At 52.2% G+C, this 45811-nt stretch carries 32 protein-coding genes and 1 pseudogene; 18 read left to right on the forward strand and 15 right to left on the reverse strand.

Annotated features, from left to right (window positions below):
- Window positions 1-275: 275 nt before the first annotated feature.
- Window positions 276-1370: a response regulator gene (locus ACX1DY_RS30110; RefSeq protein WP_458967796.1), complete on the reverse strand. Its 1095-nt coding sequence runs from the start codon at window positions 1368-1370 to the stop codon at window positions 276-278.
- A gap of 11 nt (window positions 1371-1381) precedes the next feature.
- Window positions 1382-4516 carry an ATP-binding protein gene (locus tag ACX1DY_RS30115; RefSeq protein ID WP_458967797.1) on the reverse strand — a complete coding sequence of 1045 codons (3135 nt, stop codon included), beginning with the start codon at window positions 4514-4516 and terminating at the stop codon, window positions 1382-1384.
- A gap of 163 nt (window positions 4517-4679) precedes the next feature.
- Here ACX1DY_RS30115 and ACX1DY_RS30120 point away from each other — a divergent pair, with 163 nt between their 5' ends.
- Window positions 4680-5324: a TVP38/TMEM64 family protein gene (locus ACX1DY_RS30120; RefSeq protein ID WP_458967798.1), complete on the forward strand. Its 645-nt coding sequence runs from the start codon at window positions 4680-4682 to the stop codon at window positions 5322-5324.
- On the opposite strand, the gene ACX1DY_RS30125 is transcribed toward ACX1DY_RS30120, so the two are convergent.
- The 8 genes from ACX1DY_RS30125 to ACX1DY_RS30160 all read right to left on the reverse strand — a co-directional run bounded on the left by ACX1DY_RS30125 (window position 5310) and on the right by ACX1DY_RS30160 (window position 16809).
- On the reverse strand, window positions 5310-6821 hold the full coding sequence (locus ACX1DY_RS30125) for an aminotransferase class V-fold PLP-dependent enzyme (protein ID WP_458967799.1): 1512 nt from the start codon (window positions 6819-6821) through the stop codon (window positions 5310-5312). The two genes, ACX1DY_RS30120 and ACX1DY_RS30125, sit on opposite strands and share 15 nt — an antisense overlap.
- A 152-nt stretch (window positions 6822-6973) precedes the next feature.
- Window positions 6974-7450: a DsrE/DsrF/DrsH-like family protein gene (locus ACX1DY_RS30130; protein ID WP_458967800.1), complete on the reverse strand. Its 477-nt coding sequence runs from the start codon at window positions 7448-7450 to the stop codon at window positions 6974-6976.
- Window positions 7451-8132: 682 nt separating this feature from the next.
- Window positions 8133-9419 (reverse strand): glycoside hydrolase family 27 protein, encoded by a 1287-nt coding sequence (locus ACX1DY_RS30135; protein ID WP_458967801.1) that lies wholly within the window; start codon window positions 9417-9419, stop codon window positions 8133-8135.
- Between the two features lie 356 nt (window positions 9420-9775).
- Entirely contained in the window at window positions 9776-10660 is an 885-nt protein-coding gene (locus ACX1DY_RS30140) for a helix-turn-helix transcriptional regulator (RefSeq protein ID WP_458967802.1), read from the reverse strand.
- A 174-nt stretch (window positions 10661-10834) separates the two neighbouring features.
- Window positions 10835-11188, reverse strand: a complete 354-nt coding sequence (locus ACX1DY_RS30145) for a hypothetical protein (RefSeq protein WP_458967803.1) — start codon at window positions 11186-11188, stop codon at window positions 10835-10837.
- A 95-nt stretch (window positions 11189-11283) separates the two neighbouring features.
- Window positions 11284-13428 (reverse strand): bifunctional diguanylate cyclase/phosphodiesterase, encoded by a 2145-nt coding sequence (locus ACX1DY_RS30150; protein ID WP_458967804.1) that lies wholly within the window; start codon window positions 13426-13428, stop codon window positions 11284-11286.
- 265 nt (window positions 13429-13693) lie between these two features.
- Complete coding sequence (locus ACX1DY_RS30155) at window positions 13694-14317, reverse strand: acetate uptake transporter (protein ID WP_458967805.1); 624 nt, start codon at window positions 14315-14317, stop codon at window positions 13694-13696.
- A gap of 125 nt (window positions 14318-14442) precedes the next feature.
- Window positions 14443-16809 carry a bifunctional diguanylate cyclase/phosphodiesterase gene (locus tag ACX1DY_RS30160; protein WP_458967806.1) on the reverse strand — a complete coding sequence of 789 codons (2367 nt, stop codon included), beginning with the start codon at window positions 16807-16809 and terminating at the stop codon, window positions 14443-14445.
- A 207-nt stretch (window positions 16810-17016) separates the two neighbouring features.
- On the opposite strand from ACX1DY_RS30160, the gene ACX1DY_RS30165 reads away from it, so the two are divergent.
- The 6 genes from ACX1DY_RS30165 (at window position 17017) to ACX1DY_RS30190 (ending at window position 25739) form a co-directional block, all read left to right on the forward strand.
- On the forward strand, window positions 17017-17970 hold the full coding sequence (locus ACX1DY_RS30165) for a 1,4-dihydroxy-2-naphthoate polyprenyltransferase (protein ID WP_458967807.1): 954 nt from the start codon (window positions 17017-17019) through the stop codon (window positions 17968-17970).
- A gap of 342 nt (window positions 17971-18312) precedes the next feature.
- Window positions 18313-19314, forward strand: coding sequence for a Gfo/Idh/MocA family protein (locus ACX1DY_RS30170; protein WP_458967808.1), 1002 nt, complete (start codon window positions 18313-18315; stop codon window positions 19312-19314).
- A 197-nt stretch (window positions 19315-19511) separates the two neighbouring features.
- Entirely contained in the window at window positions 19512-20312 is an 801-nt protein-coding gene (locus ACX1DY_RS30175; RefSeq protein WP_458967809.1) for an ABC transporter ATP-binding protein, read from the forward strand.
- Entirely contained in the window at window positions 20305-21966 is a 1662-nt protein-coding gene (locus ACX1DY_RS30180) for a hypothetical protein (protein ID WP_458967810.1), read from the forward strand. The genes ACX1DY_RS30175 and ACX1DY_RS30180 overlap by 8 nt, the downstream gene beginning before the upstream one ends.
- A 233-nt stretch (window positions 21967-22199) precedes the next feature.
- A complete protein-coding gene (locus ACX1DY_RS30185; RefSeq protein ID WP_458967811.1) occupies window positions 22200-24206 on the forward strand; it encodes a putative bifunctional diguanylate cyclase/phosphodiesterase in 2007 nt (668 codons plus the stop codon).
- Window positions 24207-24449: 243 nt separating this feature from the next.
- Window positions 24450-25739 (forward strand): MFS transporter, encoded by a 1290-nt coding sequence (locus ACX1DY_RS30190; RefSeq protein ID WP_458967812.1) that lies wholly within the window; start codon window positions 24450-24452, stop codon window positions 25737-25739.
- Window positions 25740-25812: 73 nt separating this feature from the next.
- Here the strand turns inward: ACX1DY_RS30190 and ACX1DY_RS30195 are convergent, their stop codons facing one another.
- On the reverse strand, window positions 25813-27507 hold the full coding sequence (locus tag ACX1DY_RS30195) for a methyl-accepting chemotaxis protein (protein ID WP_458967813.1): 1695 nt from the start codon (window positions 27505-27507) through the stop codon (window positions 25813-25815).
- Window positions 27508-27707: 200 nt separating this feature from the next.
- Here ACX1DY_RS30195 and ACX1DY_RS30200 point away from each other — a divergent pair, with 200 nt between their 5' ends.
- Window positions 27708-28139: a MarR family winged helix-turn-helix transcriptional regulator gene (locus ACX1DY_RS30200; RefSeq protein WP_458967814.1), complete on the forward strand. Its 432-nt coding sequence runs from the start codon at window positions 27708-27710 to the stop codon at window positions 28137-28139.
- Between the two features lie 67 nt (window positions 28140-28206).
- On the opposite strand, the gene ACX1DY_RS30205 is transcribed toward ACX1DY_RS30200, so the two are convergent.
- Window positions 28207-30072 (reverse strand): LTA synthase family protein, encoded by a 1866-nt coding sequence (locus tag ACX1DY_RS30205; RefSeq protein ID WP_458967815.1) that lies wholly within the window; start codon window positions 30070-30072, stop codon window positions 28207-28209.
- A 250-nt stretch (window positions 30073-30322) separates the two neighbouring features.
- On the opposite strand from ACX1DY_RS30205, the gene ACX1DY_RS30210 reads away from it, so the two are divergent.
- Window positions 30323-32632: a helicase C-terminal domain-containing protein gene (locus tag ACX1DY_RS30210; protein ID WP_458967816.1), complete on the forward strand. Its 2310-nt coding sequence runs from the start codon at window positions 30323-30325 to the stop codon at window positions 32630-32632.
- A gap of 269 nt (window positions 32633-32901) precedes the next feature.
- The gene (locus ACX1DY_RS30215) at window positions 32902-33870 is read left to right on the forward strand and encodes a Gfo/Idh/MocA family protein (protein WP_458967817.1); all 969 of its coding nucleotides are present in this window, start codon (window positions 32902-32904) and stop codon (window positions 33868-33870) included.
- Between the two features lie 67 nt (window positions 33871-33937).
- Here ACX1DY_RS30215 and ACX1DY_RS30220 read toward each other — a convergent pair whose 3' ends face one another.
- Both ACX1DY_RS30220 and ACX1DY_RS30225 read right to left on the reverse strand, forming a co-directional pair.
- A complete protein-coding gene (locus ACX1DY_RS30220; protein ID WP_458967818.1) occupies window positions 33938-34621 on the reverse strand; it encodes a CidB/LrgB family autolysis modulator in 684 nt (227 codons plus the stop codon).
- Window positions 34618-34989, reverse strand: coding sequence for a CidA/LrgA family holin-like protein (locus tag ACX1DY_RS30225; protein ID WP_458967819.1), 372 nt, complete (start codon window positions 34987-34989; stop codon window positions 34618-34620). Before ACX1DY_RS30225 ends, ACX1DY_RS30220 begins: the two co-directional genes overlap by 4 nt.
- 109 nt (window positions 34990-35098) lie before the next feature.
- On the opposite strand from ACX1DY_RS30225, the gene cidR reads away from it, so the two are divergent.
- The 6 genes from cidR to ACX1DY_RS30255 all read left to right on the forward strand — a co-directional run bounded on the left by cidR (window position 35099) and on the right by ACX1DY_RS30255 (window position 42409).
- Entirely contained in the window at window positions 35099-36016 is a 918-nt protein-coding gene (cidR, locus tag ACX1DY_RS30230; protein WP_458967820.1) for a cidABC operon transcriptional activator CidR, read from the forward strand.
- Window positions 36017-36128: 112 nt separating this feature from the next.
- Complete coding sequence (locus tag ACX1DY_RS30235; protein ID WP_458967821.1) at window positions 36129-36413, forward strand: aspartyl-phosphate phosphatase Spo0E family protein; 285 nt, start codon at window positions 36129-36131, stop codon at window positions 36411-36413.
- 157 nt (window positions 36414-36570) lie between these two features.
- Window positions 36571-37971, forward strand: a complete 1401-nt coding sequence (locus ACX1DY_RS30240; protein ID WP_458967822.1) for a DNA-binding protein — start codon at window positions 36571-36573, stop codon at window positions 37969-37971.
- A gap of 397 nt (window positions 37972-38368) precedes the next feature.
- Complete coding sequence (locus ACX1DY_RS30245) at window positions 38369-38755, forward strand: MarR family winged helix-turn-helix transcriptional regulator (protein WP_458967823.1); 387 nt, start codon at window positions 38369-38371, stop codon at window positions 38753-38755.
- Window positions 38748-40508 (forward strand): ABC transporter ATP-binding protein, encoded by a 1761-nt coding sequence (locus ACX1DY_RS30250; protein WP_458967824.1) that lies wholly within the window; start codon window positions 38748-38750, stop codon window positions 40506-40508. The genes ACX1DY_RS30245 and ACX1DY_RS30250 overlap by 8 nt, the downstream gene beginning before the upstream one ends.
- Complete coding sequence (locus ACX1DY_RS30255; protein WP_458967825.1) at window positions 40505-42409, forward strand: ABC transporter ATP-binding protein; 1905 nt, start codon at window positions 40505-40507, stop codon at window positions 42407-42409. The genes ACX1DY_RS30250 and ACX1DY_RS30255 overlap by 4 nt, the downstream gene beginning before the upstream one ends.
- Before the next feature lie 111 nt (window positions 42410-42520).
- Here the strand turns inward: ACX1DY_RS30255 and ACX1DY_RS30260 are convergent.
- Window positions 42521-42970, reverse strand: a pseudogene (locus tag ACX1DY_RS30260) (GNAT family N-acetyltransferase); the annotation flags it as partial.
- Window positions 42971-43146: 176 nt separating this feature from the next.
- Between ACX1DY_RS30260 and ACX1DY_RS30265 the strand changes: the two are divergent.
- Both ACX1DY_RS30265 and ACX1DY_RS30270 read left to right on the forward strand, forming a co-directional pair.
- On the forward strand, window positions 43147-45372 hold the full coding sequence (locus ACX1DY_RS30265) for an MMPL family transporter (protein ID WP_458967826.1): 2226 nt from the start codon (window positions 43147-43149) through the stop codon (window positions 45370-45372).
- Window positions 45373-45437: 65 nt separating this feature from the next.
- Window positions 45438-45707: a hypothetical protein gene (locus tag ACX1DY_RS30270; protein ID WP_458967827.1), complete on the forward strand. Its 270-nt coding sequence runs from the start codon at window positions 45438-45440 to the stop codon at window positions 45705-45707.
- Window positions 45708-45811 lie beyond the last annotated feature (104 nt).

The following is a 45811-nucleotide window of genomic DNA, read 5'->3' on the forward strand; positions in this document are numbered from 1 at the left end:
GTAGGGAGGGTTTGCCCCGAACGGGATGCATACTGCATCGAACGCTTGTGGAGATCATGTAAGACCTTTCTACAAAAAGGCAGCGATCGTCGAAACAAGAAGCCCCCGCCTCTATAGGCGGTGGGAGTATTCACTAAAAATATAAGAATCTATATGTTTCACGCTATAAATTATCCTTCTATTTCTCACTGAAACGGATACCGTCTTTTTAAGGACGGCGTAGCCGTTTCTACTTGATTGTTCACCTTGGATTATTGCAAAAGACACCGGCAGCTCTATTTCCCCAAGCGCTTATACACATCCAGGAACCAGTCGGGCAGCTCGTCGTCCGTTTCGGCCTTGTAAGCCTCCCTGAATTGGGTGAACCGGCGCTGTGCCCTCAAAGGCTTGCCGATTTCGAAGTAAATGGAGATAAGCTGCAGCGAATAGCTCTCCTCCAGCGGCTCCAGCTCTACCAGGCGTACGGCATATTCCTCCGCCTCATAGTGGCGGCCTGTCTGCATCAGCCCCAGAGTAAGCTGCTCCATCAGCTTCAAATAGAGCCGGCGGTACTTGTCCCTGGCGGGGTATACCCACAGGCTGTCTAGAGGCTGCAAAAGGTCGCCTGCATACAGCGAAGCAGCCCCATGCAGCTTGTCCAGATTGCTGTCCTGCAGCGCCAGCGAAGCGGCATCCTGGAATTTTTCGATATCACTCGCGATGTCCCGGGATTCCAGCCGGTAGTTCTCCCTGTCGAAGATCAGCTCGATTTTATCGTCCAGCTTGGCCTTTTTTAGTGTTTTGCGGATCTGGTACACGGTGGTGTGCAGATATTGCTTGCCTTTCTCATAATTCCATTGTGTAAACACATCATTCAGAATCACGCTGACACTGCCCTGCCTGTGAATCCACAGATAAGCGAACAGCTCCTCTGCCTTGTGCGTGCTCCATTTCACCGCTCCATGAGGGCCGGTTAATTCATACCCGCCAAGGAACTGGAAGCTGGCCGCAGCATTTGGCTGCTCTGAAGCGACGGGCAATGTCCGCTTGGAGAGGATTTTGGCCCATGCTTTGAGTAGCCGTGGCGGGTCTACGGGCTTCAGCAAATAATCGACAGCGGACAGCTCAAAGGCCTCGACAGCGTAATTTCGGTACGCGGTCACAAATACAATGTCAGTGTCCGGCGAGAACGGCAGCAGCTTCTCGGCAAAAGCCAGGCCGGACAGCTCGGGCATCTGGATATCCAGGAACAGAATATCCGGCTTCAGCTCAGCCGCCGCCTCGAAGGCCTCGCGCGGATTATCGTAAACCTGGACGGAGGAAATCCCCTCACACTGAAGCAGCAGCTCACTCATTTTCTCCAGTGCCGGCCATTCATCGTCTACAACCATTACGGAATAATTCAGAGGGCTTCACCCTTCCAAGGAATTGTTATATGTACCTCAAGCCCGCCCTGCTCTCCCCGGTTTATCTTCAGCGGGTGTCCGAATTGCTTCAGCAGTCTGCGGTTAATGTTCTTCAGGCCGATTCCGGTCCCTTCTCCGTGAGGAGAACGGTAATCCTCCTTCATCCAGGAGGAGAGCTGCTCGTCGCTCATCCCTTTGCCGTTGTCGGATACGGTAATCACAATCAGGTCGCCTTCCTGCCGGGTGGAGAGGACGACGGTTCCTCCGCCAATTTGCTCCATCAGCCCGTGCCGGACCGCATTCTCGATGATGGGCTGCACAATCAGCGGCGGAAGGGAGAATTCGGCGGCTTCGATGTTGTACTCCGCATTCAGGCGTTTGCCGAAGCGGGCTTGCTCAAGTGACAGATACGCCTCAATCAGCTCCAGCTCCTTCTCGAACGGAATGGCCGTCTCCTGATTGCTGAAATCGAAGCTTCCGCGCAGAAAATGGCTCAGATCGTACAGCAGCTGCCGGGTTTTCTCATGATCGCGTGCGCTCATCCAGATAATCGTATTGATGGCGTTGTATAGAAAATGCGGTTTGATCTGCGCTCGCAGCATGGCAATCTCCGAGCTGAGCCGGTCGGATACCGATCTTCTCAACTGGATAAGCGTCTTGACGCGCCCCTTCAGATCGCTCCATGCATACGGCTTATGTATAAAATCATTCGCACCCGCGCGGAACGCCGGTTCGCTTAAGTGGAGCTGCTGCCCGGCGGTAGCCATCAGGATAGGTAAATCCAGCGGACTGTGTGTATCGCGGATAATTCTGCACAGCTCCAGGCCCGACATCTCCGGCATCATGACATCAATAATGCAAAGATCAAAATCACGGTCCGCAGACAGCAACGCCAGCGCTTCCTTGCCGCTGCGCACACTGGAGATTCTGTAGTTCTCAAGTGACAGCAGGTTGGTCAGCGCCTTCAGATTGGCGTAATCATCATCGACCACAAGAATGCGCGGGGCACTCACATCGCTGCCGGAGATAAGCGGCTCCTGCGGAAGCTTGGGATATTTTGTGTCTTCATCCGGCAGCTCTGCAGGCGGTTTTACCGGAGTGAGCAGCAGCTCGCGCTGCTCCGGCTCACTCTCCTCTGCCGGAGCAGGCGCAACGGCCTGTCTGACCGGAATGTCGAAGGTGACGCTGCTTCCTTTTCCCGGTGTGGAGGAGATCTCAATCCTTCCTCCATGCAGCTCCACAAGCTTGCGCGTGATGCCAAGCCCGAGGCCCAGCCCGCCGCTCTCCAGCGAATCTGCTTCATTAACCTGCTCATAGTCACGGAAGATACTCTCCAGAAGTTCTGCCGGTATGCCCCGGCCTGTATCAGCCACGGTAATCGACACGTAATCGCCATGCTGTCTGGCTTCGAAGGCGACGCTGCCGCGGTCCGTGAATTTCAGCGCGTTGTCCAGCAGGTTGTACAGAATTTGCATCAGCCGGTGCTCATCGGCCTCTACCAGGAATACGGCAGGCGGGATGCGGTTCTTAATGCGGATATTGTCCTTCTTGTTCAGAAACTGGAACACCTCGATGACGATACCCGCGACGCCTTGAATGTCCACGATTCCCCAGTGGAGGGTAATCCGCTGTCTTTTGATCTGCTCATAATCAAGGATATCCCTGACCAGAAAGGCGAGCCGTCTTCCTGTGCCCAGGATAAGCCGCATATCCTCGCGCTGGGAGGGGGTGAGGCTGCCGCCTGCACCTTCATAGAGTGAAAGCGAAATGTTGATAATGGCATTCAGCGGTGTGCGCAGCTCATTGGAGGTCTTCAGCAGGAATTCGTCCTTGTCCCTGTCCTTGCGCTCAAGCTGCTGTGAGAGCTGTTTGATCGTCTCGTAGGCGTAAGCCTGTCTTGCGGACAGGAATAGCCCTTCGGCGAGGATGAATATCGGACCGGCTACCGGCGGTATGGCATAAAACTCTGTTCCCAGCAGCAGATTGCTGGCTATAGTCAAGGTGAACATAACGGCGGCGATTACACTGATCAGCAGATAAAACGAGCCGGTTTCCTTGCGCCATGCTGCTCTGGCCATGATGTACAGGGTGTAGCAAATGGACAGAAGGCTGAAGAGGAGTATGAAATTGGATGCTTTGGAATACAGGCTGACATTGCTTGCCAGAGTGAGAAGAACAAAACCCGCAGAGTAGGCGAAGGATACCCAGCGAAAGGCTCTGGAATACAAAGCAGGGAACAGGGAATAGGTATAGCTGGCTGCAAAAGAAAAGCCGATGACCCCTGAGATGAGTTGAAGCTTGCTAAACCACTCATAGGATATGGAAGGAAAGAAGTCAAACAGCAGCTTCTCACTGTGTGTCAGTATGAACAGCGCAACCGTGAAGCAGTACATCGCAAGCTGGAGCGAGGGGTTGTCCTCCTTCCGCTGCAGCCCTTGCCCGAAAAAGTAAAAGCCGATAAAGGCGAAGCCTGCCACCAGCAGGATATCATAGGTATTGTTCCGCTGCTCAAGCGCCCCTATGGCCGCAGGCGTTCCAATGCGGATTGACTCAATAATGCCTCCGCTGACATAGTTGAAATTGGATGCATGAATCAGGGTTTCAGCCCGGCCGTTTTTGTTGTTAAAAGAGAGTGAGTAGGGACGGTTGAGCGGCTTGCTGCTGCCCGGAGAGGTGCCGGGAGTACCGCTGCCGCCAAGGGCAACGCCGTTTACCAATACCCGGCTGGCATTGCGGATATTGTTCACCTTAAGCGCCAGGACGGGCGTATTCGCCGGAAGTCTCACAACCAGCCGGTAGGTCGCGTACCCGTAGCGGTTGTATTTCGCATTTTGCAAGGGGGAGGTCCAGGGTGCAGGCACAGAAATATAAGCCGGTTGTTCCGGCATCCGGTGTTGCCCTGACTGCGGCTCCGGCAGAGCGTTCCAATAAAACTCCCATTCACCATCCAGGCTGAAGGTGGAGGAATCATCGAAGGCGCATGCGGACAGATCAATCATACCGGCCTTCGGCCGGGAACAACTGGACGCGGAACCGCTGATCAGGGGCATCAGTGCGGCGGCACCCAGCAGGCAGAGGCACAGCAGGGCAAGGGTTCTTTTGGCGAACAGTCTGTAATCCAGGGATTTCATGAAAACCTCACTTTATGCTTGACAATAATTTCATCATAGCCCCGGCGGCTTCCGCTTGTCCAGTGAATGGCAGAAAAGAAGCCGCTATCTGGCGGCGGAAAGTCATGTATAATTAAGCAAAGCGCCGACTATTTCAACTGTAGATGAGGAGAGCGGAACCGCTATGTTCTTTTTAGATATTATGTCATGGCTCACTGAGGAGCGCCTGCGGCAGCTTCTTGAGCAATACCGCTCGCTGGGGCCGCTGCCCGGCATCGGGCTGACCTTTATGAAATCCTTCGTGCCGCCGCTGCCGACCATTGCTATAGTGGGCTTAAACGGTGCGGTGTACGGGCTATGGCTCGGGTTTTTATATTCCTGGCTCGGCCTGGTTGCCGGCTGTGTGACGACGTTCCTGATTATCCGTACAATCGCCTCACACCCTTATTTGCGGAAATGGAGCCAGCGGCCTAAAGTGGCTAAGGGCATGACCTGGGTCCGCCAGAGCGGCTTCAGCTATGTTTTTCTGCTCAGCCTGTTTCCGGTGGGACCGTTTGTCGTGATCAACATGGCAGCAGGACTTGCGCAGATGCGTCTGCGTTCTTACTTGATTGCATTGTCCGCAGGCAAAGCCATTATGGTGTTTGCAGTTTCCTATATCGGCAATGATGCAGAGCGGTTTATCCATCGTCCGGCTGAAATCATCTATGTGCTGCTGTTTATCGGATTGTCGCTGTGGGGAGTAAAAGCGATTGAGGCCCGGTTCGCCCGGGCTGCGCGGCTAAGGGAGGAGCGGCCTCCAGCCGGTGAATCCTTACAGGGCGAATAATCCGCTTACAGCCGGCGTCTCCGCAGCTTCCTCGGTGATGTGAAGCCAAGCGTTGGTAGAGCGGTTATAGCGGTAATCCTGTTTCCAGACACCGATGTGGCGCACAATGCTGCGGACGGCGGCAATCATCCGGTCCACTTCACTGTCGGTCATAATCGGGTGCAGCGAGAGGCGCACCCAGCCCGGCTTCAGAGACTGGTCCCCAGCCTCAATGGCCTGGATGAACTTATGAGACAGCTCTTGATCCAGCCCCAGCAGATGATGTCCGTAGGGGCCTGCGCAGGAGCAGCCTCCCCGGGCCTGAATGCCAAAGCGGTCATTCAGCAGCTTCACAGCGAGATTGTAATGAATGCCCTTCAGAGTAAAAGATACGATACCGTGCCGCCGGGTATGCTCACCCGCAAGCACGGAGCAGCCCGGAATGGAGCCGAGTCCGGTCAACAGCCTCTGGCACAGCTCGTGCTCCCTTACCATCATGAATTGGCCGTCGCCGTTCATCTGTTCCTTCAGCTTGAGGCACAGTGCGGTTCGGATCGCCTGCAGGAATCCGGGCGTGCCGCTGTCCTCGCGGACCTCCACAGCATTAATGTAGCGGCGTTCGCCCCAGGCATCGACCCACACGACCGTCCCGCCGCCGGGCTCATCCGGGAGACGGCCTCTGCTCAGCTTGGTATCGAAGAGCAGCACTCCGCCCGTTCCGGGCCCGCCGAGAAATTTATGCGGGGAGAAAAAGACCGCATCCAGCTTCTCCAGCGGCTCTGCGGGGTGAATGTTGATCGGTTCATAGGGGGCGTTTGCGGCAAAATCAACAAAGCAAACCCCGCCGTGCCGGTGCATGGCGGCGGCCAGCTTGTGATATGGCGTCTGAATGCCTGTGACGTTGGAGCAGGCGGTGAACGAGCCGATCTTCCAGCGGCGGTTCCGGTAGAGGAGCAGCAGATTTTCCAGCTGCCGGAGATCAATGTTTCCATCCGCTGCCGGCGGAACGGTAACTACATCTCCGATGCCCTCCTGCCAGGGCAGCAGGTTGGAATGATGCTCCATATGGCTGACGAAGATTACCGGACGGTCCTCAGGGGCATAGAAGTATTCCTCACGCAGCCATTCCGGCAGCTTCAGGCCCATCATCCGCTGCAGCTTGTTGACCGCGCCGGTTGTGCCGTTGCCGCAGAAGAGCAGAGCATCCTCCGGCCCGGCATTCACATGCTGCCTGATGATGCTTCGCGCCTCGTTATAGGCGAGAGTTATGGTTAGCCCCGTTGTATTGGATTCCGTATGGGGATTGCTGACATAAGGCCCGAACGTCTCCTGGATTTTGCGCTCAATGGGCTCATAGAGCCGGCCGCTGGCCGTCCAATCGGCATACAGCAGCGGCTGACGGCCATAGGGGGTGGAGATATAATGCCGGTTGCCAATGGTACGCTCGCGGAAAGCTGCGAAATGCTCCTGCAGTTGGGCGGGCTTCTCTGCCAATGAGGCGCGGTTGATACTCAGCACGGGCAATCCCTCCTTGCTGAAACGGATACCTGAAATACGGAGCATCTGCATCGCTGCTTCGGAAGCGTAGGCTCCTTATGGACGGTATCTGTTTCTACTTGGCCTCAGTATATGCCCGCAGCAGCAGATAGGTTAAAGCCCAGATATGGCGGTTAGATGAAGAGCTGCAGGTCACTTTCCAGCGCATCCTTCAGATAAGCGGCGGCATCAATAATCTCCACCTCAGGCAGAAGCTCCTCCGGCTTGAAGCCCATGATCTCCACAGAGAGCTTGCAGGCATAGAATTTGATGTTTTTTTTGCGTGCCCCCTTCAAAAAATGAATCAGCTTGGGCGCTCCCTGATCCTCTATCATCTCCTCCAGCATGATCCGGCCAAGACCGCTGAAATTCATCCGCGAGAGCGGCAGCTGCTCTGGTCCCTTCGGCGTAATCACATCCATCAGCTTTTCGTAGATGGTCTTGTCCTCCAGCGTCATCTTCTCGGGGTCACGGACCAGAAACAATCCCCAGAAGGAGAAAAACATTGTGACCTCAACCTCAATATCCCGTGCCGTATTGGCCAGAATCAGTGCGGCCATCGCCTTGTCATATTCCCCGCTGAACATTAGCAGATTCATTCGTTTACCCATTTTTGATTCCCTCCATAGAAAACCTAGAATGCCATTAGTATGGTTATGGAGGGAAGAAGTATGCTTGTTGTCACAGAATAGCTGAAGATAAGGGGGAGTTTGCGGGTACTTGAGAGGGGAAATGATATGTAAATGTATTTTGTGCAGTAGAATACTGCTCTGAGTGTCTTATTCGGTAATTCTAATGTATTTCGTACAGTAGACAGCCATGCCGCTCTTTCGCGGCACTTCAGACGATGAAATTTCATAGAAGGCCCTCAATTTGGCTTCGCCAAATTCGAGGCTTCCATAACAATGTCCTCTGTTCGGACATCGTTATTTCAGGATAGATCTTTGCATTGAGGCTGAATTTTGGTTAGAAGCGTAATTTCTATTGTACAAAATACAACAAAACCGCTTTTCAAAGACCTTGCGCAACTAATCTACTGCACAAAATACAATTAGATGTATATAAGTTGAACTATAGATTTTCAAATTGGGGTTTGATCGTAACTGCGGGCAATGTTTGGACTTCCGGCCGCTGCCCGCCTGCAGATTTCTTGATTGTTACCGCTGTTCGCGGATGAAATCCGCAGACAGCCTAATCATACGGCCAGCTTTTCTACGGAAAGCTCTCAGGCGGACGCTACCGCTCCGTAAGTATCCAAACTTCCCCTCCGCACTCTCCTACCAGACGTATATACTAAGCGTACGTAACCCGGAATAACACGGCGCCATGCGGCAGGATGCCGCAAGACAGCTCATCCCTGAGATTGTGTGTTTCTGTTCCGCTCCACAGCTCCTTGACCGATACCGCGCCTTCCAGGTTCAGCTCGGATAGCCGCACACGGACCTCTTGGGTTTTCTCGCCGGTATTGAACATGGCAACATAGCGGATTCCGTGGCCGCCGTCTGCCGACCAGACCACCTTGTCATCCTTGCGGCTGACAAGCTTCGCTCCGGTGCTGCTGCGGTGCATGTCCAGCACGTCGCGGTTGGTCAGCAGGGCATTTGTCCATTCGTCGTTGTCCCGCAATTCGCCGCCGAAGAACAAAGGTGAGCGGAAGATGCTCCACAGCGTCATCATCGTAACCTGCTCCTCCCGTGTAAAACGGGTCCAGCGGTCGGCTCCGCCGCCGTCTACCGAGCGGATGCCGATATGGCCCAGAGGCAGCATATCGCAGTCCGGCCAGCTGCCGCCGCCGGCCCGTCCCTGCCAGCTCTCGCAACGGTCGAACATGTCGAGAAGCAGCTCCCAGCGGTCCCAGAAGTCGTCGGTGATCCGCCACATGTTGGCGCGCTCAGCCAAGAAATCGGCATAAGGAACCGGAGCGGGGCCGGGCGAGAGGCTCAGAATCATCGGACGTCCGCAGTGCTGGATGGCCCGATGAATCAGTTCGATTTCAGGCTGATGGGTGTCATAAAGTCTCGAAGCGGCGATATCATCAACCTTTACAAAGTCCACGCCCCACTCGGCATACAACTCGAAGAGGGAATTATAATAGGCCTGCGCCCCATCCTTCTCAGCATCGACGCCGTACATGTCCGTATTCCAGGGACAGATGGAATTGGTGTGCGCAATATCGCGGGCTGTGACCGAAGTGCCTTTGATTGGTGTTGCTGCATGTGCAGCTTGTCTGGCGATTCCCCGCATGATATGAATGCCGAATTTCAGACCAAGGCTATGCACATAATCGGCCAGCGGGCGGAAGCCCAGTCCTCCTTCTGCGGAAGGAAAACGGTTTACCGCCGGCAGCAGCCGGGAATATTCATCCATGACCAGCGGTACAAACGGACGGTACTGCGAGGAAACAGCTCCCGGCTCGTACCACTGAATATCGACGACGACAGTATCCCAGCCGAATTCCTTTAAGTTCTTCGCCATATATTCCGCATTTCCGCGGATTTCTTCTTCGGTAACTGCAGCTCCATAGCAATCCCAACTGTTCCACCCCATAGGCGGGGTCTTGGCATATTGTAAATGGCTCATTATTGTGTCGCTCTCCTTAGCGCTTCTTGATAGAAGCTGCGAAATAAAATTGCTGTAACAGTTCCATCATAGAATACTATCAGAGCAGATTTCCACAATAAAATAGTCTCCTGAATAGCACAAAATTGCTCCTGTATAAGTTGGGCTTTAAAAATGAATAAAAAGGGCAGAAGTGACGGAGGGGAAGTTTGGATACTTACGGAGCGACAGTGACCGCCTTTGTTCACGGATTTCTACCACGTACAGCGGTCCAATCAGGAAATCTGTGAACAACAGCGGCCGGAAGTCCAAACATTCCCCGCAGTTACGACCAGACCCCAATATGAAAATCTAAAATTCAACTTATATAGAGGTCGCTAGTCGAAAAAGAGCCGGCTGTAATTCAGGCTGCCGTTCCCGGAACGGAAGGACCCTGGAGTCTGCCCTGTGAGCTTTTGAAACACCTTAATGAAATAGCTGCCGCTGGAATAACCAACCTGAACCGCGATGGCTTCAATACTCCAATCGGTTGTTCTCAGCAGCTCTACCGCATGTTCGATTCTAACCCGGTTTACATATTCATTTGGGGTGACGCCGACATATTTGCTGAAGGTCCGCAGCAGGTGGAATTTGGAGAGCCCCATCTTCTCGGCGAGCTGCTCCTGGCCGATCATGGAGTTATAGTGTGCTTTGATGAATTGGACGGAATCCCGCACCGCAGCAGGCCATTCAGCCTCGGTCCGCGGGCCGCTCAAGGAGAGTCTGCCGAGTTCCATCATGAACTGGTACAGTAATGAGGAAGCAATATATGGGTCCGCGATTCTGCCGAAATGAGCTTCGCGGGCAATATCACGGAGTATGCGAATCGGTGTGCTGCCGGGGTCAATGAGTGGAGCAGGTCCAAGCTTTGCTTTGATTTCTTCCCAGAGAGGCTGGAGGGGCTGCGGCCTGAAGAGCAGGAACAAGAATTCCCAAGGCGCGGAGCCGCCAGGATAATAGTAGCGGTGTCTGCTGGGGATTTCCGCAAGAAAAGCACGCCCGGGGCCGATCCGCAGGCTCTCCTGCCCTGTATCAAACATTCCGGCTCCCTCCACAGTGTATTGGAACAGCAGCAGCGGCCCATCTGTGCGCTCCATGCCGTTCCAGTGATAGGAAGAATCCGCAACAATATCATGTCCGACCGCGAAGAGGTTAAATAGCGGCAGACGGTCCGGCTCGCTGAAGCGGAATCCGTAGACCCCGTGGCTGCTTTGGTTTGTCACAAAATCCCTCCATACTTAGTGGTTAAGTAAGCTTCTTTTGCTCATTGTACATAGAATTCATTCGAAAGAACATCAAATTCTGCAAGAAAGGCACATTGGGAGGAAGATGTAATCAAATAAGCCCCCATCCGGGAGCTTATTTATATTGCAGCGTAGTACCACAAGGCTGCACACCTATTCTTTAGGGGCTGATTCTTGATCCTCAGACCCTTGAGCATCAGTCCGGCGCAGGTCATAATGGCGGGCGGATAGCCAGATACTGCCGGTGAACAGCACAATCAGGGCCAGAATAATCCCAAAACGCCAGTCGCCTGCTTTGAAGTTGAGCTGAAGCACCGTCAGCACAAGCGCCACCTGGGTCCAGACCAGCGTTCTTTTGCGAAAAGCTGTAATATCTCCAGCCATCTTTGGCATGTTACGGATAACGCGGTAAGCGATAACGGCAAGTAACAGCGCAAAGGCAACAGTTACGATCCATTCGGTTGTTGATAACGCATTCATTTTCTCGAATTCCTTTCGGATTAACATCACGGATTGCCGCCGTCCCCGCAGGGACGGCACCGCTATTTTCTTATTATACTGATTAAGAGGGTTATTACCAAGCTGCCGATCCGGAGCATTGCTTACGATTCGAGCTTGCGTATCTCTTCCGCCGGAAGCGGCGGGAAGAAGAAAAATCCTTGAATATGATGGCAGTTATGCTTGATCAGAAATTCGAGCTGCTCCTCAGTCTCCACGCCCTCGGCAATCAGCTCATAGCCAAGCTGTGAAGCGACAAAGACGATGGATTTAATGATGGTCTCATCAATGGAGCTGACGCCAATGCCGGTGATAAAGGTCCGGTCGATTTTGATTTTGTTGACCGGGAAATGCTTCAGATAGTTCAGTGAAGAATATTTGGTGCCGAAATCGTCGATGGAGACAACAATGCCGTGGTCGCGCATCTGCTGAAGCACCGGGTAATGCTCTTCCAGGAGAGCGGTACTCTCCGTGATCTCGAACTCCAGCACATTTGTCTCCAGCCCGTATTGATCAAGGACCGCAAGTAGATTCTCTATTAGGTTGCGGTTATAGAACCAGCTATTGGAGATATTAATGGATGTGCGCAGCAGTGGCATTCCGGCTGACCGCCACTCGCAGAGCTGACGGCATACCTCGCGGAGCACCCAGTCCGTAAGCTGAATCATCAGCCCGGCCTCCTCCACGGCGGCGATGAACGCTCCCGGTCCAATGAGGCCCTTCTCCGGGTGGTTCCAGCGGATCAGTGCTTCCATGCCGGTCATTTTACCGGTAACGGCATTGATCTGCGGCTGATAGTGTAGCACAAACTCCTCGCGCTCCAGTGCAGAGTGCAAATATTTGGCGACCATCGTTTTCTGCTCCAGCTTCTCGCGCAGATCCCAATCGAAGATAAAATAATTGGCCTCTTCCAGCGATTTGGCTTGATACATCGACATGTCGGCAAATTTCAGCAGATCATCTTTGTTCTGCGAGTGCTCCGGGTACAAAGAGACGCCGATACTGGTCGATAGACTGAGATGTGCGCTGGAGATCAGCAGGGTCTCCGAGATCAGTCCGCCGATTTGTTCAGCAATAGCGGCAATATTCTCCCGGGGCAGGTCCGAGAAGAGCATGACGAACTCGTCACCTCCGGTACGCGCGAACAGCTTGTAAGGCAATTCTCCGTTTTTCAGCCGGTTCGCCAGCGTCTTGATTACCTGATCACCTGTAGAGTGGCCTAGCGTGTCGTTGATTTCCTTAAATCTGTTCAAATCAAAGAAAAACAAGGTATAGGTCTGTGTCTCATCTGCCGACTGCAGCAAACGCTCAAATTCATCCAGAAAATACAGCCGGTTCGGAATCCCGGTCAGGCTGTCGAAATGCGCCAGCTTCTCATACAGGCGTTTCGATACACGAAGATCGCGGGTCCGAATGCTGACCACACGCTCCAGCTCGCGGTTGAACCGGCTCTGATGCCAATAGATATACAGTATAAAAGCTATAATGAGCAGAAAGGCAATGTCGATCCAAAGCACGCTGCGGACAATCTCCCATTTCTTGTGGAAGGGCATAGAGACACCCATCAGCCAATGCTGATTATAGACTTTAATAGGAACTGTAATCTGTTGGGCAGCCTTATGTAGGGGGGAGCCAAACAAAAAGGTGTGATCCTCTGCCGTTACATATAGATTGGCACCTTTAAGCGGGAGCTGCTCCAGAATATTGTCAATCTTCAGAGTGACAGAGACAATACCGGCAAATGAGTTGCCATTAAAAATAGCTTGTCTGATTACCATGCCGTAGTCGCCCTGGGCCAGTGTCCGGGGACCGTCTATCGTAATGCCGCGGGAGCGGATCGTTTCTTGAACCATGCCGGGTGAGGACAGGGAGGGATCAAGCAGAAGGCTTTTTCCCAGAATCGCTGTATTGCCTGTGAGAGGATAAAGATAATGGATGAGGCCGTCCGGAGCGATCATGATATTCATAACATTGCTTGAGTTGTTGTTGTATGCGGTGATTAAATATTGATTAATAATTTTAGGATCGGCTTTAAAGCCAACCGTTTGTATAAACGAGCTGACGCCTTTGACAATCGAGGCTCTCTCTTCAATGTTCGATGTAAGCATGACTGCTTGCGAGGACAAGTCGGCTTTTTCAGCCCGGTATTCCCGGTCAATGGATAAAGAATAATAGTAGAACAATGAGAGCTGAAGTACGACTAAGAAGCCGAGGATGATCGTTAAAGGCTTTTTATTAAAGAAAGCCATAGAATGCCTCCGATACCCGAGAAAATTCAACATTAGAAAATTGCCGTTCATTTAAAAACAGTTCCCCGCACCGCAGAGAGATGTCGATATATGTCGTAGGTGTTTCTATAGCATGTCATTTTTATCGCCTTTGTGCAAGGGGGAAGGTTACAGTGGGCCTATAAAAACCAAAACGGGTAAACACCTTCCGCCCTTAAACGGCAGCTTGTATTTACCCGTTGTTCGTACAGTTATATCATGATGAGGTTTTCGTTAGCAGGCAACACTATTTTTTGAAGATACCAAGCGGAGCTCCTGTTGGCAGGAATGTGCGTCCGAAATGAGCGTTCAGCACGGATGCGCCGCAGCCATACAGCGAAACAATCCCGATAGCCAGCTCTGCACAGGCGGCCAGCTTGTGGAAGAATTCAGCAGCGATTCCGAAGGAATCCATCGTCAGGCCGAGGAACAGGAAGTCAATTAACACGAAGATGATGAGCAGCACTCTGTTCGCTTCTACCGCACCAAGGGTCATAAAGAGCGTGAACACCAGATACCCCAGGAAAACAAAACCAAGCTGCTTGGGATCTACGCTTTCTGCCAGAACCGTGCCGAATACGCCGAGCTTGATCAGCCAGCTTGCAGCCATCCCGAACCAGAAGAAGGCGTATGCGCCAAAAGCGGTCATGCCAAAGGTGTTGTTGTGCTTGGCATCCTGAATGGATGCGAATAGCTGGGCGAAGGCTCCGAGGAAGATAGCCCAGGGGATGGCGTAGCTGAGACCTGTTGTAATCTCGAGCTTTTGTGAAGAAGCGACCAGGGTGACGATAGCCAGTCCGAACAGGCCGATGGCGCTAGGGTCGGCGGTGATGATTTTGACAGACTGGGTGTTAGGCGATTGCGCTGACATGAGAATAAAAAGCCTCCAATTTTTTCAAAAAATGTTCGCATACGATAACAGCACCCGTTGCCGGGTGCTGTTATCAGCCTGCCTATCATATCATATCGCCGAAAGCTTGCCTATAAAGGAAACGCCTATTTTTTGCTCCAAAACAGATTTTCCGGCAATAAAAATCTTGGAATCTCCCGGGCCGTAATCGGCTTGCTGATATAGTAGCCCTGCAGTTCATCGCTGCCCAGGCGGCGGAGCATGTCGAACTGCTCCAGCAGCTCGATGCCTTCGGACACAACGCGCAGCCCCAGCTTGTGGCTCAGCTCGATGATGGTTTTGACAAGCACGTCGCCCTGCGGCCCCGGGGTCATCTCGGCAATAAAGGAGCGGTCGATTTTGATTACATCGACAGGGAAGCGGCGCAGATAGCTTAAGGAAGAGAATCCGGTGCCGAAGTCATCCAGAGAGATGCGGAACCCGTGTGCTCTAAGCTGCTGGACCGACTGGAGTATTTCATCCCCGGAGATCAGCACACTCTCTGTAATCTCAAGCTCCAGGCTGGAGGGCGGCAGCCCGTATTCACGCAGCAGCTCCAGGAGCAGCTCCAGCAGTCCGGGCTGCATGAGCTGCAGCGCTGAAATATTGACTGCAGCGGTGAGGATCAGGCCGTCTTCCCGGAAGCGGCGCACATCAGCGCATACCTGCCGCAGTACCCAGCCGCCGATGCCGACAATGGAGCCGCTGGTTTCTGCGAGGGGAATGAACTCTTCCGGAGAGACCGACCCGTGAATCGGGCTGTTCCAGCGCAACAGAGCCTCCACCTTATGCACCTGTAAATCATCTGTGCGGACAATCGGCTGGTAATGGACCTCGAACTCATTATTGACAGACGCAGACAGCAAATGCTGGGACAAGACCTTCTTGCGTCTAATGCTGTTTTCCAAATCCTCTGAGTATTGAAAAATATTATTACGCCCCGTCTCTTTGACATGGAACATCGCCAGGTCGGCCTGCTTGACCAGATAGTCGGCATCCTCTCCGTTCTGGGGATAAATGCTGATCCCGATACTGGCCGTATTATAGAGCAGGTGCCCCTGGATATGGTGCGGCATTGAGAGAGCTTCCTGAATCCTCGACAGCTGGGCGGTGATGGCAGAGGAATCGGGAATGTCGGCGAGCAGGATAGTGAACTCATCTCCGCCAAGGCGTGATACGACATCATATTTGCCGACGGCCTTCGATATCCGTAAGGCGGTCTCTTTGAGCATGGCATCTCCAAAATCATGGCCGAGCGTATCATTGACAGTCTTGAAATGGTCCAGGTCAATAAAGACGAGAGCAATTTGCCTGCTGCTGCCCTTCACTGCGGCAATTGCCGCGTTGAGCTTGGCGAAGAAGAGCGAACGGTTAGGCAACTGGGTCAGCGGATCGAGCATGGATTGCTGCTGCAGCTCCTCCTGCGCCTGCTCCAGAGAATGAATCATCCGGTTGAATTCACGTTCCACATCACTGAATTCATCCCGCCCGGTGCCGCTGATACGAATGGATAAATCCTTGCTGTTGCCGATGGCGCGGATATTTCTGATTAATGAAGACATCCGGCCCAGAATGAAGCGGTTGACGAAGATCAGGCTGATCACGACGAGCAGCAGAGTCATGATAAAGAAAAGCAGCTGGAAGCTGTAAAGAGATTCTTTCCCGCCCTCATATATTTGGCGCGGCTGCTTCAGGGTGATGACCACTCCCGGGTTGCCGAACAGATCGTTCACAACGGTATGAATCGACATCGACTTGCTGGAGGGCGGACTCATCCAGACAGACTTCCCCTCGCTTTGTGCAAGCATTCCTGAGGTATTTCTGGCAATCTGAATACCGGAGGCGGCAGCATTCCAGATATGGTTGGCTTCCTGCTGCAGCAGCATTCTTCCGGCAATGGCGGTGCCGGCTACCGGCATGTCTTTGTTGTTGTTGCTTATAGGGGCAAGAGTGATCAGCATCGGACCTTTATCCAGAATCACAATGCCGGACCTGCTGTCCTCCGCATCAGATAAAGCAGGCAGCCGGCTGCTGATCAATTTGCACAGTGTACGAAGCTCTGTTGTCAGCGGAGACACGCTCCCGAGCTTCGAATCGTAAGTGCCGCCGTAAAGAGGATTCCCTGATTTATCTAGCAGAGCCATCACATCGAAGTGGTTGATTTCGTAGGTTGTCGGGGTAAAATTGCTGCGGATAAAAGCATCATCCGGGGCGGCGGCGGCTGTATTCGAGCTTCCGGATTCCATAAACCGGTAGGTTTCATCCCGAAGTGAATAATTCAGCAGACCGGCCTTCATATTCAGCAGTTCATTCTGAAAGGAAGATACCGTGTCCTTCAGCTTGTCCTGCAAAGCGGCCTCGTCCAGCTTCTCGAAACGGTTCAGCATGATGAGGTGCAGGAGCAGATAGGTAGTCCCTATGCCAAGCATGCCAGCGACACTAATGAAGATCATTATTTTTTTGCGCAGCTTCATGATGCTCCCCTTTATTGTAATTCGACTTTATAGGAAATAAGTACCACAATGAACAGTGTACCATGATTAGGGAATATTTTGCAGCGCATTTCTGCCTAAAGTGTCGAAATTTGATGTATAATAATCGACATTGTAGAGTTTTGCAGCAATAATTGATAGAGTTACCGTAGTATAGACGTGTTAACTTGACAGATAGGATGAGCAGATATGAATGTAAAAAGCTTTTTAAGGCTGGTTGAATTGCCGACGAAGGTGGCGAGCATGCTGCCTTTTCTGCTGGGGACATTGTATGCCTTGTACCGGTTCGAGGATTTCTATATCCTGCGTTTTGCGCTGATGTTCGTGTCCCTGCTGAGCTTCGACATGGCGACAACGGCAATCAATAACTATTACGATTTCAAAAAAGCGGCCAAAACCCACGGTTACGGCTATGAAACGCATAATGCCATCGTTCATTACAAGCTCAAAGAACGCACGGTGGTCGCAACGATTGCCATCCTGCTGGTGCTTGCGGTGGGCGGGGGGATCGCGCTTGTTGCTGAGACGGGGCTGCTTGTGTTCCTGCTGGGCGGCTTGTCCTTCCTGATTGGTATTCTCTATTCGTTCGGACCAATCCCCATCTCGCGGATGCCGCTCGGTGAGCTGTTCTCCGGGCTGTTCATGGGTTTTGTCATTATCTTTATCTCGGCCTACATTCATTCGGATCAAAGTGTGGTGACGCTGCTGCTGTCAGAGGGCTGGATTAGTCTGCATATCAACCTTCTGGAGGTGCTGTATCTCTTCTGGTTCTCGGTGCCGGCCATTCTCGGCATTGCCGGGATAATGCTGGCTAACAATATTTGCGACATTGAGGATGATATGGAGAACCGCCGGTACACGCTGCCCGTGTATATCGGACGTGGGAACGCCCTGCTGCTGTTCAAGCTGCTCTATTATGTCTCTTTTGCCGATCTTGCCGTCCTGCTGCTGCTGGGCGTGAATCCTGTTCTGGTGGCTCTGCTGCTGCTGACGCTGATTCCCCTCCGCCGCAACATTGCGCGCTTCTATGAGAAGCAGGAGAAGGCGGCAACCTTCATCCTGTCCGTCAAAAATTTTGTGCTGATGAGCGCCGCCCGGATTGGCGTGCTGGGTGCGGCAGTTCTATTGAATGCGCTGATGTAACTCTTGCACTTGATAGAGATATGCCGGGTTCTATGATATTGTTTCACTATATAGACTGAACTAAGGATTTTCTATTTGGGATTTGGCCGTGATTGCGTGGAATGTTTGGACTTCCGGCCGCTGTTATGTTTGGATTTCTTGATTTAAACCGTTATTCACGGTAGAAATCCAAACATAGCCTAATCATACGGCCAGCTTTCCTACGGAAAGCTCTCAGGCGGACGCATTCGCTCCTACAGTTCCAAACTTCCCCTCCATCACTCTTCCCTTTTTGTTAATTTTTCAAGTTCAATCTATATAGATGCAGGCAGGAGAATCTATGACAAGGGAGGGTATTCTCTGATGACGCAAAAGCTTCGCTGGGGAATCATGGGATGTGCGCAGATTGCAACAAACTCGGTCATGCCAGCCATTCAGGAATCAGAGACCGGGATCATCGGGGCAGTGGCCAGCCGGGGGCTGGACAAGAGCAGCGCCGTTGCCCGAGAATTCGGCATAGAGAAGGCTTACGGCAGCTATGAGGAGCTGCTTGCAGACCCGGACATTGATGCGGTATATATTCCGCTTCCGAATCATCTGCACCGTGAATGGGCGATCCGCGCGGCGGAAGCAGGCAAGCATGTGCTGTGCGAGAAGCCGATTGCCCTTAGCAGCCACGAGGCTGCGGAGATGGTCGAAGCCTGCCGGAAAGCAGGCGTTCATCTGGCTGAGGCTTATATGTACCGGCATCATCCGCGGATTGCCGAGCTGCGGGAGATCATTAAGAGGGGCGATATCGGCGATTTGCGGTCCATTCGCGGAACGTTTACCTACAACGATGCCGAAGACACCTCCAATATCCGCTTCAAGTCGGCGTGGGGCGGAGGGTCTCTGTACGATGTCGGCTGCTATCCGCTCAGCGCGGCGCGGCTGTTGTTCGGGGCAGAACCGGAAGCGGCAACCGTGCAGGCGATTTTCTCCCCGGAGCATGATCATGTGGACATGATGGCCTCCGGTCTGGTCGAATTCCCCGGCGGCGTCAGCCTGATCTTCGACTGCGGCATGTGGGCCTACAACCGCCAACTGCTGGAGGTGCTTGGGACCGAAGGCCGGATCGAGATTCCGATGCCGTTCAATGCCAGATTCGAGGATGCCGCGTTTTACGTGCATACCGGCGGGAAGGTGAAGCGGGTAGAAGCAACGGGCGCCAATCCTTATGTCCGTCAGGCCGACGATTTTGCCGCTGCCGTCTTCGGAGCGGAACCGGTCGTTGCCGCCGATGATCCGGTACTAAATATGACACTGATTGAGACCTGTCTTAAGTCTGCGCGTCAGCGGCAACGGATCAGCTTGAAGCAGCGATAGCACTCCATTCTATACGAATACAGGATTCTACATTTAGCGGCCTTTGGGCTGCTTTTTTTTGATTTCATGGGTTCTGAATCAGGCGAGGTTTGTAGCAATTCCTAATAGGTGAACGATGTAAAATTTGTTAGAATAGGAATTGAATTAAAGTGTATATGTCTGGAAGTACATAACGGAGTCTGAAAGGAGATTTAATAATGGGCCTTGCAGAAGAGCCGGTCATTTCGATTTCCGGTTTATGGATGAATTACAGCGACCGGATGGTGCTGCGGGGGATTGACCTCGAAGTATACAGAGGACAGATTATCGGCTATATCGGTCCCAATGGCGCAGGCAAGAGCACTACGGTGAAGATCATGCTGGGGCTGGTGGAGGGCTATACTGGCACGGTGAGGATTTTTGGCAGGGATATTGCCGATGGAGATACCGCTTACAAGCGAAGAATCGGTTATGTACCTGAGATTGCCGAGCTGTATGATAGCCTGACCGCGAGAGAGTATCTTACGTTTATTGGCGAGCTGTACGGCATGAAGCGCAGTGAAGCTGATGCCAAAGCTGAGAAGCTGATGACGCTGCTGAATCTCGACAAAGCCTATGATATGCGTATCGCCTCCTATTCCAAAGGGATGAAGCAAAAGGTGCTCCTGATCTCCAGCATGCTGCATGATCCCGATATTCTGTTCCTGGATGAGCCGCTTAGCGGACTCGATGCCAATAGTGTCATGGTAGTGAAGGAAATCTTCGCCTCCCTTGCGGCGCAGGGCAAAACGATCTTTTATTCCTCGCATATTATGGACGTCGTGGAGAAGATCAGCAGCCGGATCATTCTGCTCAGCGGCGGGGATATTGTGGCGGACGGAAGCTTTGCGCAGCTTCAGGAGAGAAGCCGGGAAGGGTCGCTTGAGGAGATATTTAATCAGTTGACCGGATTCGATAAATACCGGGATATTGCGGGCGAGTTTGTTGCGGTCATTGGAGAAGGTGCTCCGCATGAATGATTTTTATATACTGAAGCTGCTTGACCGGATGAAGGGCGGGTTCAGGAGAGCCGGCGTGAACTATGAGATGCTGCGCAGCATTCTTCAGGTCAAGCTGACGATGGACGGAAGGCGGACACCGACAGTGCTCTCCAGCGGCGCACAGAAAAATAATCAGGGAACCGAAGGCTCGCCGCTGCGGATACAGTGGATCTATTTATTGTTCGGACTAATGCTGATCCTGTTCATCATACCTGACGGCAATTATATGCTGATGATGAGCACGGTGTTTGCCATTTCGATGTTTATGATCGCGACCACCCTGATTTCCGATTTCTCGTCGGTCATGCTCGATTTGCGGGACAAGAACATCCTGTTCTCCAAGCCCGTTGACCGCCGGACGCTGAACATGGCCAAGATCATCCATATTCTCATTTATCTGCTTACCTTAACGCTGACCTTTATGGGGCCCTCGCTGGCGGTTTCTTTGTTTAAGCAAGGGGTGCTGTTCTTTCTGATCTATGCGGCGGGAGTTCTGCTTATGGACTGCTTTATACTGGTGGTCACTGCGCTGCTCTATCTGTTGATCTTAAGAATTTTTGACGGGGAAAAGCTTAAGGACATCATCAACTATATTCAAATTATTCTATCCGTTGGAATTGTAGTAGGCTATCAACTGGTTCCGCGTCTCTTCAACACTACGGATATGGTGGGTACGTTCCAGCCCGCCTGGTGGCAATACTTCGTAGCTCCTGTGTGGTTCGCCGCTCCGTTTGAGGTGCTGGTGGGCGGAAGCAGGGGAACGGAGCTCATCGTGCTTGCGGTGCTGGCTCTCGCAGTCCCGGTGCTGCTGCTGCTCGCTTATATTAAGCTGATGCCGGTGTTCGAGCGGAATCTGCAGAAGCTGGCGGAGCAAGGGGCTGCCGGCAAAGACAGCGGCCGTGTAGCCAGCAGGCTGTCAGAGCTCTTTTGCCGGAACAAGGCAGAGGCTATGTTCTTCCGGTTCACCTGGTCGATGATGAGGAATGAACGGGATTTCAAGCTGAAGGTATACCCGACTATTGGCTTATCCTTAGTGCTGCCGTTCATCTTCATATTCAACCAGGTATGGAGCGGGGATCTGGCATCGCTGAAGGACTCCAGAGCCTATCTGTTCATTTATTTCAGCGGGATGCTGATGATGACTGTAGTGCAAATGCTGCGTTACTCCGCAAGCTACAAAGGAGCGTGGATTTACAGAACCATCCCGCTGCCCGGAACGGCTCCGGTATACCGTGGAATGCTCAAGGCTGCGGTGCTGCGGCTCCTGCTCCCACTGTTTGTCCTGGAAGCGGCAATATTTATCTGGCTGTTCGGTATACGCATTCTGCCGGATCTGGTTGCTGTACTGCTGGTATTGCTGCTGTATCCGGTGATATGCTTCCGTGTGCTGCCGCAAGCGTTGCCTTTCTCGGAGAAATATGAGGCCGCGAAGCAGAAGGACTTTCAGGGAGGCGCCTTCGCTCTGTTATTCATCTTGATAGGACTGGGCGGGCTGCATTTTGCAATTACCCTGTTTCCTTCCGGAGTTTACATCTATCTGGTAATTCTGGTAGCTGCAAATTGGTGGATTTGGCGCAAAAGCTTCCCCGGCAGCGCTTCTCAATCCGGACAAATTCCAACCCTTCGCGCCTGAAGCCGACATGCAAATATGGACATTTTTTGCCTACCTTAAAAAAGGGGTCCTAGTTCCAGTATTTACTTAGACAGCCTGCCAAATACAAGGTAGAATACACCTACAGTTAACTTTCAGGGATGGCCTATATTATCTTTATGCACTCTTCCATTTATCTGATATTCGTATATTGATAGTTACTTGAGAAACATACAGCAGCGACTATGATAATTTAACCGGTGAAGAGGTCGACTATGGATCAAATGGGAATCCACTATAATATCTGGATTGTTTTACTATCTTTTGTGCTCTCGGCAGCGGCAGCTTATTCGGCACTGAGTCTGATTTCACAAATCTCCCATTCCACAGGCAGAGCAAGACTCATTTGGCTGCTGTCCGGCGCCTGTGTGCTTGGCTGCGGGATATGGGCGATACATTTCGTGGGAATCATGGCGCTGCATCTGCCCTTCAAGGTCAGCTATGACCTGGGCCGGGCTGTGTCGTCACTGCTGCTCATCATGCTTGCCTGCTATTTGTCGCTGTGGATCGCTGCTGTCCTCCGTCAAAGGGTGGGGCTCATAGCCAGCGGGCTTATTCTCGGCAGCGGCATTGCCGCCATGCATTATGTTGGAATGTCCTCCATGAAGATGGAAGCGAAGATCCATTATGAGTCTGCAACCCAGGTGCTGTCCATTATGGTTGCTTTTTCAGCCTCGTACGTTGGAGTGCTTCTGCTCCGTAAGTTCAAGGATTATACCGGCTTCAGCCGCTGGAAGCTGTATTCGGCGATGTTCATCGGGCTAGCAGTCACCGGGATGCATTATATCAGTCTGAGAACAAGCCATATAGCTTACGAAAGCTGGCTCGCTACAAAGCATTTTCAGGTAGATACGGATGTTATTCTGCTGACGGGGGTTTCACTTGTAACGCTGCTAATGCTTGCTGTGTCCGGCGGCGCGGTCTTCCTGGACCGGCATCTGCTGGAGCGGATGGCATACAATGATCCGCTCACGGAGCTGCCGAACCGGCATGGGCTTGAGCGGTATTTCAAGGAAGAATTTTTCGGCAGCAGCTCGGGTGCGGTGTTTTTTGTCGATCTGGACCGCTTTAAGTCGATCAACGACACGCTGGGCCATGACATCGGCGATATGCTGCTGCAGGAGGTGGCCGAACGCTTGAGAGGCTGCATCGGCACGAAGGGGAAGGTTTTCCGGCTGGGCGGCGACGAATTTCTAATTGCCCTGCCTGAGAGTACCGTAGAGGAAGCCCAGGAAGCGGCGCAGCATATTTTGCAGGAAGTGAAGAAGCCCTACAGTATTGTAGGCAACGAGCTGTATATTACGGCAAGCGTCGGAATCAGCATGAATCCATTGCATGGGACAGACCGCTCTGCGCTGATGAAGGCGGCAGACACTGCACTCTATACCTCCAAGGATTCCGGCAAGAATAAATTCAGCATCTTCGATCAGGAAATGAACCGCCACCAGCTTCGCCGGATGTCGCTGGAGAAGGATCTGCGCAAAGCGCTGGCCCGTTCGGAATTCATGGTTGTCTACCAGCCCAAATGGGATTCGCTGATGAATGTGACGGTTGGACTTGAAGCGCTGCTGCGCTGGAGACATCCGGAGCACGGAATTATTTCCCCGGCTGAATTCATCCCCATTGCCGAGGAGACCGGACTGATCGTACCGATTACCTATTGGATGCTGCATGATGTGTGCGGCCAGAATATGCTCTGGCATAAGGCGAAGGTGGCGAGTGTTGCCGTCTCCATCAACATGTCGGCCCGCATGTTCGATGGCGGCAGTCTCTGCGATGTGGTTGAGGAAGCGCTTGTGCGCTCTGGCCTGGAGCCGCATTTCCTCGAACTGGAGATTACGGAGTCCATTGCGATGAATAATATGGAAGAGACGGTGGCCCAGCTCTCCAAGCTGCGGAACCTTGGGGTCCGGGTGTCGCTGGATGACTTCGGGACCGGCTTCTCTTCGCTCGGCAATCTGGATGAAATCCCGGTGAATACGCTGAAGATTGACCAGGTGTTCATCCGCAAGAGCAAGATGCACTCCAAAAAAGCGATTATCAGCAATATCATCGCCATTGCCAGCAATCTCAACATGGAGGTTGTCGCCGAAGGCGTGGAAACGACGGAACAGATTGAACTGCTGCAATCTCTGGGCTGCCGGGTGATGCAAGGCTTTTATTACGGCAGGCCGATGCCTGTCAGCGAGCTGGGCCAATGGTTCAGCGAGAATACGGCGTAATTTGGATACATATATATACATTCAAAACGGCTACACCGTCCGGTTATGGACGATGTAGCCGTTTTTTCTTGTCTGGCTGAGGACTTTTCCTGAGTTCGTAAGAAGCAAATGGGTTGTTGGTTATTGGCAATTGAATTTCCTTTATAATTAAAAAGAGGAAATTTAAGGGTGTGTATAGAATGTATACACTTGACATATAAAGGAATTCGAAAATCGGCTATGGAAAAGGAAGGGTGAATTTTTTTGATCAAGCGGTCTTTTTATTATCTGTGGGGGTCTCAGACGATCTCGAATATAGCAGATATTATCTACATTTTGAGTATAACGGTATTGGTGTTCAGCTCAAGCAATTCTCTATTGCAGACCACTTTAATTCCGTTGTTCCGGTTGTCTGCCCAAGTGGTTAGCGGGCTGGTTGCACCTATAATTCTCAGCCGGTTCAGGCTCACGCGGATTTTGCTGTTCTCCCAGCTTGGTCAGTTTGTCATTTTTACACTGCTGCTTCTTTACTTGCGGACCGCGCCTGGGCAAGGGGCGTCTCCTCTCATTTTTATAATGGTGTTTGGCATGTCATTTCTGGATGGCTGGACTAACCCGGCACGAAATGCGCTTGTCCCCCGCTTGGCAACCGGTGAGGGACTCATGCGTGCGAATGGTTTGGTGGCAGTTAGTGATCAAGTAGTTAAATGTGCAGGATGGGCACTCAGCGGGATTATTGTAGCCTGGATCGGTTCACTGAATACGCTATTGATCGCATCCTGCTGTTATATGCTGGCGGCAACTGTCACCTCATTCATTCGTGATCCGCTGGATCAACAGGAATCAGGCTCCGAATCTCCAATCCCCGCTGAACGTCCGGCAGCAGCCGAATCAAAGGGCTCTCATTGGAAAGAGCTTGGGGAAGGGTGGCGGATCATTTGGAATAACCGCCGCATTCGTTCCCTAATGATCGTGGACAGTATAGACACCATTGGGGGAACCTCCTGGCTTGGTGCATTTATTCTGGCGTATGTAACTCAGGTGCTGCATAAGGATGCAAGCTGGTGGGGGTTTATGAATGCCTCCTTTTTCTCCGGTACTATTCTGGGCGGGCTGCTTGTTGTTGGCTTGGTCAAACGGCTGCAAAAGAACAGTTATTTGTACATGCTGGGAGCCTTGTTCGTGTATGTGCTGATTACAGCAGTGTTTGCTCTCAATACGATACCGGTCGCTGCGCTTGTTCTTTTTGCCGTTTCAGGTTTACCGGTGCAAATGGCTGGAATTATTCGCCGTACTTTGCTGCAAACTAGCGTTCCGGCTGCCGTGCTCCCAAAAGTGATGGCAGGAATTGATGTGCTTACGAACCTTGCCTTTGGTTTATCTTTGTTATTCTTGGGTTGGTATGCAGACCGCTTTGGAATGGTCCAGGTGTATCTGCTGGCTGCGGCCATGACGACAATTGCTGTCTTGGTCGGGTGGTTCTATCGGAGGGGTTTTCAGGAAAAAGAGCAAGTGGATCATCCAACCGTTATGGATGCGGGGATAAAAAGCTGAGGTTTACTTGAGGCTTGAGAAGCCTTGGTATGAAAAGAGAAGCCAGCGGACAAATGACCGCTGGCTAGAAACCTTAGATCTTGAAGTTCTCCACAACAACCTGCAGTTTCTCCGCTAGTGAGGAGAGGAAGGCAGCGGAGGATTCGACTTCCTCCATTGCAGCAAGCTGCTCCTGTGAGGAGGCGGAGAGTGTCGCGGCGCCGTCAGCCGTCTGGTTAGAGATAGCAACAATCTTCTGGATCGCTTCAACGAGTCCTTCCGAGATCAGTGCAAGCTCGCGGACCGTTGCCGAAATCTGCTGGCTTTGTGCAGACATGTCGGAGACGGAAAGCTCAATCTCGGAGAAGGAATGACCGGCAGACTTGATCATTTCCTGACCCTGCTGCATCTCATGGGAGGAATGCAGCATCGTTTCCCCGGCCTTGTCCATCTGGGTAATAATCAGACTTACCAATTCGCCAATTTGTCTTGCCGATGCAGAAGAACGCTCTGCGAGCTTGCGAATGGAGTTAGCGACAACGGCAAAGCCCCGGCCTTCCTCTCCGGCGCGCGCAGCTTCAATAGCAGCATTCAGCGCCAGCAGATTGGTCTCTTCCGCGATACTGGTTATCGTACCGATAATATTCTCGATTTCTTTGGAGTGGCTGCCCAGCGTTTCAATGATGGCTGATAGGTCGTCGATGCTTCCGCCCACAACGCCCATTTGAGAGGTGGTGGATTCCATCGACTCCCGGCCGGAGCGGGCTTTTTGGGCATTGTCTGCAGCCTTGTTCATTGCGCTGTCCGCGTTGCCGGCTATCTCGGTGATAAAGCGTGACATATCCTGTACAGCCTTAAAGCTTCCCTCAAGGTCATGCAGTTGGGTGTTCGCGCCATCTGCCAGCTCAATGGTAATATTCACACTATGCTCCCCGGCCCGGTTCGTTTCCTGGGCGCTGGCGGACAGCTCCTGGGACGAAGAGGCGACCAGCATAGAGGTATCATTGACCTGGGTAATCAGGTTGCGCAGATTCAGCGTCATCGCGCCAATGTCGCGTGCCAGTGTCCCGATCTCATCCTTGCTTGTGAAGAGCAGCGGATCGCGGGTAAGATCTCCCTTGGCAACGGTGTTCACTGAGCTTGACAGCTTGGTCAGCGGACTTACCATCCGGCGAATCAACAGATAGGCGGCAAGGATCGCCATGACCAGGATGGAGGCGCCAATAATGAATGGCTGAACTATGATATCCATCGTCCGTTCCTTGATTAACGGGCCGTCAAAATTGATAGCCATCAAGGCAATAATTGGTTTTGTGGGATCATGATCCTGGTAAATGGGGCCGTATCCGGTTTTGAGCGAGATTCCTTGGTATGTATAAACCTTGGAATATGCGGAATGCTTCATGGTAGTTATCATTTTTTTGTCTTCATCCGTGAAGTAGAAGGAATCCCCTGCTTTGTAGCCTCTTTTCTTCAGGTTGGCATCAGCAGCGAGTATTTTTCCATCCAGAGACAGAATAAAGGCCTCTTTAAAAATAGGCTTATGCCCCACGATCCAGCCAATCTGGTCTTCAACGGCGGCAACCTTGCTGTTATCTCCGCCGGCGAGTGCTGATATATCAGCGGGATCAACGAGACCGGTCGTAATATTGGCGCAGCCTACCAATTCGATCCCGGCAGCTTCATCCACTTGATGATACGCAGTGCGGTATCCGAAGAATCCAATGGAGGACCCGACAAGAAGCAACACGACGAGCATCATCCAGGTTAATTTTGTAGCCAACTTCATTATTTGCATCACCAGCCCTGACTCTTATTGTTTTCAGTGATATCTGCTATCACTGCTGCTACGATTATATATCATGACTGATAGTAGAGTATTAGCAAGAATATAGTAATTTTGTGTCGAATGGGCTACGAAAGGATTGAATCATGGCCTGTGGTAATGGTACGCTTGGAATAGGATAAACGGACTGGGAGCTGAAAGGGATGTCGCAACAAATTGATCCGCTCGTAGAGCAGCTAGGAGTATCCATGTGGAAGGTTCAACGCAAAATTGCGTCGCAGATGTCCCTGCATAAGGAAATCGGCCTTACCGTGCCGCAATTCGGACTGCTGCGGATGATCGCCCAGGAGAGAAACGCGCGCGTCATTCAACTGGCTGACAAGCTGGAGGTCAAATCCAGTGCAGTTACGGTAATGCTGGACCGTCTTGAGCTGCTGGGCCTCAGTGCGCGTGAGCCGGATGAGAATGACCGGAGGGCCGTAATTGTCACCCTCACCACGAAGGGTCAGAGTGTGCTTGAAGAAGCGAAATACCGCTCGCTGCTGTTGCTCACCGAGCATTTATCAATCCTGAAGCCGGAAGAGCTGCAAAACCTTGCCGACTATTATTTGATGCTTGAGAAGCAGGAACGTTGACAGCAGCAGCTTGAACAATAAAAGCCGCGCTCCGTAAATCCGGAACGCGGCTTTTTATACGTATAGTTTATTCTGCTTTTTTCACTCTATCCGGAAGCTGCATAACATAGCTGTTCGAGAGCTGGCGCAATCGCAAAGCGCGGTTGTATTCATCCTCGGTTCCAGCAGGTGCCTTGCCGCCGGTTGCAAGAGTGAACTGGGTATTATCCTCGAAGCTGTTGCCGGGAATCAGCAGCCCGGAGCTGGCGATAAAGGAGCCGGTTGGCAGATAGTACCGCTGCGGCAGCAGATTGTAAGACTGGCTCAGCAGGTCCTGGCCAAAATGAATATTGTTGTCCATTGATACACCCAGCAGACTGGCTGCAGTAGGCATAATATCCACTTCGCCTCCAACATGATCCACCGTCTGCGGCGAAATGGCACCCTCTGCATGAATGATCAGCGGGATATTGAGCATATCGGCATATTCATAATCATGCCCGTAGATTTCCGTCATTAATTCCTTGTCATCATGGTCCAGCGAATAAATCGGCAATCCCATATGGTCTCCGTAGACCATGATCAGGCTGTCGTCCCATATTCCATTCGCCTTAAGCTCATCCACGAACTGTCCGAACGCATAGTCGGCATAGTTCTGGGCACGGATATAGTCACCGACGAACGTGCCTTCATACCGCTCCGGCAGCTTCATCTTGTATTTTTCCGCAGGAATGGTAAACGGATGATGGGCAGACATCGAAATAACCTGGGCGTAGAAAGGCTTGCTGTCTGCATCCATTTCCTTCAGCTTATCTGCGGTTTTGCGGTAGAGCACTTCATCCGAAGGGCCGAAGAAAAAAGTATCCTCGTCGCCAAAAAACTTATGATCATAATATTTCTCCCAGCCAAGCGCGTTGTACAGCTCCCCACGGTTCCAGAACTCCACATCATTGGTGTGGAAGGTTGCTGTCTGGTAGCCGCTATTCTGCAGCAGTCTTGGCAAACTTGGCAGCTCTTTGTCGACATAGGACATCGTTGCCGCGCCCTGAGGCGGAATGTAGAAGGAGGAGTTGACTACGAACTCGGCGTCCGATGTATTCCCTTGCCCGACCATCTGATAGAAGTTAGGAAAGTACATGCTGCTCTTCATCAGGCGGTTGAGGTTCGGCGTAATCTCTTGTCCGTCCACCTTCAGCCCGAGCAGAAAGTTCTGGAACGACTCCAATTGAAGAATAATCAGGTTCTTGCCTTTGGCGGCGCCCTGAAGCGGGGAGACAGCGGCACTGTCTTTACCCTTCAATTTGTCGATTGTATCCTGCGTAATTTCGCTGGCGTTCACGATCTCCGGTTTGTCACTCGCAAATATCGTGTAGGCCTCATAATTCAAAATACCCATCTCCTGCGCCTTCTTGATCTCATTCATGCTGGCTTTGTTGGGCAGGATATTGAACAGGCAGAGGGCCAGCGAGACGATGAACAGAAGACTGTGCGAGAGTTTCCCGCGGTGGTAATTAATGTTATCCTTCTTATAGGTCCGACCCTTTTTATTGAAGAAAAAGTAGAAGCCCAGAACGATAATATCGGCAAAGATCAGCAGATAATACGGGTCCATCAGCGAGAAGACGCTGTTGCGTACAGCCGTAACCTGATTCACCTGCTCCGCCGCATGATAAGTGACGATGACTCCGTAATACTTAAAGTACATAATGGCGGCAAAAAAGATTGCGGTAACGAGCAAATTGACCGTCATATAATAGCCTAGCTTCCGCTTGGAGGCAAATCTCTCAATCAGGGCAAACAGGGCCCAGACAAAAGGAATCTCAGTTAACAGGGTTTTCCAGGAAAGCAATTCGCCAAAGATAACGCCCCAGGCCAAAAAGCTCTTTAAAATAAATAGAATCGAGAAAAATACGAATGGTTTGAAAAGCCACCTCTTAAATGTTGGGGATGACACAGCTTCGCCTTCTTTCTGCAAAATAAACACACCAATTCCCGGCTGCACCCTTATCAATAGACCTAATTATGCAGCGCTGGGTGAGGAATGTCAAAAATCAGAACAGCCGTATAACCTTTGGGGAAGGCGTAAATTCAATTGCCAGCGCGTGAAGCGGAGATTATCTGCCTGATCAGGGATTATACAGTGTTATAAGAACGAAAATGGCCCCTCGCCTGCAAAAAAGGCGTGGACATGGAGGAGGCGGAACATGGAGTACGCAGAGGTATCGTTGTCCGTGCGGGCGCTGGTGGAGTACGCCTTCAGCAGCGGCAGCCTGGAGCCGGGCTTCCGCAGCGGTGCGGCAATGGCCGAAGGCACACGTATCCATCAGCATATTCAGAAGCAATATAAGGAAGGCGACCGCAAAGAGGTCTATCTGAAGACAGAGCTTCCTTATGAAGGCCTGCTGTTCATCATCGACGGACGCTGTGACGGCCTGCTTGTCCGCGAGGATGGAAGCCTGATTGTAGAGGAGATTAAGTCTACAGCCGGGCCTCTGGATTCCACCTTCGAAGGGCGGGAGGTTCACTGGGCGCAGGCGCTCATGTACGCCTATATGATTACGCTTGAGCAGGAGCTTCCTTCTATTGAAGTCAAGCTTACCTACGTCCGCAGAGGCAGCGAGGAGCAGCATAGTCTGTACAGGCAGGTGTCCAGAGAGGAGCTTACGGTCTTCGCGATGGACACGGTGGCAAGATATGCCCCTTATGCGGAGCTGAGGGTCGCGCATGAAGGGAGGAGGGTGGAGAGCATCCGCGGGCTGGCTTTTCCGTTTGCCGCCTACCGGCAGGGGCAGCGGCATTTCGCCGCAGCCGTGTACAAGACGGCTGTGGAGGGTGTTAATCTGTTTGCCCAGGCGCCTACAGGCATCGGCAAAACGATGTCAACGCTTTTCCCGGCGGTAAAAGCACTCGGTGAGGGCAAGCTGGCGGCCATCTTCTACCTGACGGCGAAGACTGTCACGCGGTTTGCGGCGCAGGAGGCGGTCCTGCTGCTGATTGCCGGCGGCCTTCATCTGCATGCCATCACGCTGACCGCCAAGGAGAAGGCCTGCTTCCGCGAGGAGGGACTGTGCGGAAAGGACGGCTGCCCTTTTGCCGAAGGGTATTATGACCGGATAAATGAAGCGGTGCTGGATATGCTGGCGCATGAAACGCTGATGACGCAGGAGATCATTGCGGAGTATGCCCGCAAGCATCAGGTATGCCCGTTTGAGTTCTCGCTGGATACAGCCTATGCCTGCGATATGGTCATCTGCGACTATAACTATATCTATGATCCCCGGATCAGCCTGAAGCGGCTGCCGGAGGAGCGGAAGAAGAAGACGGTGCTGCTGGTGGATGAGGCCCATAACCTGGTGGACCGGGGCAGGGAAATGTACTCCGCTTCTCTGACCAAAGCGCCGTTCCTGGCGCTGCAGCGGCAGTATAAGACGGTGAACCGCAGCCTTGCCGCAGCCGCCAAAGCGGTGAATGCTTTTTTCATCGCCCTGCGCAAAAGCTGCGGCGAAGAAGGAGAAGGACATTGGCCGGATTACCCGGCGGAATTGCCTCAGCTGCTGGAGACCTTCGCCGCTGAGGCGGAGCTGGAGCTGCTTAGTCCTCCCTCTACGCTCATTGCACCGGATGCGGAAGAGGCGGGCAGTCTGCTGGACACCTATTATGCGGTACAGGGCATGCTGCGCACCTTCAAAACCTATGATGAACGGTATGTAACCTATGCTGAGGTCCAGCGGGGGGATGTCGTGCTGAAGCTGTTCAATCTGGACCCGTCCCACCTGCTGCAGCAAATGGCGAAGGGCTTCCGCAGCCAGATTCTATTCTCTGCAACGCTATCCCCGATGTCCTACTACCGGGACATGATCGGGGCGGCCGAGGAAGATTACAGCCTGAGCGTTCCTTCGCCCTTCCATAAGGAGCAGTGGGAGGTATCCGTGCTTCCGGTGTCCACCCGTTACCGCGATCGTGCCGATTCCTTCCTTCCGCTAAGCGATGCGCTGGGAGGAATGGTTGCAAGGAAGGGCAATTACCTGGTGTTTTTTCCTTCTTATGCGTATTTGCAGAATGTCTTAGAGGTGTTTACGGACAAGTATCCAGATGTGACGACTCTCGTCCAGGGAAGCGGGATGAGCGAGCAGGAGCGGGAGGAATTCCTGTCCTCCTTCCGGCCGGACAATCCGAAGACGCTGCTAGGTTTCGCTGTGCTCGGCGGGATTTTCTCGGAAGGTGTGGATTTGCCCGGCGACCGCCTGAACGGGGTGATGGTCGTCGGTGTCGGCTTGCCGCAGGTGGGGCTGGAACGCAACCTGCTGCGGCAATATTTTCAGTCCCAGGGCAAGAATGGCTTTGATTATGCCTACGTCTACCCGGGTATGTGCAAGGTGCAGCAGGCAGGAGGAAGGCTGATCCGCAGCGAGCAGGACAACGGAATAATTGTGCTGGCGGATGACCGTTTCCTGCAGCACCCGTATGTGGAGCTGCTCCCGGAGGAGTGGAGAGACTACCTGGTAATAAGTTGAACTTAAAAACATCATAAAAAAGGTAGGAGTGCGGAGGGGAAGTTTGGAACTGGAGGAGCGGTAGCGTCCGCCTTTATGTTTGGATTTCTACCGCGATCAGTGGTTCAATCAGAGAAATCCAAACATAACAGCGGCCGGAAGTCCAAACATTCCCCGCAGTTACGACCAAAACCTAATATGAAAATCTAAAGTTCAACTTATACAGTTATGGGCTGATAGCGTATAATCTTTGAAAAGGCATACATTCGAATATTACAGGAGGGAATATGATGACGCTGAATATAGGGATTGTAGGGACAGGCTGGTTCTCCAAGGTGCATGCGGATTTGCTGGCGGGAATGGAGGATGTGAAGTTGCAAGCCGTGTGCGGAAGCAGCAAGCAAAAAGGGGAGGAGATGGCTCTCCCTTATGGAGCCGCCGGCTATGGCGAAATTACAGAGATGCTGGATGCTCACAAGCTGGATGCAGTATATATTTGCGTACCTCCTCAATCGCACGGAGCGATTGAGCGTGCGCTGATCCACAGGGACATCCCCTTTTTCATTGAAAAGCCGCTGGGCTCAAGTACGGAGATTCCGGCAAGTCTGCTGGAGGACATCAGGGCGCATAATTTGCTGACCTCTGTAGGCTATCACTTCCGTTATCAGGAGAACATAGCCCGGCTGAAGAAGGCGCTTGGCGGCGACAAGGTGGGAATGATTGTCGGACAATGGATGGGCGGTATGCCGGGAGTCGCATGGTGGCGCAACCAGGAGCAGTCCGGCGGCCAGTTTACGGAGCAGACGACGCATATTGTTGATTTGCTGCGGTATCTTGGCGGTGAAGTGTCGGAGGTATATGGCATGTTCGGCAACCGGATCATGCATGAGCAGCATGAGGGTGTAACGGTGGCGGATGTAGGTACTGTGTCGCTCAAGCTGAACAACGGCATTGTCGCGAATATTTCGAATACCTGCGTACTGCCCGGAGAGGTAGGGCGTGTTGGTCTGAGCTTCTATAATGACAATGGCCTGCTGGACTGGAACCCGGAGCGGTTGCTTGAGGTGCGCAGCGGCGACAGCAAGGAGTATGCGAATACGGGCAATCCTTACGCCGCTGAGAGCGAAGCGTTCCTGTATGCGGTGCGGACCGGTGACCGTTCGCGTATTCTCAGCGACTATGAAGATGGCTACAAGACGCTGAAGGTGACCTGTGCAGCGTACGACTCGGCGCAGAGCGGACTGCCAGTGAAGCTGTAAGAAAAAGATAGACCCGCCGGCTCAGCGCTGCTGAACTGGCAGGTCTATTGGCCCAAGCCGGGGCGGCCTAGTGGAGGAAAACCGCGAGGAGAGCCGGCGCAACTCCTATGGACAGCAGCGCCGTCAGAATCATCGCGATACTGGAGATGGTGCCGGTCAGCGAACTCAGCTCGAAGGCTTTGGAGGTGCCCGTACCGTGTGCAGCGGTTCCCAGCGATACACCGCGCGCAATTTCATTGTCAATGCGGAAGAGGCGCAGGACAGAAGGCCCCATCAGCGTACCCAGCACCCCGGTCAGAATTACGAAAACTGCCGTAATACTCGGAACGCCGCCGATGCTTTGCGAGATGCTCATGGCGATCGGTGTAGTTACCGAACGAGGTACCAGGCTGGTGGCGAGGTCGCCGCTGAGATGCATCCATTTGGCCAGCAGCATCGAGGAGAGTACTGCCATTACCGTCCCTGACAGCACGCCTGCCGCAATTTCGGCGGCGTGCTTTTTGAGTACCTTGAAGTTTTTATGAAGAGGGATTGCAAAAGCGATGGTTGCCGGCTGCAGCAGATCCGTTAGCCATTTGCCTCCCGCATTGTAGGATTCATAGGGAATTCCCGTCATCAGCAGGAAGCTGATAATCAGCAGCGGCGTAATGATGAGCGGGGAAGCGTACATTTTATTACTGGAAGCATAGATTCGTTTGGACAGCAGATAGACGGCGACAGTCAGTACAAGCAGCAATAATCCGGTTATCATGATCCTCTACGCTCCTTTACCTTAAATATAACTCCCGTAAGCAGCCCTGAGCTGGCCATTACGGCAAAGGTACCGACCAGCACAACCGCCAGCACTTGAAGGCCATCCGCTTCGAGCAGCCTGGAATATTTCATAACACCTATAGCTGAAGGGATAAAGAACAGCAGCAGCTCGGCGAGCAGCCAGGATGCTCCGACTTCTACCCAGTTCAGGCGAATGACACCGGATTCCAGCAGCAGGAACAGAACAATCATGCCGATGATGCTTCCGGGAATGGGAATATGGAGTAGTGGGGTCAAAGAGTTGATTAACATTGAGAATATGGTGAGTCCGGCTACCTGCAGCAAGCCTATACCAAGCTTTTTCATAAGGCTACGCCCCTTTCATTACTGAAAGTTTACATCCATTTCTTTCATAGGTAAAATGAATAGAATGAATAAGTGACATTCCATTTATCTATACAAGGAGGCGGCGAATTTGGATATCCGGCAACTGCAGTATTTCGTCCAGGTAGCCCGGCTGAACAGCTTCTCCAGAGCGGCGGAATCGCTGTACATCTCCCAGCCGACAATCAGCAAAATGATCCGCAATCTGGAGGAGGAGCTTGGGGCGGACCTCTTTTACCGCGAGGGCAAAAGCATCCGGCTGACGGATGCCGGAGAGATTCTGCTGACCAAGGCGCAGAACATCGTGGGAGCGTTCGTGAGCCTGTCCTCGGAGCTGGACAGCCTGCGCAATTTGAAGCAGGGCCACATCCGCATCGGGCTGCCGCCGATGGTCGGTGCCAGCTTCTTTCCTGCGGTAATTGGCGAGTTTCACCGCCGTTACCCGGACGTGACGATCCGCCTGCACGAAGACGGAGCCAAAAAAGTGGAGGATGATGTAGAGACCGGGCTGCTCGACATCGGAGCAATTGTGCTGCCGGTGAATACAGCGAAATTTCACTGCTTCACCTTTGTAGAGGAGAAGCTCGAACTGCTGGTGCCTGCGGGACACCGGCTGGCCGGAGCGGCGGCTGTGCCGCTGAGGGAGCTGGCGGAGGAGGAGTTTGTGCTGTTCCGGGAGGATTTTGCCCTGCATGACCGGATTATCACTGAATGCGTTAAGGTAGGATTTCAGCCCAAGGTCGTATATGAAAGCTCGCAATGGGATTTGATCAGCCGGATGGTGGATGCCGGAATGGGAATCGCCCTGCTCCCGGAGACCATCTGCCGGGACATGGACCGTACGCGGATTTCCGTGGTGCCGCTGACGGAGCCTGTCATTCCCTGGCAGCTCGGTATGATCTGGCGCAGAGACCGGTACTTGTCCTTTGCGGCACGTGAATGGATAAACTTCGCGATGAAGGTGCTGGGGGAACGGTATTTGCCGCCGGGAGCCGGAGAGAAGAAATAACGAAATTAAATATTGTATTGTGATCGACATATTTTTCTTTTTTTTCAAAATATGTTTTTTGGCATCATGAATTATGATAGGGATGAAGTTGATAGAGAGAAGGTGAGCAATCATGAGCCTTTACCAAAATTACCCTGTTGAACTTTTAAAAGAGTATAGAGAAGATGAACTGTTTATTACTATAGAGAGTCTTAGAAGTGAGTTGCTTGAGGTTGCACAGGAGCGCAGTCTCAGCGATCACGTGGTTCTGGAGCTAAGCCAGCGTCTGGATGGCTACATCGTGATGGCCCAGAACAAAATGATGGAAAGTTTGCGCAGCCGCAAGAGCGCAGCAGCTGCTTACGGGAAGAAACCAAAGACCCACAGGGCGCGAAGCAAAGCCGCGCTGCAACAATAAATTTACTATTTGATTTTGTAATATGTGAAATTTCTCCAAAACCTTTGAACTGGATGGCCCCACTTTGTGGGGCCATTTTGTTGTGCTTTCTATAAGCATCACCTATAATGGCAATTAATAGAAGGGCATTATCAGAGTTAACGGAGGGGGTGGCCGGGTGGAGGCGAAGTTGACAACCATACGCTCAGAAATTGAGAAACATCTATCCCGCTCGGGTTATAATCTCGCTTCGTTTGCGAAGGTTTCTGGCCTGAACCGCGGAAGTCTCAGCGCTATTCTTCATGGGAACCCGCCTAAGCCAATTTCTCTGCGGCAACTTGATGCGTTCACTAGAGCCTTCGGATTTCCGGAAGGATGGTTATATCCGTTATATGTGGATGAGTGCTTCAGCGAGGAGAGGATCTCCCGCCGCCGGGTGGAGCCTTTTTTAATCCGTTGTGCCGAGCTTGGCAAGCAGCATTGCATAGAGGATGTCTTAAGCCGGATCATGGAATATTCGAAGCCGCTGGATATTTTGTATTCCGTGGCAGAGAAATTATTCGGCAGCGGGAGAATCCAGGAGTCGGTTATTTTCTATAAAATTATCGTAGACAATGAGCAGGACAGCTATTCTGAGCGTATGGCCATCAGCCAGTACCGTATTTTCAAGTCATTGGAATCCGTCGTGGATAAGGAAGAACAACTGCGGGCAGTTATCACCTTTGAACCTTTTCGCGGACGTCTTCCAGAGAATATGCAGCTTGATGGGCTGCTTAAGCTGGCCAACGTCTGCTTCACACTGCACAAGTGGAAGGACGTGGAGAAGTACGCGGATGAGCTGAGAGCACTCGCTAACGGGATCTACCGGGAGCAGCTCAGGAAAAAATCCGGCAGACGCCACGAGGAATTGAATCTGGAGCGTCCGCTTGTCATATATTACGGCCACGGTTATCTAGCCAAGGCAACCGCACTTACCAAACAGGGCAACTATGAGGAAGCAAAGAAATATACCGCCGGATATGCGGACCTGAGCTGGTTTGAAATTCTGGACGAAGAAGGACGGCATATTGTGGAGAGCTTCAGCCTTTTTGCCATAGCCAACGGGTTTACGCTGGAGATGATGATCGGCAATGAGGAGGCCCTCCCGGCTTATACAACCTTCTTGGCTGACAACCCCGGTGAAATATTGCCCGGTCTGGTTGTCATTGTAGAGTCGGCCAACCGCTACGGCTTCTCTGTAGACAATGTTCTCGCGCAGTTCTCCCGGGAAATGGTGCGATTTGAGCAATTTATGGACCCGATCAACATTGACCGGTTATATCGGCTCCGCTATCAAATTTCGATGTACCTTCTCGACCGTGAGTTGTATAATCAAGGGGTAGACAGTATTCTGCAGTCGCTTCAGTTGGCCATCCGGCTGAACGGTGCCAGCAACATAATTGATTGTGTAACTTTGTTTGAGACGTATAGGAATTATGCGACCGAGCAGCAGCAACAGAAATATGGCGAAACTATAAGGGAGCTGAGGAAAAATGAAGAAAACACTGTTAATGGCATTCAGCGTTCTGGCATTATTTAGCTTCATCCTGATCGGACCAGAGGCACCTGCAGGGCAAGGCGGATCTTTCAAAGTGCTGGAGCATGGAATGGGCTTCTAAGCTGACCCTCAAAGTCGGACAACCACCCCCCGCCTTCATGGCAGGGGGTTCTTTGTGCTGCCCGGAATGGAGAAGCTGCTGTTCTTCATTCCGTAATAATTGATAACGGATACAACAATTGACAAAGAGTCATGGCGAAAATATAATTAGGTTGCCTAATTAATAGCATGTTTAAATATTTGTATACCTAATTAAAATGGAGGTGGGCACATTGGGATAGATCAAGAAAATCCAGTCGCGCACCGGCTTTTCTCCGCACTCCGGCATTTACGCAAAGCTCATTGGCAGCAGACGGTAGAGGGACATAAGCCTAGTGAGATGACTTTATTAATATGCATCGCCAAACGGTCACATGCAGCGGATGAGGGAATGAAGGTTTCCGAGATCAGCCGATTTTTGGGACTTACGCCCCCAACTGTTACGCAGCTTATCAACAGTCTTGAGGCCAAGCAGATGGTGGTGAGACAAGCGGATGCCTCCGACCGGCGGGTTGTGCGCATCAAGCTCACGGAGCAGGGGAGGATTATTACCCGCAGGGCGAGGGATCATATGGAGGCTACTCTTAACAGGCTGGTGGAACATTTGGGCGAAGACGAGTGCAACCAATTGGCAGATTTGCTGCAGAAGGTGCATAGGTTCATAGAGGACAATCCGCCGCCTAATCTAGACCGGTTACAAATGAACGGAGATGAGAAACGTGATTAAATTATTGAAGCAATTAAAGCCTTTTAGGCTGGCTGTAGCAGCGGTGTTAATACTTGTGTTTCTGCAGTCTATGGGGGATCTGTATCTTCCTACCCTGATGAGCGACATTGTTGACAAAGGGATTGTGCAGGGAGACCGCAGCTACATTTGGAGAATCGGCGGCTTCATGCTGCTGGTTGCAGCGGGAGGCGCCCTGTGTTCGATCATTGCCAGCTATCTGTCGGCAAAAATCGCCGCCGGCTTCGGCAAGAACACCCGCTCGCGGATGTTCAATCATGTGGAGAACTTCACCCTGCATGAATTTGACAAGCTGGGTACAGCCTCGCTGATTACACGCACCACTAATGATATTACACAGGTTCAGACCGTGCTGACTATGATGCTGCGCATGATGGTCGGCGCACCGATGATGATGATCGGCGGGATTATTATGGCGGTCTCGGAGGATGCCAAGCTGTCCTTGATCTTCGTAGTAGTTATTCCGCTGCTTATCGGCGCGATTCTCTTCATCGGCATGAAGGGGCTGCCGCTGTTCAAGGCGATTCAGGTCAAGCTGGACAAATTGAACCGCGTGCTGCGCGAGCATCTGACGGGTATCCGTGTCATCCGCTCGTTCAACCGGATTAGCCATGAGAACGAACGGTTCACTGAAGCCAATAGAGATCTAACGGATACTGCCATTAAGGTTAATAAAATTATGGCCGGTCTGATGCCGCTGATGATGATTGTGATGAACTTCTCGATGATCGCCATCCTGTATTACGGTGGAATCCGGATCGGCGACGGCGATTTGCAGGTAGGCTCGCTGATGGCTTTTATCCAATATGCGATGCAGATCATGTTCTCCCTGATTATGGTATCCATGATGTTTGTGCTGATTCCCCGGGCGTCCGCTTCTGCGCTTCGTATTAACGAGGTGCTGGATATGCAGCCGGAAATTACAGATCCAACGGCTGCGCAGCTTCAGACAACTGCTACAGCGACCCGCAAGGATGGACGTGATGGCATGCGCGGTTTTGTCGAGTTCGACAACGTATCCTTCTCCTACCCCGGTGCGGAACAGCCGGCGCTCTCCGGGATCAGCTTCAGCGCCCGGCCTGGTGAAATTACAGCCATTATAGGCGGTACAGGGTCAGGGAAATCTACGCTGCTCAGCATGATTCCGAGATTCTATGACGTTATTGAAGGCGCGGTGCGGGTAGACGGTGTTGATGTGCGTGAGATGACACAGGAAGAGCTGCGGAGCAAGATCGGATATATTCCGCAAAAAGCGGTGCTGTTCACCGGCACCATCAACGAGAATATACGCTACGGCAAAGAGGATGCTACGGAAGAAGAGATTATTCATGCGGCCAAGGTGGCGCAGGCCTTCGATTTCGTGTCCGCGATGAAAGATGGCTTCAACTCGGAAATCGCCCAGGGCGGCGGGAACGTCTCCGGCGGCCAGAAGCAGCGGCTGTCCATTGCCCGCGCACTGGTAAGAAAACCGGAGGTCTATCTGTTCGACGACAGCTTCTCGGCACTTGACTTCAAGACGGATGCCAAGCTGCGCGCTGCGCTCAAGACCGAGACTACGGAATCGACCGTAGTGATTGTTGCCCAGCGGGTCAGCACCGTTATGGATGCCGACCGGATTATTGTGCTTGATGAAGGCCAGATTGCCGGAATGGGCACGCACCGTGAGCTGATGGAGAATAGCGATGTGTACCGCGAAATCGTATCCTCTCAGCTCTCAGAGGAGGAAATAGCATGAGTGAACAGAATAGTGCAAGCAAAACGGCTCCCCGCCGGCATGGCGGTTTTGGCGGCGGGCGCGGACCCGGCGGTCCGGGTATGGGGCTGCCTCCCGAGAAAGCCAAGGATTTCAAAGGGACGCTGCGCCGTCTGATCCGTTATTTGCGGCCTCGCCAGTTCCAGCTTCTTATTGTTTTTATTATGGCAATTGCCAGTACCGTATTCAGTATTTTCAGCCCTAAGGTGATGGGTAAAGCGACAACCAAGCTGTTCGAAGGTGCTTATGGCATTCTCATGAAAGTGCCGGGAGCGAAGATTGATTTTGACTATGTGAACCAAATTCTGCTTCTCCTGGCTGGCCTATATCTGTTCAGCGCGTTGTTCAGCTATGTGCAGCAGTATGTGATGTCCGGCGTAGCCCAGAAGGTTGTCTTCGATATGCGCGAGCAGATCAACAGCAAGCTGGAACGGCTGCCGCTGAAATATTTCGATTCCCGGACACACGGGGAAATTCTCAGCCGCGCCACCAACGACGTGGACAATATCAGCACTACGCTTCAGCAGAGCTTGACGCAGCTTATTACAGCTATCGTAACCATTATCGGTGTCATTATCATGATGCTGACCATTAGCCCTTGGCTGACTCTGATCACGATCATTACCCTGCCGCTGAGCTTTGTGGTGATCATGGGCATCACCAAACGCTCACAGTCCTACTTCATCGGCCAGCAGAAATCACTGGGACAGCTCAACGGCCATGTTGAGGAAATGTACACCGGTCACCGGATTATCAAGGCTTTTGGCCGTGAGAAGCATTCGCTTGATGAGTTTGACAAAATCAATGATTCGCTATACGACTCCGGCTGGCGCTCACAGTTCATGTCCGGGATGATCATGCCGCTGATGATGTTTATCGGCAACCTGGGTTATGTGCTCGTCTGTGTGGTCGGCGGTATTTTTGTTACCAAGAAAATCATTGATGTCGGGGATATCCAGGCCTTTATCCAATACTCACGCCAGTTCACCATGCCAATTACGCAAACGGCCAATATTGCCAATATTATTCAATCGACGATTGCTTCGGCGGAACGTGTATTTGAGCTTTTGGATGAAGAAGAGGAAGTTCCTGAGGTTAGCACCTCCCTGGCGAAACGCACGGCGGATGCTGAAGAAGGCTCCGTTGAATTCCGTCACGTGAAATTTGGCTACAAAGAGGATGCCATCCTGATTGAGGATATGAACATTGAGGTCAGCCCCGGACAGACTATTGCGATTGTAGGACCGACCGGCGCCGGTAAAACCACGATGATCAACCTGCTGATGCGGTTCTATGAAATCAGCGGCGGGGAGATTATCATCGACGGCGTCAATATTACCGATATGAAGCGCAGCGAGCTGCGCAGCAAATTCGGTATGGTGCTGCAGGATACGTGGCTGTTCAACGGCACAATCAGCGAAAATATTGCCTATGGCCGCGAAGGCGCTACAGAAGCGGATGTGGTGCGGGCTGCCAAGGCTGCGCATGCCGATCACTTTATCCGTACCCTGCCGCTCGGCTATAACACGATTCTGAACGAGGAAGCCTCCAACATCTCGCAGGGGCAGAAGCAGCTTCTGACGATTGCCCGGGCGATTCTGGCCGATCCGTCCATTCTGATTCTTGATGAAGCGACAAGCAGCGTTGATACGCGTACTGAGGTACAAATCCAGAAGGCGATGAACACGCTGATGAAGGGCAGAACAAGCTTTGTCATTGCCCACCGCCTATCGACTATCCGTGACGCGGATCTGATTCTTGTGATGAATCACGGCAGTGTCATCGAGAAAGGCACGCATGTAGAGCTGCTGGAAGCAGGCGGCTTCTACGCCGACCTGTACAACAGCCAATTCTCCGGTGATGATCTGGTAGAAGTAAGTTAAGCTGATGCAATAAATACAAGGCCGAACAATTTATATTTGGCGGCTGCCCGAAGCCCCTCTATTCACAGCAGGCGAAGTCCTAACTGTGTGTAGGGGGGCTTTTTCAGGAAATAAATCTTGAGATAATCTAATCATATCCCTGCACTGTATGCCATTTTCAAAAATTTCTTCGCTGTAGTGTCTGACGAAAAAATCCATATCGACACCAGTTATTCTAAAACCACATTTTTGATATAGAGCCAATTGTCCTATGCTTGAATTTCCAGTTCCAACTTCTATCGTTGTGTAGCCTTGTGACTTAGCTGTTTGAATTGCATCAATTACCAGCTGTTTCCCAATCCCCCGATTATGCAGCGCTTCTGTGACCGCAATATTTACCAATTCTACAGTTTCAGGTCTTGTTGGAAGCAGTACATAAATCCCGATAATTTGATTGTCACTTTCAGCTACATAACATTCTCCCCTTTGCACATATTCCTCAACAAGTGATTGCGAAGGGTCAGCTAATAACAACAACTCTATTGGAGGTGTTTCATCTACACGCAGTTTCCGGATATCCATTTTTCTCCTCCTAAAAACCGAATAATTCCATTCTAGCATGAAATCAACTCAAGTAATGATCACAGGGTTAATTAACAGAGTCGAAAAAAAGGTTTGCTTAAAATTTGCAGCATATATATGATAAGGATATGAAAATGACCCGCGGTTCATTTTTGGCCGGAGGGTGCGAAGAGAGGATGAAAGGAATGTCAGGCTACGGTAAATGGGTGGCAGGCAGCAAGAGCAAGTGGGTTACTTTGCTAGTGTGGATTGCAGTGGTAGCAGCGCTCACTATGTTATGGCCAGGCGTGAACTCCCAGGAGTTGAACAACGCCTCCAACCTTCCTGAAAACTCGCCGTCCGTAAAGGCATCTGTAGTTGCCGAAAGGGAGTTCCCTGCCGGAAGCGGCGTACCTGCGCTGCTCGTATGGCATAAGGAAGGCGGAATGTCCGAAGCGGACCTGAAGCAGATTATCGCTGTATACGGCAAGCTTGAAAAGCAGCCGCTGGAGCATCAGACTTATGTCCCGCCGCTGGGAAAACTGCCGCCGCAGGCGCTTAAGGCCTCATTGTCGGAGGATGGCAGCACGCTGGTGACGCCGGTGCTTTTTGAGAAGACGGCAGACAGTGAACAGCTTCGTGAAGCTCTATCGGCTATGAAAAAGCTTGTAAATGCAGAAACGGGCAGCGAGCCTTCGGCGGCGAAGGTGGATAGCGGAGAGCTTAACCTTCGGGTAACCGGACCGGTGGGGATTTCCGTCGATGCCACAGGGCTGTTCAAGAATGCGGATGTTTCGCTGCTGATTGCCACGGTAGTGCTGGTACTGGTGTTCCTGCTGCTGATCTACCGTTCGCCGATTCTCGCCTTGATTCCACTGGTTGCGGTAGGTTTTGCGTATGGAGTAACCAGTCCCGTGCTCGGCAAAATTGCTCAGGAGGGCTGGATCACTGTCGATTCCCAGGCTATTTCCATCATGACTGTCCTGCTGTTCGGTGCCGGAACTGACTATTGCCTTTTCCTGATCTCCCGCTTCCGTCAGACGCTGAAGGTGGAAGAGAGCAAGGGCAATGCTTTGCGGCGTGCCATTACTCATTCTTCAGGGGCTATCGCGATGAGCGGGTTTACGGTTGTGCTGGCGTTGTTTGCGCTGCTGCTGGCCAAGTACGGTGCTTACCACCGGTTTGCGGTTCCGTTCAGTGTCTCGATTCTGATCATGGGGATTGCCAGCCTGACGCTGGTGCCGGCATTGCTTGCGATCTTTGGCCGGACTTCGTTCTTTCCCTTTATTCCGCGCACAGCGCAGATGGAGGCTGAACGGGCGAAAGCTAAAGGCAAACCGGCTCCACAGCCCAAAGCCTCCACCAAAAAAGGAATCGGCGGCCTCGTCGTTTCCCGTCCTTGGGCCATTGTAGGGGTGACCGTTGTCATTCTGGGGGTGCTGGCCTCGTTCTCCAGCGGAATCAAGTTCACCTATGATATTCTGTCCTCTTTCCCGAAGGATATGGAGTCACGCGCAGGCTTTGATCTGATCGGCAAGCAGTTCTCCCCCGGAGAGCTGGCCCCCGCGAAGCTCATGGTGGATACGCAGGGTAAGGTAGACGGAGAGGACATCAAGGTTGTCCTTAGCGGCATTTCGTATATTGATACGGTGTCCGATCCGCAGCAGGGTGCGGTCAACAAGAACATTCTCGGCTATGATATTGAATTCAAAAGCAATCCGTATTCGCTGGAGGCTATGAGTCACATTCCGGCCCTGCAGGCCTCAGTGGAACAGGCGCTTGTAGAATCCGGTCTGGACAACGCCAAAGACAGCGTATGGATCAGCGGGCAGACGGCAACCCAGCATGATACCAAGGAGCTGGGGGAACGGGATACGGACCTGATTATCCCGGTTGTTATCGGACTGATTACCGTACTGCTGCTGATCTACCTGCGCTCTGTAGTGGCGACGGTTTATCTGGTAGCAACTGTTATCCTCTCCTTCTTCTCGGCCCTCGGCCTTGGCTGGATTATTATTCATTACCTGCTGGGTGCGGATGCTATTCAGGGAGCGATCCCGCTATACTCCTTCGTGTTCCTGGTGGCGCTTGGAGAGGACTACAACATCTTCATGATCTCGAACATCTGGAAAAAACGTAAGGTGATGCCGCTGAAGCAGGCTATCTCCGAAGGTGTTAACGAGACTGGTTCGGTCATTACCTCTGCCGGGCTCATTCTGGCCGGAACCTTCGCCGTGCTGGCGAGCTTGCCGATTCAGGTGCTGGTGCAGTTCGGCATCATCACCGCCATTGGCGTGCTGCTGGACACCTTCGTGGTCCGTCCGTTCCTCGTGCCTGCGATTACCGTTCTTTTTGGGCGCTGGGCCTTCTGGCCCGGCAAACACCAGGAGCTGGAGCGTGCGCTGCCTGGTCGTGAGGACTGAGCGTTAGCGTGAAGAAACAGGGATGCCCGCTGTGCCTTTGAAGGCAGGCGGGCATCCCTGTTGTAGTGAAGGAAGCGGCAGAGCTGCCGTGGAATCAGGCGAAGCGAACGCCGTTAGTGCATACTGAACAAACAACGGCAGAAGTGCCGTTGTTGGAGTGCCGCAGGCGGGTTCTGGGTGAAACAACGGCGGAAATGCCGTTGTTGGAGGTCCGCAGGCGGGTTCTGGGTGGAACAACGGCAGAAATGCCGTTGTTGGAGGTCCGCAGGCGGGTTCTGGGTGAAACAACGGCAGAAATGCCGTTGTTGGAGGTCCGCAGGGATGGCGTAAAGTAAGTTGTGTACCAAGATTTGGAGCCTAGCCAGGCAACAAAAAAGTAGGGTATCCTCGGGATTGCGAAACCACCAAGGAGGAACCCTACTCGATGACTATTGTACCC

The sequence above is a fragment of the Paenibacillus sp. BAC0078 genome (genome assembly GCF_054483875.1).

What these genes read in the sequence shown, in the direction of transcription:
- ACX1DY_RS30110 (WP_458967796.1), bottom strand. Translation starts at nt 1,370, where the DNA reads ATGGTTGTAGACGATGAATGGCCGGCACTGGAGAAAATGAGTGAGCTG.
- ACX1DY_RS30115 (WP_458967797.1), bottom strand. Translation starts at nt 4,516, where the DNA reads ATGAAATCCCTGGATTACAGACTGTTCGCCAAAAGAACCCTTGCCCTG.
- ACX1DY_RS30120 (WP_458967798.1), top strand. Translation starts at nt 4,680, where the DNA reads ATGTTCTTTTTAGATATTATGTCATGGCTCACTGAGGAGCGCCTGCGG.
- ACX1DY_RS30130 (WP_458967800.1), bottom strand. Translation starts at nt 7,450, where the DNA reads ATGGGTAAACGAATGAATCTGCTAATGTTCAGCGGGGAATATGACAAG.
- ACX1DY_RS30135 (WP_458967801.1), bottom strand. Translation starts at nt 9,419, where the DNA reads ATGAGCCATTTACAATATGCCAAGACCCCGCCTATGGGGTGGAACAGT.
- ACX1DY_RS30145 (WP_458967803.1), bottom strand. Translation starts at nt 11,188, where the DNA reads ATGTTAATCCGAAAGGAATTCGAGAAAATGAATGCGTTATCAACAACC.
- ACX1DY_RS30150 (WP_458967804.1), bottom strand. Translation starts at nt 13,428, where the DNA reads ATGGCTTTCTTTAATAAAAAGCCTTTAACGATCATCCTCGGCTTCTTA.
- ACX1DY_RS30155 (WP_458967805.1), bottom strand. Translation starts at nt 14,317, where the DNA reads ATGTCAGCGCAATCGCCTAACACCCAGTCTGTCAAAATCATCACCGCC.
- ACX1DY_RS30160 (WP_458967806.1), bottom strand. Translation starts at nt 16,809, where the DNA reads ATGAAGCTGCGCAAAAAAATAATGATCTTCATTAGTGTCGCTGGCATG.
- ACX1DY_RS30165 (WP_458967807.1), top strand. Translation starts at nt 17,017, where the DNA reads ATGAATGTAAAAAGCTTTTTAAGGCTGGTTGAATTGCCGACGAAGGTG.
- ACX1DY_RS30170 (WP_458967808.1), top strand. Translation starts at nt 18,313, where the DNA reads ATGACGCAAAAGCTTCGCTGGGGAATCATGGGATGTGCGCAGATTGCA.
- ACX1DY_RS30175 (WP_458967809.1), top strand. Translation starts at nt 19,512, where the DNA reads ATGGGCCTTGCAGAAGAGCCGGTCATTTCGATTTCCGGTTTATGGATG.
- ACX1DY_RS30180 (WP_458967810.1), top strand. Translation starts at nt 20,305, where the DNA reads ATGAATGATTTTTATATACTGAAGCTGCTTGACCGGATGAAGGGCGGG.
- ACX1DY_RS30185 (WP_458967811.1), top strand. Translation starts at nt 22,200, where the DNA reads ATGGATCAAATGGGAATCCACTATAATATCTGGATTGTTTTACTATCT.
- ACX1DY_RS30195 (WP_458967813.1), bottom strand. Translation starts at nt 27,507, where the DNA reads ATGAAGTTGGCTACAAAATTAACCTGGATGATGCTCGTCGTGTTGCTT.
- ACX1DY_RS30200 (WP_458967814.1), top strand. Translation starts at nt 27,708, where the DNA reads ATGTCGCAACAAATTGATCCGCTCGTAGAGCAGCTAGGAGTATCCATG.
- ACX1DY_RS30210 (WP_458967816.1), top strand. Translation starts at nt 30,323, where the DNA reads ATGGAGTACGCAGAGGTATCGTTGTCCGTGCGGGCGCTGGTGGAGTAC.
- ACX1DY_RS30215 (WP_458967817.1), top strand. Translation starts at nt 32,902, where the DNA reads ATGACGCTGAATATAGGGATTGTAGGGACAGGCTGGTTCTCCAAGGTG.
- ACX1DY_RS30220 (WP_458967818.1), bottom strand. Translation starts at nt 34,621, where the DNA reads ATGATAACCGGATTATTGCTGCTTGTACTGACTGTCGCCGTCTATCTG.
- ACX1DY_RS30225 (WP_458967819.1), bottom strand. Translation starts at nt 34,989, where the DNA reads ATGAAAAAGCTTGGTATAGGCTTGCTGCAGGTAGCCGGACTCACCATA.
- ACX1DY_RS30235 (WP_458967821.1), top strand. Translation starts at nt 36,129, where the DNA reads ATGAGCCTTTACCAAAATTACCCTGTTGAACTTTTAAAAGAGTATAGA.
- ACX1DY_RS30245 (WP_458967823.1), top strand. Translation starts at nt 38,369, where the DNA reads ATGACTTTATTAATATGCATCGCCAAACGGTCACATGCAGCGGATGAG.
- ACX1DY_RS30255 (WP_458967825.1), top strand. Translation starts at nt 40,505, where the DNA reads ATGAGTGAACAGAATAGTGCAAGCAAAACGGCTCCCCGCCGGCATGGC.
- ACX1DY_RS30265 (WP_458967826.1), top strand. Translation starts at nt 43,147, where the DNA reads ATGAAAGGAATGTCAGGCTACGGTAAATGGGTGGCAGGCAGCAAGAGC.